Annotated in this window: 50 protein-coding genes (1 of these 50 only partly in view); 23 read left to right on the top strand and 27 right to left on the bottom strand. The window is 73.8% G+C overall.

The window, feature by feature from the left end; genetic code table 11:
- Both AR3_RS10865 and AR3_RS10860 read right to left on the bottom strand, forming a co-directional pair.
- Positions 1-628, bottom strand: the 5' portion of a protein-coding gene (locus AR3_RS10865) for a sugar ABC transporter substrate-binding protein (protein WP_067912470.1). It extends 350 nt beyond the left edge of the window; only the first 628 of its 978 coding nucleotides appear in the window; it begins with the start codon at positions 626-628; its stop codon lies beyond the left edge, outside the window.
- A 295-nt stretch (positions 629-923) separates the two neighbouring features.
- Positions 924-1,919 carry a Gfo/Idh/MocA family protein gene (locus AR3_RS10860; RefSeq protein WP_067912467.1) on the bottom strand — a complete coding sequence of 332 codons (996 nt, stop codon included), beginning with the start codon at positions 1,917-1,919 and terminating at the stop codon, positions 924-926.
- 140 nt (positions 1,920-2,059) lie between these two features.
- Here AR3_RS10860 and AR3_RS10855 point away from each other — a divergent pair, with 140 nt between their 5' ends.
- Together AR3_RS10855 and AR3_RS10850 are read left to right on the top strand one after the other, a co-directional pair.
- A complete protein-coding gene (locus AR3_RS10855; RefSeq protein ID WP_067912464.1) occupies positions 2,060-2,329 on the top strand; it encodes an NAD-dependent epimerase/dehydratase family protein in 270 nt (89 codons plus the stop codon).
- Positions 2,302-2,793 (top strand): nitroreductase family deazaflavin-dependent oxidoreductase, encoded by a 492-nt coding sequence (locus AR3_RS10850; RefSeq protein WP_067912460.1) that lies wholly within the window; start codon positions 2,302-2,304, stop codon positions 2,791-2,793. The genes AR3_RS10855 and AR3_RS10850 overlap by 28 nt, the downstream gene beginning before the upstream one ends.
- Positions 2,794-2,848: 55 nt before the next feature.
- Here AR3_RS10850 and lon read toward each other — a convergent pair whose 3' ends face one another.
- The 4 genes from lon to AR3_RS10830 form a co-directional block, all read right to left on the bottom strand.
- Positions 2,849-5,269, bottom strand: coding sequence for an endopeptidase La (gene lon, locus AR3_RS10845; RefSeq protein ID WP_067912456.1), 2,421 nt, complete (start codon positions 5,267-5,269; stop codon positions 2,849-2,851).
- Between the two features lie 896 nt (positions 5,270-6,165).
- Entirely contained in the window at positions 6,166-7,089 is a 924-nt protein-coding gene (locus AR3_RS10840) for a bifunctional helix-turn-helix transcriptional regulator/GNAT family N-acetyltransferase (RefSeq protein ID WP_067912453.1), read from the bottom strand.
- Positions 7,090-7,165: 76 nt separating this feature from the next.
- Positions 7,166-7,504, bottom strand: coding sequence for a DUF3817 domain-containing protein (locus tag AR3_RS10835; RefSeq protein ID WP_067912450.1), 339 nt, complete (start codon positions 7,502-7,504; stop codon positions 7,166-7,168).
- Between the two features lie 141 nt (positions 7,505-7,645).
- Complete coding sequence (locus tag AR3_RS10830; protein ID WP_067912447.1) at positions 7,646-8,011, bottom strand: hypothetical protein; 366 nt, start codon at positions 8,009-8,011, stop codon at positions 7,646-7,648.
- 158 nt (positions 8,012-8,169) lie between these two features.
- Here AR3_RS10830 and AR3_RS10825 point away from each other — a divergent pair, with 158 nt between their 5' ends.
- Positions 8,170-8,712: a methylated-DNA--[protein]-cysteine S-methyltransferase gene (locus tag AR3_RS10825; protein WP_067912444.1), complete on the top strand. Its 543-nt coding sequence runs from the start codon at positions 8,170-8,172 to the stop codon at positions 8,710-8,712.
- On the opposite strand, the gene AR3_RS10820 is transcribed toward AR3_RS10825, so the two are convergent.
- The 12 genes from AR3_RS10820 to AR3_RS10775 all read right to left on the bottom strand — a co-directional run bounded on the left by AR3_RS10820 (position 8,713) and on the right by AR3_RS10775 (position 21,778).
- The gene (locus tag AR3_RS10820; RefSeq protein WP_067912441.1) at positions 8,713-8,997 is read right to left on the bottom strand and encodes a DUF3303 domain-containing protein; all 285 of its coding nucleotides are present in this window, start codon (positions 8,995-8,997) and stop codon (positions 8,713-8,715) included.
- Between the two features lie 293 nt (positions 8,998-9,290).
- Positions 9,291-9,779, bottom strand: a complete 489-nt coding sequence (locus AR3_RS10815; protein WP_067912436.1) for a glutathione peroxidase — start codon at positions 9,777-9,779, stop codon at positions 9,291-9,293.
- An 86-nt stretch (positions 9,780-9,865) separates the two neighbouring features.
- Positions 9,866-10,030, bottom strand: a complete 165-nt coding sequence (locus tag AR3_RS31060; RefSeq protein WP_169803815.1) for a hypothetical protein — start codon at positions 10,028-10,030, stop codon at positions 9,866-9,868.
- Between the two features lie 176 nt (positions 10,031-10,206).
- On the bottom strand, positions 10,207-10,362 hold the full coding sequence (locus tag AR3_RS31055; RefSeq protein WP_169803814.1) for a hypothetical protein: 156 nt from the start codon (positions 10,360-10,362) through the stop codon (positions 10,207-10,209).
- Between the two features lie 85 nt (positions 10,363-10,447).
- A complete protein-coding gene (locus AR3_RS10810) occupies positions 10,448-10,753 on the bottom strand; it encodes a hypothetical protein (RefSeq protein WP_067912434.1) in 306 nt (101 codons plus the stop codon).
- Between the two features lie 76 nt (positions 10,754-10,829).
- Entirely contained in the window at positions 10,830-11,912 is a 1,083-nt protein-coding gene (locus AR3_RS10805) for an LCP family protein (protein WP_169803813.1), read from the bottom strand.
- A 188-nt stretch (positions 11,913-12,100) separates the two neighbouring features.
- Positions 12,101-15,733 carry an AAA family ATPase gene (locus AR3_RS10800; RefSeq protein ID WP_106258396.1) on the bottom strand — a complete coding sequence of 1,211 codons (3,633 nt, stop codon included), beginning with the start codon at positions 15,731-15,733 and terminating at the stop codon, positions 12,101-12,103.
- A gap of 260 nt (positions 15,734-15,993) precedes the next feature.
- Complete coding sequence (locus tag AR3_RS10795; protein WP_067912427.1) at positions 15,994-16,794, bottom strand: SGNH/GDSL hydrolase family protein; 801 nt, start codon at positions 16,792-16,794, stop codon at positions 15,994-15,996.
- A gap of 177 nt (positions 16,795-16,971) precedes the next feature.
- A complete protein-coding gene (locus tag AR3_RS10790; protein ID WP_067912515.1) occupies positions 16,972-17,592 on the bottom strand; it encodes a GTP-binding protein in 621 nt (206 codons plus the stop codon).
- A gap of 28 nt (positions 17,593-17,620) precedes the next feature.
- Positions 17,621-18,061, bottom strand: coding sequence for a DUF742 domain-containing protein (locus tag AR3_RS10785; protein ID WP_067912424.1), 441 nt, complete (start codon positions 18,059-18,061; stop codon positions 17,621-17,623).
- Positions 18,062-18,137: 76 nt separating this feature from the next.
- Positions 18,138-18,593: a roadblock/LC7 domain-containing protein gene (locus tag AR3_RS10780; protein ID WP_067912420.1), complete on the bottom strand. Its 456-nt coding sequence runs from the start codon at positions 18,591-18,593 to the stop codon at positions 18,138-18,140.
- Positions 18,590-21,778 (bottom strand): sensor histidine kinase, encoded by a 3,189-nt coding sequence (locus AR3_RS10775; protein ID WP_217998511.1) that lies wholly within the window; start codon positions 21,776-21,778, stop codon positions 18,590-18,592. Before AR3_RS10775 ends, AR3_RS10780 begins: the two co-directional genes overlap by 4 nt.
- Before the next feature lie 431 nt (positions 21,779-22,209).
- Between AR3_RS10775 and AR3_RS10770 the strand changes: the two genes are divergently transcribed.
- The 5 genes from AR3_RS10770 to AR3_RS10750 all read left to right on the top strand — a co-directional run bounded on the left by AR3_RS10770 (position 22,210) and on the right by AR3_RS10750 (position 27,019).
- Positions 22,210-23,199 (top strand): ABC transporter substrate-binding protein, encoded by a 990-nt coding sequence (locus AR3_RS10770; RefSeq protein WP_067912417.1) that lies wholly within the window; start codon positions 22,210-22,212, stop codon positions 23,197-23,199.
- Positions 23,196-23,975, top strand: a complete 780-nt coding sequence (locus tag AR3_RS10765) for an ABC transporter permease (protein ID WP_067912414.1) — start codon at positions 23,196-23,198, stop codon at positions 23,973-23,975. Before AR3_RS10770 ends, AR3_RS10765 begins: the two co-directional genes overlap by 4 nt.
- On the top strand, positions 23,972-24,769 hold the full coding sequence (locus tag AR3_RS10760) for an ABC transporter permease (protein WP_067912411.1): 798 nt from the start codon (positions 23,972-23,974) through the stop codon (positions 24,767-24,769). Before AR3_RS10765 ends, AR3_RS10760 begins: the two co-directional genes overlap by 4 nt.
- A 73-nt stretch (positions 24,770-24,842) precedes the next feature.
- The gene (locus tag AR3_RS10755) at positions 24,843-25,676 is read left to right on the top strand and encodes an ABC transporter ATP-binding protein (protein ID WP_083951274.1); all 834 of its coding nucleotides are present in this window, start codon (positions 24,843-24,845) and stop codon (positions 25,674-25,676) included.
- Between the two features lie 77 nt (positions 25,677-25,753).
- Positions 25,754-27,019, top strand: coding sequence for a flavin-dependent oxidoreductase (locus AR3_RS10750; protein ID WP_067912409.1), 1,266 nt, complete (start codon positions 25,754-25,756; stop codon positions 27,017-27,019).
- A gap of 46 nt (positions 27,020-27,065) precedes the next feature.
- Here the strand turns inward: AR3_RS10750 and AR3_RS10745 are convergent, their stop codons facing one another.
- The 4 genes from AR3_RS10745 to AR3_RS10730 all read right to left on the bottom strand — a co-directional run bounded on the left by AR3_RS10745 (position 27,066) and on the right by AR3_RS10730 (position 33,376).
- Complete coding sequence (locus AR3_RS10745; RefSeq protein WP_067912407.1) at positions 27,066-28,709, bottom strand: bifunctional 3'-5' exonuclease/DNA polymerase; 1,644 nt, start codon at positions 28,707-28,709, stop codon at positions 27,066-27,068.
- 63 nt (positions 28,710-28,772) lie between these two features.
- The gene (locus tag AR3_RS10740) at positions 28,773-30,323 is read right to left on the bottom strand and encodes a metallophosphoesterase family protein (protein ID WP_067912405.1); all 1,551 of its coding nucleotides are present in this window, start codon (positions 30,321-30,323) and stop codon (positions 28,773-28,775) included.
- Between the two features lie 543 nt (positions 30,324-30,866).
- Positions 30,867-31,772 carry a diacylglycerol/lipid kinase family protein gene (locus tag AR3_RS10735; protein WP_067912402.1) on the bottom strand — a complete coding sequence of 302 codons (906 nt, stop codon included), beginning with the start codon at positions 31,770-31,772 and terminating at the stop codon, positions 30,867-30,869.
- Complete coding sequence (locus tag AR3_RS10730; RefSeq protein ID WP_067912508.1) at positions 31,769-33,376, bottom strand: FAD-binding oxidoreductase; 1,608 nt, start codon at positions 33,374-33,376, stop codon at positions 31,769-31,771. The genes AR3_RS10735 and AR3_RS10730 overlap by 4 nt, the downstream gene beginning before the upstream one ends.
- Positions 33,377-33,435: 59 nt before the next feature.
- Between AR3_RS10730 and AR3_RS10725 the strand changes: the two genes are divergently transcribed.
- From AR3_RS10725 to AR3_RS10710, 4 genes are all read left to right on the top strand, one after another.
- On the top strand, positions 33,436-34,035 hold the full coding sequence (locus tag AR3_RS10725; RefSeq protein WP_067912399.1) for a TetR/AcrR family transcriptional regulator: 600 nt from the start codon (positions 33,436-33,438) through the stop codon (positions 34,033-34,035).
- Complete coding sequence (locus AR3_RS10720) at positions 34,032-35,567, top strand: glycerol-3-phosphate dehydrogenase/oxidase (RefSeq protein WP_067912396.1); 1,536 nt, start codon at positions 34,032-34,034, stop codon at positions 35,565-35,567. Before AR3_RS10725 ends, AR3_RS10720 begins: the two co-directional genes overlap by 4 nt.
- A gap of 233 nt (positions 35,568-35,800) precedes the next feature.
- The gene (locus AR3_RS10715) at positions 35,801-36,709 is read left to right on the top strand and encodes a sucrase ferredoxin (RefSeq protein WP_067912394.1); all 909 of its coding nucleotides are present in this window, start codon (positions 35,801-35,803) and stop codon (positions 36,707-36,709) included.
- 183 nt (positions 36,710-36,892) lie between these two features.
- Positions 36,893-37,189 carry a WhiB family transcriptional regulator gene (locus AR3_RS10710; RefSeq protein WP_021600082.1) on the top strand — a complete coding sequence of 99 codons (297 nt, stop codon included), beginning with the start codon at positions 36,893-36,895 and terminating at the stop codon, positions 37,187-37,189.
- 292 nt (positions 37,190-37,481) lie between these two features.
- On the opposite strand, the gene AR3_RS10705 is transcribed toward AR3_RS10710, so the two are convergent.
- The 3 genes from AR3_RS10705 to AR3_RS10695 all read right to left on the bottom strand — a co-directional run bounded on the left by AR3_RS10705 (position 37,482) and on the right by AR3_RS10695 (position 40,496).
- Complete coding sequence (locus tag AR3_RS10705; RefSeq protein ID WP_067912505.1) at positions 37,482-38,228, bottom strand: phosphoribosyltransferase; 747 nt, start codon at positions 38,226-38,228, stop codon at positions 37,482-37,484.
- Between the two features lie 147 nt (positions 38,229-38,375).
- Entirely contained in the window at positions 38,376-39,341 is a 966-nt protein-coding gene (locus AR3_RS10700) for a phosphotriesterase family protein (protein ID WP_067912392.1), read from the bottom strand.
- 48 nt (positions 39,342-39,389) lie between these two features.
- Positions 39,390-40,496, bottom strand: coding sequence for a YihY/virulence factor BrkB family protein (locus tag AR3_RS10695; RefSeq protein WP_106258401.1), 1,107 nt, complete (start codon positions 40,494-40,496; stop codon positions 39,390-39,392).
- Between the two features lie 169 nt (positions 40,497-40,665).
- Here AR3_RS10695 and AR3_RS29520 point away from each other — a divergent pair, with 169 nt between their 5' ends.
- From AR3_RS29520 to AR3_RS10675, 5 genes are all read left to right on the top strand, one after another.
- Positions 40,666-40,890 (top strand): hypothetical protein, encoded by a 225-nt coding sequence (locus AR3_RS29520; RefSeq protein ID WP_146150208.1) that lies wholly within the window; start codon positions 40,666-40,668, stop codon positions 40,888-40,890.
- A gap of 362 nt (positions 40,891-41,252) precedes the next feature.
- Positions 41,253-42,905, top strand: a complete 1,653-nt coding sequence (locus tag AR3_RS10690) for a nitrite/sulfite reductase (protein ID WP_067912389.1) — start codon at positions 41,253-41,255, stop codon at positions 42,903-42,905.
- Positions 42,906-43,008: 103 nt separating this feature from the next.
- On the top strand, positions 43,009-43,188 hold the full coding sequence (locus AR3_RS10685) for an Insertion element protein (RefSeq protein WP_067912386.1): 180 nt from the start codon (positions 43,009-43,011) through the stop codon (positions 43,186-43,188).
- Positions 43,185-43,895: a phosphoadenylyl-sulfate reductase gene (locus AR3_RS10680; RefSeq protein WP_067912384.1), complete on the top strand. Its 711-nt coding sequence runs from the start codon at positions 43,185-43,187 to the stop codon at positions 43,893-43,895. Before AR3_RS10685 ends, AR3_RS10680 begins: the two co-directional genes overlap by 4 nt.
- A complete protein-coding gene (locus tag AR3_RS10675) occupies positions 43,877-44,662 on the top strand; it encodes a sirohydrochlorin chelatase (RefSeq protein WP_169803812.1) in 786 nt (261 codons plus the stop codon). Before AR3_RS10680 ends, AR3_RS10675 begins: the two co-directional genes overlap by 19 nt.
- Positions 44,663-44,717: 55 nt before the next feature.
- Here AR3_RS10675 and AR3_RS10670 read toward each other — a convergent pair whose 3' ends face one another.
- Complete coding sequence (locus AR3_RS10670; RefSeq protein WP_083951270.1) at positions 44,718-45,398, bottom strand: DUF1707 SHOCT-like domain-containing protein; 681 nt, start codon at positions 45,396-45,398, stop codon at positions 44,718-44,720.
- A 156-nt stretch (positions 45,399-45,554) separates the two neighbouring features.
- Here AR3_RS10670 and AR3_RS10665 point away from each other — a divergent pair, with 156 nt between their 5' ends.
- The 5 genes from AR3_RS10665 to AR3_RS10645 all read left to right on the top strand — a co-directional run bounded on the left by AR3_RS10665 (position 45,555) and on the right by AR3_RS10645 (position 52,076).
- A complete protein-coding gene (locus tag AR3_RS10665; protein ID WP_067912379.1) occupies positions 45,555-47,180 on the top strand; it encodes an acyl-CoA dehydrogenase family protein in 1,626 nt (541 codons plus the stop codon).
- Positions 47,181-47,246: 66 nt separating this feature from the next.
- Complete coding sequence (locus tag AR3_RS10660) at positions 47,247-47,795, top strand: DUF4262 domain-containing protein (protein ID WP_067912376.1); 549 nt, start codon at positions 47,247-47,249, stop codon at positions 47,793-47,795.
- A 102-nt stretch (positions 47,796-47,897) separates the two neighbouring features.
- A complete protein-coding gene (glgX, locus tag AR3_RS10655) occupies positions 47,898-50,009 on the top strand; it encodes a glycogen debranching protein GlgX (RefSeq protein WP_083951268.1) in 2,112 nt (703 codons plus the stop codon).
- A 60-nt stretch (positions 50,010-50,069) separates the two neighbouring features.
- Positions 50,070-50,855, top strand: coding sequence for a pyrimidine reductase family protein (locus tag AR3_RS10650; RefSeq protein WP_067912368.1), 786 nt, complete (start codon positions 50,070-50,072; stop codon positions 50,853-50,855).
- 129 nt (positions 50,856-50,984) lie between these two features.
- On the top strand, positions 50,985-52,076 hold the full coding sequence (locus AR3_RS10645; RefSeq protein WP_067912365.1) for an ATP-dependent DNA ligase: 1,092 nt from the start codon (positions 50,985-50,987) through the stop codon (positions 52,074-52,076).
- 28 nt (positions 52,077-52,104) lie between these two features.
- Here the strand turns inward: AR3_RS10645 and AR3_RS10640 are convergent, their stop codons facing one another.
- A complete protein-coding gene (locus AR3_RS10640) occupies positions 52,105-53,793 on the bottom strand; it encodes an alkaline phosphatase D family protein (protein WP_067912362.1) in 1,689 nt (562 codons plus the stop codon).
- A gap of 492 nt (positions 53,794-54,285) precedes the next feature.
- On the opposite strand from AR3_RS10640, the gene AR3_RS10635 reads away from it, so the two are divergent.
- A complete protein-coding gene (locus AR3_RS10635; RefSeq protein ID WP_227023037.1) occupies positions 54,286-56,700 on the top strand; it encodes a HelD family protein in 2,415 nt (804 codons plus the stop codon).
- The last annotated feature ends 96 nt before the right edge of the window (positions 56,701-56,796 follow it).

The following is a 56,796-nucleotide window of genomic DNA, read 5'->3' as shown; positions in this document are numbered from 1 at the left end:
ACGACTTGACCTGCGGCATGTTGGTGCCCTGGACGAACAGGTTCTGCATCTCGCCGCCGAAGGTCTTCTTCGCCCCGGCGCAGCGGTCCTCCAGCCCGACGTTGCCCTGCTCGTGGATCACGCACAGGGCCTTCTTCGCCCCGATCTCGGCCAGCTCGCGCCCGGCGGCCTCGCCCGCGACGGTCTCGTCCTGGCCGAAGTGCGCGATCGCGCCGTACTGGGCGGAGACGTCGGCCCCGGAGTTGATGGACACCACCGGGATCTTGGCGGCGACGGCGCGCCCCACCACGTCCTTGAGCGCGTCCGGCTTGGCGAAGGTGACGATGATGCCGTCGACCTTCTTGTCGATCGCCGACTGGACGAGCTGCGCCTGCTTGCCGCCGTCCGGGTCGGCCGAGTAGAGGAACTTGGCGTTGTGCTTGGCCGCGGCGGCCTGCGCGCCCTTCTGGACGATGTCCCAGAAGGCGTCGCCCGGCCCGGAGTGGGTGATCATGGCGATGGTGAGGGGCGGTCCGCCCGCCGTGGCGGCCTCCTCGGCCTTCTTGCCGCCCGACTCACTGCACGCTCCCAGCGCCAGCGATGCCGCGGTGCCCAAGGCCACCAGCCCCATGATCCGAATGCGCTTCATCGACGGTCTCCGTTCTCCCCGAAGAGGGTGGGTGGGGAACTGAGGTTGTCACAAGTGATCACGATGGGCCTGTCGTTCCCCGGCGGGCGTCCTGCCGGGCGCCCTCCGGGCGCCACCGTTGTGCGCGTCAACGACAGCCTGCTCACTCTCACGGCACTACCTCGTCGAGGAACTTTAGGCCGCGCGGGACGTCGTTGCGCGCCGCGGTGCTCGAAGGGAAAGGGGCGGCGGCGAGCCCGGGGGATCGGCGCGGCGGCGGGTCTCGTCGCGCCGCCGTCCGCGCCGGCCCGGCCCGTCACCGCCGGACCTCCGCCACGTCCACGACCCGGTTCTCCCGCCGGGCCAGATCGCAGGCCTCGGCCAGGTACAGCGCCTCCAAGGCCTCCTCGGGCGGGCAGGGGTTGCCGCGGCGGCCCGCGACGAGGTCGAGGAAGGCGCGCAGTTCGGCGTCGTAGGCGTCGGAGAAGCGTTCCAGGAAGCCGCTGTAGGGCCGCCGAGGGGACGCGCCGCCGGGCAGCCCCGTGGCGGGCGTGCGCTCGTCGAGGCCGGCCACGACGCTGTCCTTGGAGCCGTAGAGCTCCAGCCGCACGTCGTAGCCCGCGGCGTTGTAGCGGGTGGCGGCCACCAGGCACAGGGTCCCGTCGTCGAGGGTGAGCAGGGCGGCGCCGGTGTCGACGTCGCCGTGGCGGCGGAAGACCTCGTCGCCCTTGTTGGCGCCGACGGCGGCGACCCGGACGACCTCCCGGCCGGTCACGAAGCGGATCGAGTCCAGGTCGTGGATGGCGCAGTCGCGGAACAGGCCGCCGGAGCCCGGCACGTACGACGGGGGCGGCGGGGCGGGGTCGAAGCTGCAGGAGCGGACGGTGTGCAGCCAGCCGAGCCGTCCGGTGGCGACGGCCTCGCGGGCGGCGACGTATCCGGGGTCGAAGCGGCGCTGGAAGCCGACCTGCACGGGGACGCCCGCGGCGGCCGCCGAGCGCACCATTTGGAACGTTCCATCAATATCGGTGGCGAGGGGCTTCTCGCAGAACACCGGCATTCCGGCCGCCACGCCCCGCGCGACGAGGGCGGCGTGCGCCTCGGTGGCGGCGGCGACCACCAGGCCGTCCAGGTCCGCCTCGAACAGCTCCTCCACCGAGCCGACGGCCCGCACCCCCGGCCCCGCGGCCAGGGCCCGCGCGCGCCGCGCGTCGGCGTCGGCCACCACCAGCGAGTCGACCTCGGGCATCTCCCGCAGCGCGGCGGCGTGGCGCGCCCCGATGCGCCCCGCGCCGGCCAGTCCGATCCTCATGCGTCCCTCCCGGGCGGCGGTTGGGTGAGCCCCGAGTGTGCTGGAGCGTTCCACTGTCGTCAATGCCTGGACCGGATCCCGCATGCGATTGAGGTGTCCGAAACGCGACACGGGGTGTTAGCAAGCGTTAGGTTTGCTCCATGCGGGTCCTCGTCACGGGCGCCTCGGGGTTCGTCGGCTCCCACACCGTGCGCGCGCTGCCGGCGGCGGGCGGGCGCCCGCGCGCGCTCGTGCCGACCGACGACCGCCCCGCCCTCGACACCCTCGGCCTCGTCCTGCGTCCGTCCCGCGAGACGGTCGCCGACGCGCTGCGCCGCCCGGCCGCCTCCGCCCATCTGCCCACCCGGCGCGCCGGGCGCCTCGCCCCCGAAAGGAGCAGCCGATGCCCGACGCCCCTCGCCAGAGCCTGACCCGCCGGACCGTCCAGCACGTCGCGGCGGCGCCCTGGTTCGCCAAGATCGCCCCCAGGATCGTCCCGCCGCTGGACAAGGCGCTGCACCGGCTGTCGGGCGGCCGGTTCCTGCTCGGCGAGGCCGTCGTGCCCGGCCTGGTGCTGACCACCACCGGCGCGGTGTCCGGCCTCCCCCGCAGCGTGCCGCTGGCCTGCCTGCCCGAGCCGCACGGTTCGTGGATCGTCGTCGGCTCCAACTTCGGCCGGGACAGGCACCCCGCCTGGAGCGGCAACCTCCTCGAGCACCCCGAGGCCGAGGTCCGCTTCCGCGGCCGCACCGTGCCCGTCACCGCCCGCCTGCTCGACGGCGCCGAGCGCGAGGAGGTCTGGTCCCGCCTGCTGAAGACCTGGCCCGTCTACGCCCGCTACGCCGACCGCGTCGAGCGCGAGCTGCGCGTCTTCCGCCTGATCCCCCGCTCCTGAGCACGGCGCCCGCGCCGGGCGGACCCGGGCGCGGGCGCCGCGGGGAAGGGGCGGGTCAGGCGGCGATGGCGGCGCCGTCGGCGGCGGGCTCCAGGGCCAGCTCCAGAACCTCGCGGACGTCGCTGACGGTGAAGACCGTCAGGTCCTCCAGCACCTCGGCCGGGACGTCCTCCAGGTCCGGCTCGTTGCGCTTGGGGACGATGGCCGTGGTGATGCCCTGCCGGTGGGCGGCCAGCAGCTTCTGCTTGAGGCCGCCGATGGGCAGCACCCGTCCGGTCAGCGACACCTCGCCGGTCATCGCCACGTCCGGCCGCACCGGCCGGCCCGACAGCAGCGACGCCAGGGCGGTGGTCATCGTGATGCCCGCGCTCGGCCCGTCCTTGGGCACGGCGCCGGCGGGCACGTGGATGTGCACGCCGCGGTCCTTCAGATCGGTGACCGGCAGCTCCAGCTCGGCGCCGTGCGAGCGCAGGTAGCTGAGGGCGATCCGCGCCGACTCCTTCATCACGTCGCCCAGCTGGCCGGTCAGCGTCACGCCGGTGTCGCCGGTCTCCGGGTCCGCCAGCGACGCCTCGATGTACAGGACGTCGCCGCCGGCGCCGGTGACGGCCAGGCCGGTGGCCACCCCGGGCACCGCGGTGCGGCGTTCGGAGCGGCTCAGTGCGGTCTCCGGGGTGTACCGCGGCCGGCCCAGGTACGTCTCCAGGTCGCCGGCGTCGACCGTGACCGGGAGCACCGCGTCCGCCCCGCCGGACTCCGCCTCGCCGAGCGCCGCGTTCGCGGCGATCTTGCGGAGCACCCGGGCGATCGAGCGGTCCAGCGACCGCACGCCCGCCTCCCGGGTGTACTCGGTGGCCAGCCGCCGCAGCGCCGCGTCGGTGAACGCGACCTCGGACGCCTCCAGCCCGGCCCGGTCCAGCTGCCGCGGCAGCAGGTGGTCGCGGGCGATGACGACCTTCTCGTGCTCGGTGTAGCCGTCCAGCCGCACCACTTCCATGCGGTCCAGCAGCGGGCCGGGGATCGCCTCCACGACGTTGGCGGTGGCCAGGAAGAGCACGTCGCTCAGGTCGAGCTCGACCTCCAGGTAGTGGTCGCGGAAGGTGTGGTTCTGCTCGGGGTCCAGCACCTCCAGCAGCGCCGCGGTCGGGTCGCCCCGGTAGTCGGCGCCGAGCTTGTCGACCTCGTCCAGCAGCACGACCGGGTTCATCGAGCCGGCCTCGCGGATGGCGCGGACGATGCGCCCGGGCAGCGCGCCGACGTAGGTGCGCCGGTGCCCGCGGATCTCCGCCTCGTCGCGCACGCCGCCCAGCGCGACCCGCACGAACTTCCGCCCCATGGCCCGCGCGATCGACTCGCCCAGCGAGGTCTTGCCGACCCCGGGCGGGCCGGTCAGCGCCAGCACCGCGCCGCCGCGCCGTCCGCCGACGACGCCGAGGCCGCGGTCGGCGCGCCGCTTGCGCACGGCCAGGTACTCGACGATGCGCTCCTTGACGTCGTCCAGTCCCGCGTGGTCGGCGTCCAGGACGGCCCGCGCCCGCGCGATGTCGTAGGCGTCCTCGGTCCGGATGTTCCACGGCATGTCCAGGACGGTGTCCAGCCAGGTGCGGATCCAGCCGCCCTCCGGCGAGGCGTCGGACGCCCGCTCCAGCTTGTCGACCTCCTTCAGCGCGGCCTCGCGCACCTTCTCCGGCAGGTCGGCGGCCTCGATGCGGGCGCGGTAGTCGTCCTCCTCGCCCGCGGGCTCGCCTCTCAGCTCGGCCAGCTCCTTGCGGATGGCCTCCAGCTGCTGGCGCAGCAGGAACTCGCGCTGCGTCTTCTCCATGCCCTCCTGGACGTCCTTGCGGATCGTCTCGGCGACGTCCAGTTCGGCCAGGTGGTCGCGCGCCCACCCGATGACCGCGGTGAGCCGCTCCACCACGTCGGCCGTCTCCAGCAGCTGGATCTTCTGCCGCTGCGACAGGTACGGCGCGTACCCGGCGTTGTCGGCCAGCGCGGACGGGTCGTCGATGCGCTGCACCACGTCCACGACCTGCCAGGCGCCCCGCTTCTGCAGGATCGCGCTGACCAGGCCCTTGTACTCCTTGGCCAGCTCCTGCGCGCGGCCGCTCGGCGGCGGCTCCTCGATCCGCACGCCCTCGACCCACAGCGCGGCGCCCGGACCGGTCGTGCCGGTGCCGATGCGGACCCGGGCGACGCCCCGCACGACCGCGCCCGGCCCGCCGTCCGGCAGGCGCCCCTCCTGCTCCACCACGCCCAGCGTCCCGACCGCCGCGTACCGCCCCTCCAGCCGCGGCACCAGCAGCACCCGCGGCTTGGGGGCCGACCGTATCCCCGGCCCCGTCGCCTGCGACGCGGCCCGCGCCGCCTCGACCGCCGCCCGCACCTCGTTCTCCGACAGGTCGAGGGGGACGACCATGCCGGGCAGGACGACCGCGTCGTCGAGGGGCAGCACCGGCAGCGTCAGGGTCTCGCTCATGCTCCGCTCCAAGTCCGTATCGGCATCCGGCCCCCGCCGTCGGGGAACCGCCTGCGGACCCAACCGCAAGTTGAGTCACTGTCACTCAAGAAAACGGAGCACGATTTTGTTTCCTCGGCGACGTTCGCTCTGCGCGATCGACTCCTCGGGGCCGCCGCAGATGATCTTCCTAGGACGGCGTTTACAGGGCCATGACCTGCGGGTACGTACCGCAACGAGATCGTGACAGCGAGTGAAGGTCAACCCTCCGGGCCGGTAAAGGCCCGACCCGGCGGATCGAGGAGGGGTCACATGGCGCACATGGCGAGGGTCGGTGCACCCCTGTCGGCCGCCCCGTCGCACGACCTCGTCCGGACGGCCGAGGACGGCCGCCGGGCGTCGCCCCGCACCCGGCACCGCCCCCTGAGCGTCCCGGTGCCCGCGGGGACGGCGCCCGGCGCCACGCCTCGGGCCCTCGGCCGCTCCGGACCGCAGGCGGGCCTGCCGCCGCAGGAGCGCGGTGCGGCGGCAGGCTCCGAACCACGGACGCCCGTCCTGACGGCCGGGCCACCGCCGGGCGCCGGTGCCGTACGCCCCCGCGGCACCGGCGCCCTCCGTTCCCGTCGATCCCCCAGGCGGGCGGGGCGGCGAGGGCGCGACCCGACGGCCTCGCCGGGTCCGCCCCGCGCCGGCCCGCCGCACGGGCCATCGCATCGGCGCGTCACCGCAGCCCCCGTGCGGGCGTCCCCGCACGCGGCCCGTCGTCGAAGGGAGGTGACCGGAGCAGACATGTGATCGGCAGGGCGGTCCGGCACCCCTGTTCCGACCCCGTACCGGGCCGTCCGCACAAATGAACCCGGAAGGAACCGCTGCGAACCAGGCCCGCGGAGACGCGCCGTCTCCGCGGGCCCCCCTTTTCACAGGGCGCGGCGCCAGATCTGGCCCTGGATCCGCGAGCCGAACCGCTCGACGGGCTCCTCCACCGTCTCCAGCCGGAAGCCGGCACGCTCGTAGACGCGGTGCGCGGCCTTCTGCAGGGCCGTGGTCCAGAGCATGATCTCCTGGTAGCCCGCGGCCGCGGCGAACCGCAGGCACTCCTCCACCAGGGCCGTGCCGATCCCCATTCCCCGCACGCTCGGCTCGACGTGCAGCAGCCGCAGCTGGGCCACGCGGTCGTCGCGGCGCACGCAGAACACGCTGCCGACGGGCTCCCCCTCGACCTCGGCGATCCAGGCGTTCTCGCGTCGCGGGTCGTGTCCGTCGACGTAGTCGGCCACCACCTTGGCGACCAGCGCCTCGTAGGTGCGGTCCCAGCCGCACTCCTCGTCGTAAAGGGCGCCGTTGCGCTGCACCACCCAGCCCAGATCGCCGGGCCGCAGCGCGCGGAGCGTGAACGCTCGGGTGCGCGGCCGGCCGTCGAGGACGCCGCGGATGGTCCGCATGGCCGCGATGAGCCGCCGCCGCTCGTCGTCGGACAGCCGCTCGAGCAGGCCGCGGATCTCGCCCGCCGACCGCTCGTCGAGCATGGCGAACACCTCGCGGCCGTGCGGGGTGAGCCGGACGATCTGGCGCCGCCCGTCCTCGGGCGACCGCTCGCGCACCACCAGCCCGTCGCTTTCGAATCGGGCCAGCATGCGGCTCAGGTACCCGGCGTCCAGGTCGAGGGCGCGGCGCAGGGCGAGCACCTCGGCGGCGTCCCGCTGGGCCAGCTCGAAGATCACCCTCGCCTCGGTGAGCGAGTAGGGGGTGCGCATGAGCCCGTCCCCGAGCACCCCGATGATCCGGGTGTAGAAGCGGTTGAACGCGCGGACCGTCGCCACATCCTCAGCCGAGACCGCCATGAGCGCACCTCCACGAATGTTTGACTCAGTCAAACATATGGGGACGGGCGGCGTCCAGGGCGGACCCGCGCGGGGATCAGGCCTCGGCGGCCGACTCGGCGGCCGACTCGGCGGCGCGCAGCGTCTCGCGCGCCTCCCGGACGATCCGCCGCTCGATGAAGAAGGCCAGGAACGGCACCAGCCCGGCCGACACCATGATCACCATCTGCTTGAGCGGCCAGTGGGCCCGGCGCCACAGGTCGTAGGCCATCGCCAGGTAGACGATGTACAGGGCGCCGTGGATCGGCGAGATGATCGACGACGGGGTGGGGTTGCCGCCGATGTACCGGATCGGCATGCCCACGAAGACGACCATCAGCAGCATCACGCCGACGATGATCGCCAGGATGCGGTACCGGTTGATGGCCGCTTCCACAGTTCACACCTTTCTCAGCGGGGCGCGGCCCGGCGGCGCCGGTCCGCGCGTCCTGCGTCGGAATGCGGCCGCGCGGGCGGCCCGGATCGGCACGGGCGCTCCGCGCGGGTCGTGACGGTGCTCAGGCTCCCGGGGCGCCGCTCAGTCGGAGGAGCGGCTCGCCTGGGCGTTGAGGCGCGCCAGGTAGCGGTTGTAGGCCGCCAGCTCCGGGTCCTCTTCCTCCTGCTGACGGATGATCTCCCGCTTCACCTCGGCCTCCGCGGGCTCCTCGATCACCTGGGGAGCGCGCGGCGCCGCGTCGCCCTTGAGCTCGTCGCGGATCATCTTGACCCACATGACGATCACGAAGCAGGCGAAGATCGGCCATTCGAAGGTGTAGGCCCAGCTGCGGTCGTTGCCCGCCTGGGCACGGTCGAACTGCCACCACCCGAAGCCGAGGAACGCCACGAACAGCACGATCGCCAGGGCGTGCAGCCCAAGCCAACCGGGGGTGAAGAACCTTCGCACGCCACCGAGCCTACCTCGGCCCCTCTCGAGGCCGAGACCACCCCCGCGGATCGCGCGCCCCGGCGTTCAAGGGACCTCTGCGGCCGCCGGGAGGATTCTGGTGTGATTGGTCTTGTGATTGGTCTGTGGCGATACGCCGGGACGGCATGGGAGGCCCGATGGAGCGGACACTGGCGTTCGGCGCGTTCGAGAGCGCGCTCGGCAGGCTGCTCATCGGCGTCACCGAGGACGGGGTCGCCTGCCTGAGCTTCCGCGACACCAAGGCGGAACGAGCGCGCGCCGCGGCCGCCGCAGGGCTGCCCGTCGTGGACGACCCCGAACGCGTCGCCCCCGCAGTGCAGCGACTCGACGCCTACTTCGCCGGGAAGCCGGAGCCCTTCGACCTGCCCATCGACTGGCGCCTGACCTCGCGGCTGCAACGCCAGGTGCTCGCCGCGCTGTACGAGTCGGTCCCCTACGGCTCGGTGGTGACGTACGGCGAGCTCGGCGAGCTCAGCGGAGTGGGGGTGCCGCCGCAGGCCATCGGGCAGGTGATGGGCGCCAATCCGATCCCCCTCATCGTGCCGTGCCACCGGGTCGTCGCGGCCAACGGCCTGGGCGGCTACAGCGGAGGATCCGGCGTCGAGGTCAAGCGCTGGCTGCTCACCCTGGAGGGCGCGCTCCCGGCCACGCTCGACTGGGACCCGACCCGGGGCCCCTGATCAGCGCCGCCGCCGCAGGTGCTCGATCATCTGGTCGTACGGCAGCTCGTACACCGCGTGGACGTCCCAGGCGACCACGTCCATGTACGGTTCCAGGATCTCCGTGAGCTCCTGCGGGTCGTCGGTCTCCACGAGCAGGAACCCCGCGCCTCCCCCGGCCAGGTTGTACCAGCCGCGGATCTTGTCGGGATGGGTCAGGCCCCTGTCGTGGTGCTCCAGGACGCGATGGCGGACGTCCTCGGCCCGCACGCCGGGCTGGTAGCGGAAGCGGCAGTACCAGAGCATGCCCCGCCCTCCCCTCACCGGCCCACTAGCCTGCGCGAAGCCCGCTAAACCCGCCCGCCCCACCACACCCCGGCAACGTCCGCTCCAAGAACTACGCGCTCACCGACCCCGCCACGGCGAATCGGTTCTACTCGGCCGTCGGTCACCGTGGCGTACGCGATCCGCGACTGCGCGTTGCCCGCGCGGGGCAGGGCATGCGACGGCCGGCCGCCGGCGCGCAGGGCGCACGCGGCCTGTCGCGGCGCGCCGTACGGGCCTTCGGCGGGCGACGGGTCGTTGCCGCCGGGGCAGCGTCAGGCGGGCAGGTGGGCTTCGATCGCGGCGATGACCTCGGGCGCCTCCGGTTCGGTCTGGGGGGCGAAGCGCGCGACCACGGCGCCGTCCGGGCCGATGAGGAACTTCTCGAAGTTCCAGCGGATGTCGCCGGTGTGGCCGTCCGCGTCGGCCGCGTCGACGAGCTCGCGGTAGAGGGGGTGCCGTCCCTCCCCGTTGACCTCGACCTTCTCGGTGAGCGGGAAGGTGACGCCGTAGGCGGCGGAGCAGAATTCGGCGATCTCCTCGGGCGTGCCCGGCTCCTGGTTCATGAACTGGTTGCAGGGCACGCCGAGCACGGTGAACCCGCGGTCGGCGTACCGCTCCTGAAGCCGCTCGAGCCCGGCGTACTGCGGGGTCAGGCCGCACTTGGAGGCGACGTTCACGATGAGGACGACCTTGCCCCGGTACTGCCGGAGGTCCACGGAGCCGCCCCGCAGACCGCCGATCTCCACCTCGTAGACAGACATGAGGAGATCTTAGAGAAGGCCCCTGCGCCCCGTCCGCGGTCTCTCGGGGGGCCGCGGACGGGACGACGCGTCCGGGGGCCGGGCCGTTACCCCTGGCCCAGGTTGATCGAGGTCACGAACGCCGCCAGCTGGGTGCCGGCGTTGCCCAACTGAGCGATGGCGTTGTTGACCACGCCGGCCGCGTCCTGAGGTGAGCTGAGCAAGTAGAAGATGACGAAGGCGATGGCCCCATAGCGGAGGTACTTCTTCATCAAGAGCGCCGTCCCTCTAGTAGCGCAGCGACACAATGACCCGATCTAATTGTGCCCATCTGCTTCTGCCCGCCAAGCGGGAGTTTACTGTGACGGCGCCGCGCACGGTCGATGCCCCGCGGCGGAACAATCACGTGTCTTCCCGCGGGACGGGGCCGCCCGGTTCTCCTACCGGGTCAGGGGATGGCGCTGACGAAGGTCGAGAACGACTCCGCGGCGTTGCCGAGCCCGCCCAGGCCCTGGTTGACCAGGGCGGCCGCGGCCTCCGGCCTGGTGATGATGTACCAGAGGATGAAGGCGATCGTCGCCAGTTTGAGCCACTTCTTGTTCACGTTCCCCACCTTCTGTAGCCGACGGTCCACGCACAGTGATTCCCAACGTCGGCGCCGAAGATGCCAAGAGAACGCAAAGACCAGGTCAAGCGCGGTGGGAGGCGGGCATGCCGTGGCGCGCCAGGTACTCGATGTAGAGGGGACGCAGCGCGTCGGCCATCTCCCCCTCGCCCGCGTGGGTGAACTCCTGCAGCAGCGACACGCCGTGCAGCAGGTCGAACGCGGCGCGGTCGTGCTCGCCGAGGGCGGCCGCGGCCGCCGGGATGGCCCGCAGCAGCTCCCACAGGAAGCCGACGTCCAGCCGTTCCCGAGCGCGCGCGAGCGCCCTGTCGTGCAGCTCCTTGGACGACAGCCGCTCCAGCTCGGAAGGCTCGGGCGTGGCACCGGCCATGACTCGACTGTAATGCGGCGGCGCGGCCCGCGGCGTCCCCGGGCCGCGCCGCCGCGTCACGCCGACGTGATCGATCTCACTTGGTGATGACGTCGGAGGGCACCGGCCGGTCCTGCTTGAGGGCGTCGAACAGCCGACCGGCCTTGGCGCGGTCCCAGGTGATGTACGCGCCGACGCCGGCTGCCGAGCCGCTGCCGCCGATCGGCACGGTGGTGGTGACGCCGTCGCCGCCGGTGACTCCGCGCATCGCCCACATCATGCGGAGCAGGTCGATCAGGTGGTCGCCGTCGTCCACCGTGAAGTTCTCGGTGGCGTTGAGGGCGAGCGGGATGCTGCGGAACGGGTTGAGCAGCACGCCGGGACTGGTGCTCTTCTTCATCAGGGCGCCGAAGAACTGCCGCTGGCGTTCGACGCGGTCCAGGTCGGCGCGGGCGGAGGCGCGGGTGCGGACGTAGCCGAGCGCCTTGCCGCCGTCGAGCGTCTGGCAGCCCGGCCGCAGGTTCAGTCCCGCCTTGCGGTCGCGCATCGGCTCCTTGATGCACATCTCGACGCCGCCGATCGCGTCCACCACGCCCACGAAGCCGCCGAAGCCGATCTCGGCGTAGTGGTCGATGTGCACGCCGGTGGCCTGCTCGACGGTGCGCACCAGCAGCTTGGGGCCGCCGAAGGCGAACGCGGCGTTGAGCTTGTTGCGGCCGTGTCCGGGGATCGGCACGTAGGAGTCGCGCGGCAGGCTGACGAGGGTGGTGCCGCCGTCGCCGAAGTGCAGCAGCATCATCGAGTCGGTGCGGCGGCCCTGCGCGTCGCCGGTGGCGAAGCGGCGCTTCTGCTCCCGCGACAGGCCCTCGCGGCTGTCGGAGCCGACGATGAGCCAGTTCGTCCCGGGGGTGTCGGCGACGCGTCCGGCGTAGTCCTGCAGCACCGCCTCGCGATTGAGCCGCGAGTCGAGGTAGAAGTAGCCGGCGACCGGGGCCGCGAGGAGGAGTATCAGCAGCACCGCCAGCACGCGCGGCCAGCGCCGCTTGCGGACACGGCGCCGCCCGTAAGGCTCGCCGCCGTACCCGTCCCTGCCGTAGGGGTCGCCGTAGGCGTCTCCGTACGGGTCCTGCTCGTAGGCATACGGGTGCTCCGCCTGGGAGGATGCGGGCCTGCGTGCCACGCGTTTCCCCTTCCTGATCTTCTTCAGCCCCCGTCGGCCGTCATCGTGCTCCCGTAGACCTTAGACAACCCGGCACGTCTCGCGCGTCAATCCACCGCATTATTGTGCGGTCTCCTCCCGTCGCCTCACCGTGCCACCCAGGGCGGACGGGTGCAGTGCCGGGGCGGGAGGCCCCAGGGCGCGGCGGGCTAGATGTAGGGGCCGTGGCCGTGCCGCTGCGGGTCCTCGGGGCCCGGGGGGAGGTCCTCGGGGCGCAGCATGCGCACCTCCGCGTCGTCGATCTTGACGCCGGGCCGGGCGTCGGCGGCGGCGGTGATGCGCTGCGCCTGCCGGGCGATCGCCGCGTCCAGCAGGTTGCGCACCATCCGGGCGTTGCCGAAGGAGGGGCCGCGCGGCTCGGCCGCCAGGCGGGCCCGCACCTGCCCGAGCACGCCGTCGGCGAGGGTGAACCCCGCCTGGTCGGCCATCTGCTCGAAGATCGCCAGCAGCTCGTCGACGCTGTAGTCGGGGAAGTGCAGCCGCTTGGGGAACCGCGAGGCCAGACCGGGGTTGGACGCCAGGAACCGCTCCATCTCCGCGCCGTACCCGGCGACGATGACCACCAGGTCCGAGCGGTGCTCCTCCATCAGCCGCAGCAGCTCGGCCACGGCCTCGTGCCCGAAGTCGCGCTGGTCGCCGCCGGTCCCGGCGAGCGTGTACGCCTCGTCGATGAACAGCACGCCGCCCAGGGCGCGCTCCACCACGGTGCGCACCCGGTGCGCGGTCTGCCCGATGTACTCGGCGACCAGGTCGGCGCGCGTCGCCTCCACCAGGTGCCCGGACGACAGCAGGCCCAGCTGCGCGTACACCGCGGCGATGAGCCGGGCCATCGTGGTCTTGGCGGTGCCGGGGTTGCCGGTGAACACCATGTGCCGGGTCGGGAACGCGGTCGGCACGCCGGCGTCGCGGCGGACCTGCTCGGCGCGCGCCTCGGCCACCAGCGCCGTCACCTCCTGCTTGACGGCCGCCAGCCCGACCAGCCGGTCGATCTGGGCGAGCGGGTCGTCCAGTCCCGTCTCGCGGCCGGGGACGAGGGTCTCGGGGACGTCGACGAGCAGGATCTCGTCCAGCGACTCGGTCTCGTCGACGACGCCGTCCTCCAGCACGCGCCGGCCCTGCATGGCCACGGCCCGGTCGAGCAGGTGGCTCATCAGGCGGGCGTTGACCAGGCCGCGGTCGCGGGGCGCCGCCTGCACCAGCGCCCGCACCTTGGCCAGCACGCCGTCGGCGAGCGCGAAGCCCGCCTCGGCGGCCTTGCGGGCGAACACCTCCACCAGCTCGTCGTCGGTCAGGTCGGGGAAGCGGACGGTCTTGGGGAAGTAGGCGGCCAGGTCCTCGTGCGAGCGCAGCAGCCCGTTCAGCTCGGCCTCGGGGCCGGTGAGCACGACGACCAGGTCGTCGGAGTGGGTCTGGACGGCGGTGAGCAGCGCGCCGATCAGCTCCCGGCCGCGCAGCGGCTCGATCTGGCCGAGCGCGTGCGCGCCGCGGACCAGCAGCACCCCGCCCAGCGCCCGCTCGACGGCGCGCCGCATCTTCAGGGCGCTCTCGCTGGTGTACTCGCCGAGCAGGTCGGCCCGGTCCACCTCGACCAGATGCCCGGTGGACAGCACCCCCACCTCGGCGTAGATGCGGCCGAGGATCCCGGCGACCTTGCCCTTGCCTGTGCCGGGGCTGCCCGCGAACACCAGGTGGCGGGGCCGGGAGGCGACCGCCATGCCCGCCTCGCGCCGCAGCCGCGCCGCCTTGGCCTCGGCGACCAGCGCGGCGACCTCGCGCTTGACCGAGTCGATGCCCGCGAGGGCGGCCAGCTCTGCGTACGGGTCGCGTTCGGCGACCCGGCCGGGGATGAGCCGCTCCGGCAGGTCGGCCGCCGTGACCTCCGGGACGGTCCCGGTGTCCGGCGCGACGGAAGCGCCGTCCCCCGAGGCGGCGCCCTGTTCTGTGCCGGACCCGGGGGCCAGGCGGGCGCGCGCGTTGGCGACGCTCTGGGCGGCCAGGTGTTCGACCAGGCGGGCGCCGCGCAGGTTGAGCAGCGGCGGGGTGCGGGCGAGCAGGGCCCCGGCCTGGGCGGCGACGTCGCGGCCGACCGCGGCGCCGCGGCGGACGACGGCGCGGCGGAACAGCTCGGTGTAGTCGTCCTGCCGGAAGTCGCGGGTGCGGGCCACGTCGAAGGCGCGCACGAGCGCGGGGTTGGCGTCGAACAGGCGCCGGTCGCCGCCGGGGCGGCACAGCGCGACGACGTCCAGGGCGGGCCAGCGCGCCATCAGCCGCCGCAGCTCCTCGACGGCGGCCGCGCCGCACCGGTCGTAGCCGGCCAGCCGCTCCAGGTCGTCCACGACCAGCAGCAGCCGCGCCTCCACGCACTCGCGCACGCGGGCCTGCAGCCACAGCACCGCGTCGCTCACGGTGAGCGCGGCGAACACCTGGTCGGAGATCCACTGCGCCTCGCGGACGGCGCCGCGCCGGACGAGGGCGCGTTCCAGCAGCTCGGCGGCGGTGCCCTTGCCGGTCCCCGCGGGCCCGGCGATCAGCAGGCGGACCGGCCGCTCCCCCGCCGTCCGCGCGGCGAGGGCCTCGCGCAGCGCGCGGGTCAGCTCGGGCTGCCCCACCAGCGCGTCCCGCAGCTCGTCGTCGCCGGGCTCGGCGGCGGTCTCGGCGGTCTGCTCGCCGCCGGCGTCCGACGGGGCCAGGCCGCGCACCAGGTGGTTGGCGACCCGGCGGGACGCGAACAGCCGCCGCAGGTCCACCTGGAACGCCCGCACCGGGACGCGGCAGCGCGGCATGGCGGCGGTCTCGGGCAGCCCCTGCACCGCGCCGGTGAGGCGCACCGCCATGTCCAGCCACGCGCGGCAGGCGTCGGCCTCGCCCGCGACCAGCCCGCGCGCCAGCCAGGCCCGCAGGTCCAGCTGCCACGCCTCCACGTCGAAGTCGCCGCGGGCCGCGCGCAGCCGCTCCTCCACCCGCTCGTAGCGCGCCGTGCCCAGCGCCACCGCCATTTCGGCGGGCACGGCGCTCATCTCCGCCGCCAGCAACAGCCGCGCGATCGCGACGTCGACCGGCGCGGTGTCGCCGACCTGCGCGGCCAGGCGCGCGTGCGCGGCGTCCAACCCCGCGCACACCCACCCCAGATACCCGACCGGCCCCGACAGCTCCGGCAGCACGGTCAACGTCTCGTCGGACAGGCCCTCCGTCCACACCGCCTCCAGACGGTCCTGCGGGACGGTCAGGTCCTGCTCGCGCAGCCGCGGGTCGGACGCGCGCGCGTCGAACAGCTCCACCAGCGCCCGGCGCCGCTCCTCCACCGGCTCCAGCCCGGCGAACACCTCCAGCCCGTCGCGGGCCAGCTCGTACATGACGGCGCGGCGCTCGCGGTCGTCCCCCGCCGGCTCGGGCAGCCACAGACCCGGCGGACGCCACCGCCCGCCCTGGGTGAACCAGGCCAGCGGATCGCGCACCGGCGGCTCGGGAGCGGCCAGGAAGTCCGACAGCAGCTCGTACTCGACGTCGCCGCGCGACCCGCCCCGCACCGCCGACGCCCCCAGCAGGAACGTCAGCAGCGACCACTGCTCCGCCCCCGCCGCCGTCGTCCCCGGACCGTAGAAGTCGCTGAGCTGACGCGCCAGCAGCGCCGCCCGCTCGTCGGCGTTGAACGCCGCGGCGCGCTCGCGCAGCTCCTTGTACAGGCCGTCCGGCACCCGCCAGGGACCGTACGCGTACACGTCCAGGACGGGCTCGTCGGTCAGCAGCAGTTCGAGGTGGTCGGGCAACCGGGGCGCGCTCACCTGGGACGCTCCTCCTCAGATCCCTCGGGGGTCACGGGGAGTCGATCCCCGCGAGCACAGCGGTCCGCACGTCTCGCAAGAACCCTACGCCCCGGACGGATGACCGCGCGGGCGCCGTCCGCACGGTCATCCGTCGGCGCCGGACGCGGAAACGGCACATGGGACGAAAACTTCGCCGCTCCGCCGCGGCTTTGTTCTCCGCCATGTCCGGCCTTCGTCACCGTCTCGCCGTCGCCCGCCCCGGGATCCGCCGAGAGCCGTCAGAGCGGCAGAGGAGTGGGGCGCTTGGGAGCGCGGCCGTCGCCGCTGGAGCGGCCCGTGGCGCGGCGGCCGATCCACGGGAGCAGGTACGTGCGGGCCCAGCGCAGGTCCTCGCGGTACATCTCCAGGCGGCCGAGGGACCGGACCTCGTCGGGCCAGGGCGCGCGCCAGTCCTCCTTCACCGGGACGCCGAGCACCTCGGCGACGCGCAGCGCCATGCGCCGGTGGCCCTCCGACGACAGGTGCAGGCGGTCCTCGGACCAGGCGCGGGGGTCGCCGAACACGGGCATGAGGGACCACAGGTCGACCACGGTGCAGCCGCGCCGGTCGGCGATGGCGCGCAGGTGCATGTTGTAGGTGGCGGCCTTGCCGCGCAGCCGCTTCGGCCCGATGCGGTGGTCGCGCGGGTCGAAGCCGGTGAAGATCACCACGTGGGCGCCGGTGCCGCGCAGCCGCCGGACGGCCTCGTCGAACTGCACGGCGAGCGCGTCGGGGTCGGTGCCGGGCCGGATGATGTCGTTGCCGCCCGCGCAGAACGTCACCAGGTCCGGGCGCATCTCCACGGCGGCCGGGACCTGGTCGGCGACGATCTGCCGCAGCAGCTTGCCGCGCACGGCCAAGTTGGCGTACCTCAGTCCCGGGTTGTGCTCGGCCAGATGCTCGGCGAGCCGGTCCGCCCAGCCGCGGAAGCGGTCGGGGTCGTCCGGGTACGGGTCGTTCAGCCCCTCGGTGAAGCTGTCACCGACCGCGACGTACGTCCCGATCCCCCGGGCGGACACTCCATCCTTGGACTGATCCATCGCTATCCCCCTGATACGGCGCAATCCAACCGATCACGGGGACACATCATGCAGCGTGCACATATCCCTACGCGACCGTAGGGTTCTCCCTACGCGACCGCAGGGTTCCGGCGGGGCGCCGGACCGGCCGCGCGGCGCGCGGACGGCGGCCGGGCCCCGCCGGGCGGACGCCGCGGATCAGGTCCAGCTCGGCGAGGTGCCCACCGCGCCGGCGCCGGGCGGCACCGGCGGGGCGGACGGGGGCATCGGCCCGGCCGTCGCAGAGTGCACCGCCATGGCGTGCTGCACCAGCGTGATCAGGACCTGCTTGGTGGACTGCCGGCTGCGCGCGTCGCACTTGATGATCGGCACGCTCTGGCTGATCGACAGCGCCTCCCGGATGTCCTCCACCGCGTACGGAAATTCACCGTGGAAGCCGTTGACGCCCACCACGAACGGCAGGCCCAGCTCCTCGAAGTAGTCGACCGCGGCGAAGCAGTCCTCCAGGCGGCGGGTGTCGACCAGCACCACGGCGCCGATCGCGCCGCGCACCAGGTCGTCCCACATGAACCAGAACCGCTGCTGGCCGGGCGTGCCGAACAGGTACAGGATCAGCTCGCTGTCCAGGGACACCCGGCCGAAGTCCATGGCCACCGTGGTGGTGGTCTTGTCGGGCACGGCCGACAGGTCGTCCACCTCGGCGCTGGCCGCCGTCATCACCGCCTCGGTGGTGAGCGGCATGATCTCCGAGACGGACCCGACGAAAGTGGTCTTGCCGACGCCGAAGCCGCCGCCGACGACGATCTTGACTGAGGTCAGCTCGCCGTCCGCGCCGGGCGGCGCGGTATCAGAGCTTTCGAAGGCCACTGAGCACCCTTTCGAGTAGGCGGAGGTCCGGCGCGGCGTTGGCGGGGCGCGACTGGTGCAGCCGCAGCAGTCCCTCCAGGGCCATGTCGGCGACGAGCACACGGGCGACGCCGAGCGGGATGCGCAGCATCGCCGACACCTCGGCGACCGAGCGCGCCGACCGGCACAGGTCCATGATCGCCCGGTATTCGGGCGTCAGGCTGGAGATGTCGCGGGGCGGGTAGGGGGCCGCCGTCACCAGCGCTTCGATCGCCAGGTCGTACCGCGGCTTGGTGCGGCCCCCCGTCACGGCGTACGGGCGCACCAGGGAACTGGACTCGCCCTCCGCCCGGGGCTCCGGCACGGGGCGTCCCTGGGCCGAATCGCCCGACCACCGGGGCGGGCCGCCCGGGCCGGGCCCGTAGGGCCTGCCTCGATCCATCTCGCCGACCTCCGTCCGAGTCAGTCGCTACCACTACGGGGGGACGCCGCCCCCGCACCCCCGGGGTCATTGCCGGTCAGTAACGGGCCGGTCCCGCGCCCATCTCCGACACCGACGGGCCGCCGTACGAGGGCTGCTGCCCGTCGCCCCCCGACCGCAGCGCCGGCGTCAGCACTCGGCCCACGCGTTCCACCAGCAACGTCATCTCATACGCCACCAAACCGAGGTCGCAGTCGGGCGCGGCCAGCACCGCGAACACCGCGCCGTTGGCGATGGACATCACGAACAGCAGTCCGCGGTCCATCTCCACGACCGTCTGGTTCACCCCGCCGGCGTCAAAGATCTTCGCCGCCCCCTGGGTGAGGCTCATCAAACCCGACGCGATGGCCGACAGCTGGTCGGCCCGCTCCGGCGGGAACCCCGACGAGTACGCCATCGGCAGTCCGTCGGAGGAGACCACGACGGCGTGGGCGACCTTCGGGACGCGATCCGCGAAGTTCGTCACCAACCAGTTGAGATCCTGCCCGCTCACGGGGTGCCTCCTGTCTCTCCGTCATCCTGCGACGGACCCTCGCCATGCGCGCCGGCGGATCCGGCCGCGCCGCGAGCCTCGTCGCGCCCGCGGCGCACGCCGCGTTGCAGGCTCGCGAAACGATTCCGTACGACCTCGGCGGACTGGCTCTGCGCCTGCCGGCGCCGAGCCGCGGCCTCCTGCGGCGTCACCGCGCCGGGCACCCGGTTGCGGCCGGGCACCCGCTTGGGAAGGCCGGCGGCGGTGCGAGCGCCCGCCACGGGCCTGCGGACCGCCGCCTCCGCAGCCCGGAAGCCCTCGTCGGCCGGGGAATCCCAGCCCTTGGCCGGATCCCCGGACGACCCGGTCCGTCGCTGGAACCACTCCGATTGCATCGCATCGAAGATAGGCGAGCGCTCAGGGGGACGCGTCGAGTCCTCCTGGCCGGACGAACCGGGCGCCGAAGACCGGGTCTGCGGCCGCGGTCCGCCCTGCGCCGACGGCTGATCCGGCGCGTGCGCCGGGGACGCCGGCACGGCGGGCATCTGCCCCGTGGACGACGCCGACTGCGCGAACGGCTCGTCCGGGTACGGCGCGTCCGCGAACGAGGTCTCGTCCGCGGCCGCCGGTTCCGGGGACGGCGCGTCGTCCCAGCCACGGCCCCCGCCCGCGGGCTGCGCCGCGTCGGCCGGCCGCCGGCGCATCGGACGGCCCAGCCTGCCCGGCCGGACCGGGGGCATCGGGCCGGTCTCCCACGAGACCTGCCGCTGCGGGCTCGGCTCGGGCACGGCGGGCTGCGCCTCCGGCACCACCGACTCGGGGCCGTGCAGGTGCGCGCCGGGCTTGCGGACGGGCAGATCGCCGCCGAAGCCGGACCGCTCGTCCCTGCGGTACCCGTCGTCGCCGTACGGGTCCTGCGCGTCCCCGCCGAAGCCGTCCGTGCCGAAGCCGTCCGCGCCGAAGCCGTCCGTGCCGAACGCGTCCCGCGGCTCGCGGTCGCCGGACATCGGGCCGGCGTCGCCGAAGGCGGCCTGCGGTCCCGTGGCGCCCGGCACGGGGTGCGCGCCGCTGCCGTCGACCGCGCCGTGCGGGCCGGTTCCGGCCACGGGCTGCGGCCCGGTCGCCTGCGGACCGTTCGCGCCGCGCAGCATCGGCTGCCCGCCGGTGCCGAACCGGTCGTCGCGCTCGGCCCGCTGGAACAGCCCGCCGCCCGAGGCGTGGCCGGATCCGGCCGCCGCGGAGGGCGCCGACACCCCGGCCAGCTGGCGTCCCGCCATGTCGCCGTCGCGGGCGCCGAAGCCGCGGCTGCCGACGCCGCCGCCCTCGCCGGGGGTGATCACGCTGTCCGGCAGCATCACGAACGCGGTGAGCCCGCCGCCCTGCGCGGCGCGCAGCTCCACCCGGATGCCGTGCCGCACCGCCAGGCGGCCGACCACGAACAGGCCCATGCGGCGGGCCGCGGAGAAGTCGATGACCGGCGGGTTGGCCAGGCGCCAGTTGGCCTGCTCCAGCTCCTCCGGCGACATGCCCACGCCGTTGTCGTTGATCTGCAGCATGGCGCCGCCGCCGCTGAGCATCTGGCCGGAAACGGTCACCTTGGTGTGCTCGGCGGAGAACGTGGTGGCGTTCTCCACCAGCTCGGCCAGCAGGTGCACCAGGTCGTTGACGACCGGGCCGGCCACGGTCATGTCGCCCTGCACGCGCACCGCGACCCGCTCGTACTGCTCGACCTCCGACAGCGAGGCGCGCACCACGTCGATCAGCGGGACCGGGCGGTTCCACCGGCGCACCTGGTCCTGGCCGCCGAGGACCAGCAGGTTCTCGCAGTTGCGGCGCATGCGGGTGGCCAGGTGGTCCAGGCGGAACAGGTTGGCCAGCTGCTCTTCGTCCTGCTCGCTCTGCTCCAGCTCCTCGATCAGCCGCAGCTGGCGTTCGATGAGGGTCTGGCTGCGCCGCGACAGGTTGACGAACATCGCGTTGATGTTGCCGCGCAGCACCGCCTCGTCGGCGGCCAGCCGGACCGCCTCCCGGTGGACCTCGTCGAACGCCCGCGCCACCTGGCCGATCTCGTCCCTGGAGTCGATGTCGATGGGCTCGACCTCGATCCCCTCGGCGGCGGCCTGCGGGTCGCGCAGCCGGTCCACCAGGCTGGGCAGCCGGGTGCCGGCGATCTCCAGCGCGCTCTCCTGCAGGCGGCGCAGCGGCCGCACCATCGACCGGGCCACCACGACCACCGCGATCAGGACGGCGGCCAGCAGCAGGGCCAGCAGCACCGCGTCACGGGCGGCGGTGAACTCGGCGTCGTCGCGCAGCCGGTCCACGCGGCGGCTCACGTCGCCGCGCAGCCGGGTCTCCACCTGCTGCATCCGGTCGATGCGGGCGGTGGAGTCGCGGACCCACTCCGCCGCCTGGCGCGGACCGAGCGGCCGGATGATCAGGCTGGTCGACCGGCCGGCGAGGGTCAGCGCCTGGGCGCGGGTGAACTCCGCGCGGTCCAGCTCGGGACCGGTGACGGTGTCGTCGTAGAGCCGCTGCTCCCGCAGGTCGGCCGAGGCGCGGAAGTCGGCCAGGCCCCGGCTCATGTCCGAACGGGCGTCCTGGACGCCCTGCAGGGTCTCGGGCTCGAACCGGCTGTCCCACAGGGCCGCGGCGATCAGCGCGCGCTCCCGGGACGCGGCGTCCTTGGCCCGCGACAGCGACACCAGCGTCAGCAGGCTGCGCGCGACGTCGGGGTCCTTGGCGTCGTAGGCCGCCACCACCAGGTGGGACAGGATGTCGTCGTTGAACTCGCTGTACTTGTCGACGACCAGCGCCGGGCTCAGCTTCGCGGCCACGGACCGCAGGGCCGGCATGGACCGCATCCGGTTGTCGATGTTGGCCAGTCCCAGCCGCAGCTGCCTGCCGGAGACGTCGGCGTCGGCGACGGCCTCGCGGTATTCGCGGGCCGCGGCGTCCACCGCCGCCTGGCGCTGCCGCAGGGTGTCGTCGTCCACCGCCCGGGCGCCGCCCGCGGCCCGCTGGGCCATGGCGTCGCGCTCGTTCTGCAGCGCCTGGGACAGCACGCTCAGGCGGCTACCGATCGCGGCCAGATCGCTGCTGCGCCCGTACTCCCGAGCGTTCTCGACGGAGCTCACGACCCGACCGCCGGCCAGCACGGCGGCCACGGCCGTCGGGATCGCGATGACGGCGATCAGACGTGTGGTCACGCGCCAGTTGCGCAGCCGCAGCCACCCGCCGGAACCCCCTTTGCGCTCGGGTTCTTTGCCGGTAGTGGGCGCTGCCCGGGGGGACTGCGGGGCGCCCTCGGCCCCTTCCGCTGTGCGCACTGCCCTCCGCTACCTCTCAATGGACGACCGCTCGCGGCCCACGCTGCCCCGAACGCGATTCTCCAATTGCGTCCCAAGGGCCACTGCGGGCGAGCGCGGAACATTGCAACACAGAGCTACCACCACAGCCAACCCGAATGATCACAGAGGTCATAACTTGTGATGGATGGCTGCGAGATGTCACAGATTGCTTTCACTCGTTCACATTTATGCATGTAAAGTGGCATCTTGCGACACACGCCGCGCCCGTGCGCTACGCTCCCCGACCGTTGAAAGATCACTTTCATCTCCCCGCATCACGGAGCGTTGCAATGCATGCACTCCATCGCCGTACCGTTCTCGCCGGAGCCCTCGCCCTGACCGTGGCCGCCTCGGCCGCCGCCTGCGGGGACTCCGACAAGGGCGAGTCCGCCACCGGCCTGGAGAAGTCCGAGATCACCGTGGGCACCATGCCGGTCGGCGACACCGCGCCGCTGCAGCTGGCCATCACCCGCGGCCTGTTCAAGGCCGAAGGGCTGACGGTCAAGACCCAGACCATCAACGGCGGCGCCGACGCGATCCCCCGGCTGAAGGGCGGTCAGCTCGACATCTCCTTCGGCAACTACGTGTCCTTCTTCTCGGCCGCCGCCCAGGGCGCGTTCAAGCCCAAGATCGTCGCGGAGGCGTTCTCCAGCGGGCCGAAGACCCACACCCTGCTGGTGGCCAAGGACTCCCCGATCCGCAGCATCGCGGACCTGAAGGACAAGAAGATCGGGGTCAACACCAAGCGCAACGTCAGCACGCTGATGGTGCGCTCGGCCGCCAAGCCGGCCGGCGTCGAGCTGGACGAGGACAAGAACTTCGTCGAGGTCCCGCCGCCCAACATGGAGGCGGCCCTGAAGTCCGGCAGCGTCGACGCCGTCCAGGCCATCGAGCCGTTCGGCACCCAGATCCAGCAGAAGCTGGGCGCCCGCCTGCTGGCCGACCTGTCCAGCGGCGCCACCGCGGACTTCCCCATCGCCGGCTACGCCACCACCGAGGAGTTCGCGGCCAAGAACCCCAAGACCGTCGCCGCCTTCCAGCGGGCCCTCATCAAGGCGCAGGGCATGGCCGCCGACCGCAAGGTCGTCCAGGACATCCTGCCCAAGTACGCGCGCGGCATCACCGCCGAGGTGGCCGCCACGATGAGCTACGGCACCTACCCGACCTCGCTGAACGCCACCCGGCTGCAGCGCGTGGCGGACGTGATGCAGCAGTTCGGGATCATCAAGCAGCCGCTTGACGTCAAGCCGCTGCTCGTCACCGGGGAATCGTCCGGATGATCAAGGCCCGGCGTTTCGCGCTCGGCGCCGCGGGTGCGGTCGGGGCGATCCTCGTCGTCGAGGCGGTCAACCGCCTCGGGCTGGTCGACGAGGACGCCCTGCCCGCCGCGACGACGATCCTCGGGGAGGCGGGGCGGCTGGCCGTCGACGGCGACTTCCTGGTCGACGTCGGCGACACCCTGCGGGCCTGGGCCGGGGGTCTGCTGCTCGCGGTGGCGGTCGCGGTCCCCCTCGGCGTGCTGCTGGGCTCGGTCCCCTTCCTGGGGACCGCCTCCCGGTTCCTGGTGGAGATGTGCCGCCCCATCCCGTCGGTGGCGCTGATCCCCCTGGTGCTCATCGTCTTCTCCTCGGTCACCCAGCAGAAGATGGCGTTGATCTTCTACGCCGCGCTGTGGCCGATCCTCATCAACACCCTGTACGCGCTGCGGGACGTCGACCCGGTCGCCAAGGAGAGCCTGCGCGCGTTCGGGTTCGGCGAGGGGTCGGTGCTGTGGCGGGTGTCGCTGCCCAGCGCCGCGCCGTTCATCGCCACCGGCGTGCGCATCGCCGCCTCGGTCGGCCTCATCGTCGTCATCAGCGCCGAGCTGCTGGCGGGCGGCGGCGAGGGCGTCGGCATCTTCCTCATGGAGAGCCAGGCCGGCGGCGGCGACACCGCGGTCATGCTCGCCGGCGCCTGCTGGGCGGGGGCGCTGGGGCTGGCGGTCAACGCGGGCCTGGTCGGGCTCGAACGGATCGCCTTCCGCTGGAACACCGCCCGCGTGGAGGGAGTCTCATGACACGGCTGCTGCGCGGGACCGCCGAGCGGCTGTGGCTGGTCGCGCTCGCGGTGATCGCCTGGGAGGCCGGCACCCGGGCGGCCGACGAGGAGTACTTCCCGCCCCCGTCGACGATCGTCTCCGCGCTGCACGAGATGTGGTTCTCCGGCCCGGCCTCGCAGGCGTTCCTCACCGACAAGGCGGTGGACGACTTCTCCACCAGCCTGGGCCATCTGTTCGGCGGCTGGCTGATCTCCTGCGTGATCGGCGTCGCGCTCGGCGTGGCGATCGGCCGGTTCCGGGCGCTGAACGACATGCTCGACCCGGTGCTGCAGTTCCTGCGCGCCGTCCCCCCGCCCACGCTGCTGCCCTTCTTCATCATCGTGTTCCAGCTGGGCGCCACCATGCAGATCGTCACGATCGCGTTCGGCGTGGTGTGGCCGGTGCTGCTCAACAGCGCCGACGGGGTGCGCACCGTGGACTCCCTGCAGCTGGAGACCGCGCGGGTGTTCGGCCTGTCGCGGTACCGGCGCCTGGTGACGGTGATCCTGCCCGCCGCCGCGCCGAAGATCTTCGCGGGGCTGCGGGTCAGCCTCGCCTTCGCGCTCATCCTCATGGTGCTGTCGGAGCTGGTCGGCAGCACCGCGGGCATCGGCGCCCAGCTGATCGGCGCGCAGCGCGACTTCGACCTGCCCGCCATGTGGGCCGGCATCGTGATGCTGGGCGTGCTGGGCGTGCTGTTCAACAGCGCGTTCCTGCTGTTGGAACGGCGGCTGCTCGCCTGGCACAGTGGCGCCCGCAGGCTCGCCAACTGAATCGCCCCGGGGGCGCGGGGGCCGCCCCCCTCGCGAGGACGCTCCTCGCCACCACCAAGAGAGGGAGTACGTCGTGCTCGAGATAGCCGCCCTCAGCCACACCTACCCGGACGGACACGTCGCGATCCGCGGCATCGACCTCACCGTCCCGGACGGCCAGCTGGTCAGCATCGTCGGGCCGTCCGGCTGCGGCAAGTCCACGCTGCTGCGCTGCATCGCGGGGCTGATCCGCCCCACCGGCGGGAAGGTCGTCCTCAACGGACAGCCGGTCACCGGCGTGCCCGAAGGGCTGGCCGTGGTCTTCCAGGACTACAGCCGCTCGCTGTTCCCGTGGCTGACGGTGCGCGACAACGTGGCGCTGCCGCTGCGCCGCCGCGGCAAGTCCAAGGCGGAGCGGCGGGAGGCGGCGATGGCCGCCCTGGAGTCGGTGGGGCTGGCCGGCGCCGCCCGCAAGTACCCCTGGCAGCTGTCGGGCGGCATGCAGCAGCGGGTGTCGATCGCCCGCGCGCTGGCCTACCAGCCCTCGCTGCTGCTCATGGACGAGCCGTTCGGCTCGGTGGACGCCCAGACCCGCGAGGACCTGGAGGACCTGGTCCTGCAGGTGCACCGGGCGGAGAAGATGACCATCCTGCTGGTCACGCACGACATCGACGAGAGCGTCTACGTCGGCGACCGGGTGGTGGTCCTCGGCCCGTCCCCCACCGGGGTGGTCGCCGACGTGCCGGTGCCCCTGCCGTCCGAGCGCGACCAGATCGAGACGCGGGCGCTGCCGGAGTTCATCGGCACCCGCGCGAAGGTCGGCCGGCTCGTCCGCGGCGGCCACGGCGGGGCCGATGTCACGAACGCCGGTCCGGCGACGCCCGACCCGCGCGCGGCCGACGTCAGGGCCGCGTGCTCGGACGGCTGAGACGGCCGGGGCGACCGGCCCGTCCGAACGCCGGGCCCGGCAGAGGAAATAAAAGGACGGAAAGGCGATAACACCATATGGACGTACTCGTCGTCGGAGCGGGCATCGGCGGTCTCACCACGGCGCTGAGCCTGCACGAGGCGGGGATGCGCACGCGGATCGTCGAGGCCGCCACCCGGCTGCGGCCGCTCAGCGTCGGCATCAACCTGCTGCCGCACGCCGTGCGCGAGCTGACCGAGCTGGGGCTGGGCGACCGGCTCGCCGACACCGGCGTCGAGCCCGCCCAGATGGTCCACTTCGACCGGCACGGCGGACGGATCTGGGCGGAGCCGCGCGGCACCGCGCAGGGCTACCGCTGGCCCCAGTACTCGATCCACCGCGGCGAGCTGCAGATGATCCTGCTCGACGCCGTCCGCGAGCGGCTCGGCGCGGACGCCGTGCGCACCGGGACCGTGTTCGAGACCTTCGAGCAGGACGACTCGGGCGTGCGGGTGCGGCTGCGCGACCGTGCGAGCGGCGCGGTCGAGACCGAGCGCTGCGACGTGCTGGTCGGGGCGGACGGGTTCCGCTCGACGGTGCGGGCGGTGCTCTACCCCGACGAGCCCGGGCCGCTGTGGAACGGCGTGCGGCTGTGGCGCGGCATGACCGAGGGCGAGCCGTTCCTGGACGGCCGCACCATGGCCGTGGCGGGCAGCAACGCCGCCGTCAAGCTGGTCGTCTACCCGATCTCGCGGAAGGCCGAGCGGGAGGGGCGGGCGCTGCTCAACTGGGTCGCCGAGGTCAAGGTCGTCGACGAGGGGATCACCGAGGCGCCCGACACGGAGACCCGGGAGGGCCGGCTGGAGGACTTCCTGCCGTACTTCGCCGACTGGCGGTTCGACTGGCTGGACGTGCCCGCGCTGCTGTCGTCGACCGAGCGGATCCTCGAGCACAAGATGATCGACCGGGACCCGCTGCCGGCCTGGACCCACGGGCGGGTCACCCTGCTCGGCGACGCGGCCCACCCGATGTACCCGATCGGCTCCAACGGCGGCTCGCAGGCCGTGCTGGACGCCCGCGTCCTGGCGCACGAGCTCGCCCAGGCCGACGACCCCGCCGAGGGGCTGGCCGCCTACGACAAGGCGCGCCGCGAGCCGGTCAACGCGATCGTGCTGGCGTGCCGCGACATGCCCGCCGACCGCATCCTGCACACGGTGAGCGAACGCGCCCCGGACGGCTTCGAGCGGATCGAGGACGTGCTCAGCGCCGAGGAGCTCGAGGCCATCAGCAACGCCTACCGGCAGACGTCGTTCTCGGACGTGGAGGCGCTGAACAACCGCCCGTCCCTGAGCGTCCGCCGCTAGCCGCCCCTCTCACCCGGCGCCCTCCGCGGCCGCGCCTCCCGCGGCCTCATTTGGCGTCGGCGTAGCAGTCGACGGCGGCGATCTCCATCGGGAACACGACGGGGGTGCGGCCGAACAGCAGGCGTCCGGCCTCCTCGGCGGACGCCCGCACGGCCGCGCCCACCCGCTCCGCCAGCTCCCGCGGGGTGTGGACGATCACCTCGTCGTGCTGGAAGAACACCAGGCGGGGCGGGCCCAGCTCGGCGAGCCGGCGGCGCAGCGTGGCCAGCAGCACCAGCGCCCAGTCGGCGGCGGTCGCCTGGACGACGAAGTTGCGGGTGAAGCGTCCCCGGCTGCGCACCGCCGCGGCCGCGCGCTCGCCGCCCTCGGCGGTCAGGGCGCGCCACTCGGGGGACGGCGGCGGACAGGTGCGCCCGAGCAGCGACCGCACCAGGTGCCCGCGCTCGCCCGCGCGGGCGGCCGATTCCACGAACCCGAACGCCTCGGGGAACCGGTTCTTGAGCACGGCGAGCAGCTGCACGGCCTCGCCGGTGCCGCCGCCGTACATGGCGGACAGCAGGGCGATCTTGGCCTTGCCGCGGTCGCCGCCGAAGGCGTCGGCGAGGGCGCTGTACAGGTCGCCCTGCGCGGCGGCGCGGGCGAAGGCGCGGTCGCCCGCCAGCGCCGCCAGCACCCGCGGCTCGAGCTGGGCGGCGTCGGCGACCACCAGCGCCCAGCCGGGGTCGGCGACGACCGCCCGGCGCAGCACGCGGGGGATCTGCAGGGCCCCGCCGCCGTTGGTGGCCCAGCGGCCCGACACCACGCCGCCGACCACGTACTCGGGCCGGAACCGCCCGCCCGACACCCAGGTGTCCAGCCAGGTCCAGCCGTGCGCGGTGTACAGCCGGGACAGCTCCTTGTACTCCAGCAGCAGCGGGACCGCCGGATGGTCGAGTCCCTTGAGCACGTGCGCCCGGGTGGAGGGGACGGTCAGCCCGGCCGCCGCGAACGCCTTGACGATCTGCGCCGGGGAGTCGGGGTTGACGCGCCGGCCGAACGCCTCGCCGATGCGGTCGGCCAGCTCCTGCAGGCGGCGGGGGCGCAGCCCGCCGGACGGGCGGGGCCCGAGCAGCTCGGTGAGCAGGGCGTCGTGCCGCTCGGCCGACCAGGGCAGCCCGTCGTGGCCCATCTCGGCGGCGGCCAGCGCGCCGGCCGACTCGGCGGCCGCCAGCAGCGCGAACCCGTCCAGCCCGGCCGACCGGCGGCGCTGCGCGGCGTGCACCTCCACGATCTGGTCGATGTCGTCGGCGTCGGCGCCCCCGGCGCCGCCGGTCTCGGCGTCGTCGAACAGCGACGGCTGGGGCAGCGCGTCGGGCGGCGCGGGGTCGGGCGGGACGGGCGCGCCGCGCAGCCTGGCCCAGGCGGCCCGGACCGAGCGCGGCTCCCCGTAGCGGCCGTCGTGGTTGAGCAGCAGGGTCTCGACGAGCTCCAGATCGTGGCACCGGGCCACCCGCACGCCCGCCCGCAGCAGCCGCGGGTACAGGCGGGCGGTGGACGGCCACACCCAGCGCGGGGCGAGGGCGCGCTCGCGCTCGGCGATCGCGGCGACGAGGTCGGCGACGCGCTCGGCCGGTCCGGCGGGCGCGCCGGCGTCGTCCACCGGGCGCAGCGTGCCTCCGCCGTCCTTGCCGCAGGCCACCGCGATCCTCACGGCTCCAGTGTCGCCGACGGCACCGACAAGGCCGCGGCGCCGGGACGTCGCCCCGGCGGGCCGTCAGGCAGGGGCGATCGGGCGCAGGGGGATGGTCACCTCGTCCTCCACGGGCGGGCGGTCTTCGTGCTCGCCGCATCCCGTCACCCCGTAGCAGCGGATGCGCAGCCGCTCCTCGTCGACGTCGAGGCGCAGGAAGCTCTTGAAGAACGGGGGGCGGTCCCAGTCGGCCATCTCCGAACGGAAACGCTGCGGGATCTTGGCCACCGGCAGCCGGGTGCGCACCCTGCGCCGCCGTCCCTTGGGGACGCCCAGCACCGCGGCGACGAAGCGGGCGCGCCGCGACGGGACGGCTCCGGAGTCGGCGCCGACGCTGTGGTACGCGCGGGCCGGCTCGATCCCGAGGCGGTGCCGGACGACCGCGGTGGCCTCCTCCGGAGTCAGCTCGAACAGGCTCGGCAGGCGCAGCCACCGGCCGTACAGCTTGCTGTAGCGCGACAGGGAGTCGCCGCGCAGCGGATAGCAGCGGAAGTCGTCCTCGTCCACCAGGCGGGTGCGGGGGATGGTGTGGGTCGCGTGCATGAACGCCCCGCCGCCTCCCGCCACGAGGTACTGGATCGTGCGGTCGCCGACGCGCACCGGGTAGCGCTGGTAGTTGTGGATGTCGCCGCCGATGGCGGCGACGTAGTTGTTGGCGGGGGCGCGGACGATGTCGTCCACCGTGCCTCCGCCTTCGATCGGGCCGGGCTCGCGGCGGTCGTTTACATATAGGGGCTTGCCCGTGATGAGCAGCTTGGGTTTGGGGCCTGCCGAGATCTGGCGCAGCCATGCCCCTTGGTCGCGGTCGATGACGCCGGTGATGCCGGTGTCGATGGCCACGATCCGCAGCGACGGGGTGTCGATGGCCCAGTAGGGGCCGGGCTGCCGGGCGCGCTGCCGGGGGGCGCCCCGGTAGCGGTTCCTGGCCTCGGTCAGGGCTTTGTCGTCCACGGCGCCGGGACGGCGCCACAGCAGGCGCGGCACCAGCGCCAGGGGGCCGTGCCAGGGGTCGGGCGTGCAGTCCATCGTCAGATCGCAGAACACCCGCAGGAATCCCTGCAGCCCGTCGTACCAGTCGTGGTTGCCGGGGACGGCGTAGATGGGCCCCGGGTAGTGCTGGTAGGGCCGGTAGAACTTGTCCGGGTAGTCCGCCGCCTCGCCCGTCGGGTAAATGACGTCGCTGGCGATGACCATGAAGTCGGTGTCCTCCCCCACGCGCAGCGCGGGGGGCACCACGGCGTACTGGGAGCGGTCCCCTTCACCCGTGTCCCCGAGGAGAAGGAACGAGAACTCCGGGGTCGAGCGGTGCATGGTGAACGCCGCGGGGGTGCCGCGCGCGGTCAGCGCGGCCACGCAGCGCCGCCGGATCCCGGGGGAAGGGTCGCCGAACAGCCTGGCGATGACGTCGTTGCGCGAACGCCACAGGACCGAGGGACGGCGCCAGGAGAACGCCTGCACCCGCTCGGGCAGCAGGTCGTAGAAGCTGCCCGGCTTTCCGCAAGCCCATCCCGCGCCCGCCTCCGACGTCCGCGAGTTCTCTGGGGCTCGCTCCGCGGCCGCGTCCTCGGCGCGCACACGTCACCTCCGGGGGATGTGGGGAACCAGCGCCACCCTTCCCCGGAGATGATCTCCCCGTCAAGCGATTCGGCCAGGCGCGCGCGGCGGTTCGGCCTGGGGCGCGCGACGGCGCGACGGCACGGACGGAGCAAGCAAGACGCAGGCGCCGAGAGACAGGCGCCGAGAGACAGGCGCCGAGAGATGGACCGCTCAGAGATAAACGTCACGCGCCGGGGCCGGTCCCGGCGCTCAGCGCGGTAGGCGCCGACGCCACCCCCGTGGACGTCGGCGCCTCCACGCCCAGGACGACCGCGGCCATCTGGATCATGAGTCCCCCCAGAACGGCGAGCTGTCGCCATCTCATGATCGGGCTCGCGATCGCCCACAGGTCCCAATCGGGACGTAATGAACGCTATACGGACGTCCGTAATGCGGGGGCAAACCGACCGAAACATGCCTTCCAAATCTGGCGGCGGTGCGGAAACCGGGTGTCGCGGCACCTCGGCGGCCTCTGCGCGGAGGCCGCGGGGGGCGCGTCCCTCCTGCTCAGGGGCCCTCCGCTCAGGGCGCCAGGACGCGCAGGGCCGCGGGCATGACGGCGGCGGTCACGGGGAGCGTCCCCGGGAGTTCGCCGTCCGCCCCGTACGGGAGCGTCCGGCCGGGGTCGGCCAGCTCGATCCGGACCTTGCGGCCGCGCAGCACCTCGACCTGGGGGCGGCGCACGTGGGCGCCGCGCTCCAGCTCCCGCATCACGGTGAAGAAGAGGAGCTTCGGCGCCCGTTTGATGATCACCACGTCCAGCAGCCCGTCGTCCACGCGGGCGTCCGGGGCGATGTGGCGGCCGAAGCCGTACCACCCGGAGTTGGCGGCGACCACGGTGTAGCCGGTGCGCCGGTGCTCCCGGCCGTCGACGGTGATCACGTAGTCGGCGTGGCGCCAGGCGAGCACGGCCCGCAGCGCGCCGATGTAGTAGGCGGCCGATCCGCGGAGCAGACGGGTCTTGTTGGCGTTGTCGTTGGCGACGGCGTCCACTCCGGCGTAGACGCTGCCCAGGACGGGGGTCCCGTTGGCGTCGATGGCGTCCACCGGGCGCGGCTCCCCCTCAAGCAGCAGGCGGGCCAATGCGTCGGGCTGGGACGGGATGCCGAGTTGGCGGGCGAAGTCGTTCCCGCGTCCGGCCGGGACGATGCCCAGCACGGCACGCGTCCCGGCGAGGGCGCCGCCGACGCAGCCCACCATGCCGTCCCCGCCCACGCCCAGCACGACGCGGCCGGCGTCGGCGGCGGCGCGGGCGAGCGCGGCCGCGTGCTCCAGGTCGCGGCTGTATTCGACGACCACCTGCGCGCCCGCCTCGCGCAGCAGCCGCGCCACGGGGACCAGCGCGGCGGCGGAGGCCGACCCGCCCGCGGCGGGGTTGACGATCGCGGTGAACGCGCGGCGGTCCGGCGAGGGCGCCCCGGCCGTCATCGCGGCCGCTCCTCGGGGACGGGCGGCAGGAGCACCCCGGGATTGAGGATGCCCGCCGGATCGAGCCTGCGTTTGACGGCGTGCAAGACGTCGACGCCGAGCGGCCCGATCTCCCGGGCGTACCAGTCGCGGTGGTCGGCGCCGACGCCGTGGTGGTGGGTGATCGTGCCGCCGGCGTCCAGGATGGCGTCGTTCGCGGCGTGCTTGGCCTTCTCCCAGTGCCGCACCGCGTCGGAGCCCTGCGCGCACACGACCGTGAAGTACAGCGACGCCCCGGCCGGATAGACGTGCGAGATGTGGCACATGACCAGAGGCGGTGTGCCCTGCGCGGTCAGCGTCGAGGTCAGCGCGTCCTTGACGGCGGCGTACAGATCCGGCAGGCCGGACCAGAACGTGGCCGTTTCCAGGGTCTCGGCGAAGGCTCCCACGTCCAGGAGCGCGTCGCGCAGGTAGGGGGCGGTGTAGCGGCCGTGCTCCCACGCCTGGCCGGGCTCGGGGCCCAGGGGCTCGCCGCCTTCGTCCTCCAGGACGGCGCGCACTCTGTCGCGGCGGTCGGCGATCTCCTGCGGGGCGCCTTCGAAACCGACCACGGCCAGGCAGCCGGACGCCTCTCCCAGGCCCGCTCCGATGGCGTCCGGGTCGGCGAGCCCCACCATCGTCTCGGCCTCGTCGGACAGCCGCAGGACGGTCGGCAGCGGACCGTCCTGGGCGAGCCGCCGCAGCGCCGCGCCGCCCTGGGAGAAGGAGGGGAACCGCCAGCCCTCGTAGGCGGACGTCTCGGGGGCGGGACGGATCCGCACCGTCACCGAGGTGATCACACCGAACGCCCCTTCGGAGCCGAGGACGAGCTGGCGCAGGTCCGGGCCCGCCGCGGACCGGGGCGCCCGCCCCAGGCTGAGCGTGCCCTCCGGCGTGGCCGCGGTCAGCGCGACGACCATCTCGTCGAACCGCCCGTACCCGGCGGACGCCTGCCCGCTGGACCGCGCGGCCGCGAAGCCTCCGATCGACGCCCACTCAAAGGACTGCGGGAAGTGCCCGAGGGTGAATCCGCGCTCGCGCAGCAGCGCCTCGGCCCGCGGAGCCCGCAGCCCCGGTTGCAGGACGGCGGTGCGCGAGACCGGGTCGAGGTCGACGAGGGCGTTCATGCGGCGCAGGTCCAGGGCGACGAACGCGTCGAACGCGCCGCGCGGGGCGAGACCGCCCACGACCGACGTGCCGCCGCCGAACGGCACCACCGCGACGCGCCGCCGCGCGCAGGCCCGCAGCACGGCCAAGACGTCCTCGTGCGAGCCCGGGAAGACGACCGCGTCGGGCGCGTCGGACGCCTCCCCCGCCCGGATGCGCAGCAGGTCGGGCGTGGACTTGCCCCGCGTGTGCCGGATGCGCGTCTCGGGATCGGTCCGCACGTGCGCCTCGCCCCCGACCGCTTCGGCGAGGGCGCCGAGCGCGTCCCCGTCGAGCCGCGAGGCGGGGACGGCGACGTCCTCCAGGCGCGGCGGCGCGCCGTCGGCGGGGCGCACGCCCAGCAGGTCCCGGAGCAGGCGCACGGCGCCCTCCGGCAGCCGCGTCGCCCTGGCCGGGTCTCCCCATCCGCTCCACCGCATGTCCGGGGTGTCCACCGCGCCTCCCTGGGGTCTCGACACCAGCCCTTACACTGTGACATATGCCGTCCAATCGTCACAACAGAACCACGACCGACGACGCGGTTCTGGACGCGGCCCGCGACTGCGTGCTGGCGGTGGGGGTGCGCCGCACCACGCTCACCGACATCGCCCGCCGCGCCGGGGTGTCGCGCATGACGCTCTACCGGCGCTGGCCGGACGTCCGCACGATCGTCGGGGACCTGATGACGCGCGAGTGGATCGCCGTCGCGGCGGCCGCGCAGCCGCCCGACGACGGCCGCCCGGTCCGCGAGCGGCTCGTCGAGTCGCTGGTGGAGGGGGTGCGGGCGTTCCGGTCGCATCCGCTGCTCCGCAAGATCGTGGACGTCGACCCCGAGCTGCTGCTCCCGTACGTGCTGGACCGGCGCGGCGCGAGCCAGGAGGCGTTCCTTTCGTTCTTCGAGGAGTCCCTGCGCGCCGGGCACGCGGACGGGACGATCCGGCGCGACCATCCGGCCCGGCAGGCCCGCGCGCTGCTGCTGATCGTCCAGTCGTTCGCGCTGTCGCTGCGCACCATGACCGACGACGCCGACCCCGACCTGTCCGAGGACGCCTTCGACGCCGAACTGCGCCGCATCTTGGAAAGGACCCTGGCGCCATGAACACCTCTCTCTCCGCGGAGCGCAGGGCCGCAGAACTCGACGCCCTGCCCGGCGAGGTCGTGGACGTCCTGGTCGTGGGGCTGGGCGTCACCGGCGCGGGCGTGGCCCTGGACGCGGCGTCGCGCGGCCTGTCCGTGGCGGCGATCGACGCGCACGATCTGGCGTTCGGCACGTCCCGCTGGAGCTCCAAGCTGGTCCACGGCGGGCTCCGCTATCTGGCGTCCGGGCAGGTCGACGTCGCCTACGAGAGCGCCGTCGAACGCGGCGTCCTGATGACGCGCACCGCCCCGCACCTGGTGCAGGCCGTTCCGTTCGTGCTGCCGCTCACACCGATGGTCGATCGCTCCCAGGCGAGCCTGATGCGCGCCGGGCTGTTCGCGGGGGACGTCCTGCGCATGGCCGCGCGCACCCCCCGCGGGGTCCTGCCCCGCCCGCGCCGCCTGTCGGCCGTCGAGACGCTGCGCCTCGCCCCGCCGCTGAGCCCGAACGGTCTGCGCGGAGGACTGCTGTCCTGGGACGGGCGTCTCGCCGACGACGCGCGCCTCGTCATCGCGATCGCCCGCACCGCCGCCGGCCTGGGGGCGCGCATCCTCACCCGCTGCCGCGCCCTGGCGTTGAGCGGGGACGGGGCGCAGGTGCGCGACGAGCTCACCGGCCGCGAGTTCGCCGTGCGCGCCCGGGCCGTGGTCAACGCGACCGGCGTCTGGGCGGGCGGCCTCGTCGACGGGGTCGCGCTGCGCCCGTCCCGCGGCACGCATCTGGTGCTGCGGGGCGAGACGCTGCCCGACCTGTCGGCGGGGCTGCATCTGCCCGTGCCCGGCGCGTCCAACCGGTTCGTCCTCGTCATCCCCCAGGAGGACGGGCGCGTCTACGTCGGCCTGACCGACGAGCCCGTCGACGGCCCGATCCCCGACGTCCCCGAGCCCACCGAGGCCGACATCGGCTTCCTGCTCGACATCCTGGGCGCGGCGCTCGACGTCCCCCTGCGCCGCGACCAGGTCGCGGGCGCGTTCGCCGGGCTGCGCCCGCTGCTGGACGGCGGTCCGCGCGACCAGGCCGACGGCACCGCGGACCTGTCCCGGCGGCACGCCGTGCTGACCTCCCGCGACGGCGTCGTCACCGTCGTCGGCGGCAAGCTGACCACCTACCGGCGGATGGCCGAGGACGCCGTGGACGCGGCCGTGGCGTCCGCCCCACACCTGGACGCCGGTCCGAGTCGCACCGCGCGCCTGCCGCTCGTCGGCGCCGCGCCGCCCGCCCGCCTGGCGGCGCTGGACGCGCCGCGCCGCCTGGTGCGGCGGTACGGCACGGAGGCTCCGCTGGTGGCGGCCCTGGCGCGCGAGGACCCCGCGCTGCTGGAGCCGGCGGCGCCCGGCCTGCCCGTGCTGCGCGTCGAGCTGGCCTGGGCGCTGCGCCACGAGGGCGCCCTGGACGCCGCCGATCTGCTCGACCGCCGCACCCGGATCGGCCTGGTGCCCGCCGACCGGGCCGCGGCCCTGCCGATCGCCGAGTCGCTCCTCCGAACGGTGTGACCCGTGCGACCAGCGGGATGCGGTGACGTCACCGATACGGTACGGGCGGCGCGGCGATCCGCGCAGGCAGATCTTCGAATCAACGGTCAGATGAGGGCAGCGGCCGCTCAAACGGAGCGCGATGCGGCCATTGGAGATCAAATCTGGGGTATGGGGTGATTCACACCCCCTGGCACCCGGAGGATGATTAGGTTAACCTAACCTAATCAATCTCGATCAACGGGGGTTCCCACGTGACGCGCCGGAACAGCTGCGGCCACTGCCCGGGCAGCCACTCGGGCGATCGACCGTGCCTGGCGAGCGCGACCGCCAAGGCGCGCGGCTGGCTGCTCATCGAGCACCCGGGGCCGTGGCCGGAGCGCGTCGAGCAGGGCCCGCCCGGTCCCGCCGCGATCACCGAGGCCGTGCGCGCCGCGCGGGCCGCGGGCGTACGGCCGCAGCTCATCCGCAGGCCCGGGCGGCGGCGCGGCATCCCGCCCGTGCAGGTGTACGTGGGCTATTCCCACGGCGAGCGCGTCTGGCTGGAGGGACGCGAGCTCGCCGACCCCGCCGAACTGGCCGACCTGGACCTGGCGGCGGTCGCCGCCGGGACGCCCCCGAAGTTCGGCGAACCGGTCGCCGACCCGCTGCTGCTGGTGTGCACGCACGGCAAGCACAACGCCTGCTGCGCCCAGCACGGCGCGCCCCTCGCCCGCTTCCTGTCGGAGCGATTCGCCCCTTTTGTCTGGGAAACGACCCACGTCGGCGGTGACCGCTTCGCGGCGAACCTGGTCTGCCTCCCCCACGGCGTCTACTACGGCGCCCTCGACCGGGACGAGGCCGTGCGGGCCGTGGAGGCCTACCTGCGGGGCGAGGTCCTGCTCGACCGCCTGCGCGGCCGGGCCGGCTACCCCGAGCCGGCGCAGGCCGCCGAGCACTTCGTGCGCGAGCACACCGGGGTCCGCGGCGTGACGGCGGTCACCGTGGAATCGGTGTCGGGAACATCTCCGTACCACGCGGTGGTTGTAGTAGGCGACAGGTGTTACCGGATCGTCGTGGAGCGGGTCGCGCAGACCGATCCATGCGGCCGAGGATGCCAAGAGAACCTCGAAACCTACGTTGTTAGGGACCTCACCCTTCTCAACGAGGCGGCCCTCGTGTAATCTCTCCGGGGCCCCATTCGAGGGTCTCCCTTGCCGCGCGGCCCTGCGCCTCGGAGAACCGGGCGGGGAACAGAGCGGCAACTCCAGACGTTGGACCTCTCGGTGCTGCTGACGCACGTCTTCGAGCACGCCGAGCGTCCATGTCCTGAAATTGCTCAGCAAACCAACCAAGGTGGGTGTTCCATGGCTCAGGTACGTCGTCAGGCAAACCTCCCTCGTCCCAGCTGGGGCTGGCAGGACGCCGCGGCGTGCCGGGGGGAAGACCTGGTGCTCTTCTTCGGACCTGACGGCGAGCGTCAGCCCGAACGCGAGATCCGTGAGCGCAAGGCCAAGCAGATCTGCATGGGCTGCCCCGTGCGCACCGAGTGTCTCGACTACGCGGTGTCCCGGCCCGAGAAGTACGGCACGTGGGGCGGTCTGAACGAAGACGAGCGCGCCTCGGAGCGCCGTCGCCGGATGCGTCGCGCGAACGCCGCCTGAGGCGATCCAGGCAGCGGCCGGATCGCCGTATCGCGCACCCCGGCACGCCACCGGAAAAACGTACGGCCCCGCCCCGCGGGGCCGTTTGCGTTGCCCTCTCACTGAAAACCCGCGAGCTCTTTCATCACATGTCCGTCACATGTGTGTCACGGTGCCGCCGAAAACGCCGCGCGACGCGCTAATGCGGAGTATGGAGGGACCCAATACAGGACGCGTCCCGGCGCTGTGATCTATTTCCGTGAAAGCGCGCTCTGCGCCATTTCCCGCCCGGCTCCCGCACCGCCGGGCGGTCTCACTCGCCGAGGCGGGCGCGGTCCAGCCAGGAGATGACGTCGGCGTCGGTCAGCTGCTCGAAGTCCCGGTACCACTGGCCCACGGCGCGGAACGACCACGGCGCCGCCAGCACCACCACCTGCTCGTCGGCGCCGCTCGGGCTCGCCTGCGCCTCGAGCGCCAGCGCGCGGACGGTCTCGGCGGCCCCCACCGGCACCGCCAGCACCAGCCGCGCCGGTCGGCGCGCCCGCACGGCGCGCAGGGCGGCGCGCGCGGTGCCGCCGGTCGCCAGCCCGTCGTCCACCACGATGACCGCCCGTCCCGTCAGGTCGGGCAGCGCGCGGTCGCCCCGGTAGACGCGCACCCGGCGGTCCAGTTCGGCGCGCTCGGCCTCGACCGTGGCGGCCAGGTCGTCCTCGTCCAGCGACAGGCGCTCCAGCAGGTCCCGGTCGAACACCGGCTCGCCGCCCTCGGCGATCGCGCCCACGCCCAGCTCGGGCTGGAACGGGTAGCCGATCTTCCGGGTGACCAGCACCTCCAGCCGGGCGGGCCGGTCCGGCGTCGACAGCCGCCGCGCGATCTCGTAGCCGACCGGGACGCCGCCGCGGGGCAGCGCCAGGACGACCGCCCCTTCCAGGCCCATCGGCGCCAGCCGCTCGGCCAGCAGGCGGCCCGCTTCGGCGCGATCGGTGAACGGCAGCCGGACGCTCTGGGGGCCGGCGCCCGCGTGGCGCCGGGCGCTCCCGCCGGTCGCTTTCCGAGGCATCGGCGGCACCCCCCTTCGGGGTCGCGGAGCTTCGCCCGTCCCTCTGCCCCTGTGACCTACCCAGCCACGCCGGGATATCGAGTGGGCCGCGGCTCGGGCGGCGCCGCCGCCCGAGGACGTCTCCGGCCCGTCCGCCCCGGTCGGCGCTCAGGCGGTGTCGGCGCAGGTCAGCCAGCGCAGGGGGTTGTCGCGGACGAGCCGCGTGAGGGTGTCCTCGTCGGCCCCGGCGGCGCGCAGCGCGGGCAGGAAGACCTCGAACAGGTAGCCGTAGCCGGGGCCGCCGTAGCGGCGGACGTGCGCCATCCGGGACACGCCCGTGCTGAGCAGCACCCGGTCGCCGAGCCCGGCCTCCAGCAGCTCCATGACGGCGCGCACGCGGGCGCCCAGCGCCACGGGGTCCTCGCCCGCCAGGCCGAGCGAGCCGAACGACACGTACGCGCCCGCCTCGGCGATCTTGCGGGGCAGGGCGGGGTCGTCGGCGAGGTCCTGCCGCCCGACGGCGACGCGGTGCGGCTCCAGTCCCGCGCCGGTGAGGATGTCCAGCTGCACGGCCCCGGCCCGTCCGCAGGTCGCCACCGGCAGGCCGGCGTAGCGGGCGGCGCGGGCGGCGGCGCGCAGGCAGCGCTCCTCGCGCGGGGTGGGCGCCTCGCCCCAGGTGCCGATCTCGCCGATGACGCCGGGCAGCGCGTTGGTGCCGTCGAGACCGAACCCGATCTCGGCGAGGAAGTGCTCGGCCAACCGCTCCTCGTCGGCGTCGCCGACGAACGCGGGGTGGAACGGCTCGGCGAACACGCCCGTGCCGGCCACCACCGCGACCCGGGACCCGGCGCTGATGCGGGCCAGCGACGGGGCGCTGCGTCCCATCCCGTCGCAGGTCAGGTCCACGACGACGGCCAGCCCGCGCTCGGCGCGCAGCGCGGCCAGCTCGGTCATGACGGCCTTCTCCTCGTCCAGCCACCGCCGCGGGTCGGACTCCAGCAGCGCGGGCCGGGTCGGCCAGCGCAGGTCCAGCCGCAGGTGCTCGTGCGGGAGCACCGGCCCGGTGACGGCGGAGACGGGGACGGGGCCGGTCACCGTGCGGATCCGGCCGCCGCTCTCCTCATGGAGCGTCATGTCTGGCGAGGTTACGCCATGTTTAGCCTTGTCAGACCGTTATCAGGCTTATTTTTTACCGTCGGAGCCGTTTGCCGGATTCTCCGCCGCGGTACGGGCGCGCGCCCGCGCCGTGTCGCCGCTCGGCCAGCGCCGGTCGATCTCGGCGTTGAGCGCCGCGCCCACCAGCACCGCCAGGGCCACCACGTACAGCCAGGCGAGCACGGCGATCGCCGCCGACAGCGGCCCGTACACCGACACCCCGCTCAGCGACCCGCTCAGGTACAGCCGCAGCGCGGACCCGCCGCCGATCCACACCGCCAGCGCCACCACGGCGCCCGGAACCTGCCGCCACCAGGACGTCCGCACCGGGACGCTCATGTGGTACAGCAGCGCCAGGAACAGGACCGACAGCGTCACCACCACGGGCCAGTACAGCACCGGCACGTACCCCGCGCCCACCGGCAGCGTCCGCCGCAGCAGGGCGGGCCCGGCCACCAGCAGCGGGATGACGATCAGCATGACCACGAGGCCGACCAGGTAGAGGACGAACGCGCGCAGCCGGGTGCGCACCACCCCGCGCACGCCCGACAGGCCGTAGGCGATGGTGATCGTGTCGACGTAGACGTTGGTGGCGCGCGACCCCGCCCAGAGCGTGAACAGGAAGCTCAGCGAGACGACGTTGGGGCTGCCGCCGCGGATCACCTCGTCGATCAGCGGGACCACCACCGAGTCCACCGCGGGCCCGGTCAGCACGGTCTCGGCCCGCGCGATGACCCAGGCGCGGACCTCCTCGACGCCGCCCGGGCCGAGCAGCCCGCGCAGGTGCCCCATCAGCCCGACCAGCGCGATGACCAAGGCCGGCAGCGACAGCAGCGCGAAGAACGCGGCTTCGGCGGCCAGACCGGTCACCCGGTAGCGGAAGGCCGCGACGGCCGTGTCCCGCACCAGCCCCCAGACCACCCCGCCGCCTCCCGGACGCTCCCCTGCCCGGCTCGCCGCCGCCTCGCCCTCGGGATCGCCGGCGGGCTCGCCCGCGGGTCCGCCGGCGGAGACGGGCGCCTCGAGACGCGCCTCCGGGCGCACGGCGAGCGCCGCGGCGCGGAGGCGCGGGCCGCCCCGCCGGAACACGCCGGTCACGCCCACCCGCCAGAGGGGGTGTTCCGTCCACACCATGCCGCACCGTCCCACTCGGCCGTCCGCGTCGCGGTTCCCGTGATCAGTTCGACGCACGCCGGGCCCCGGCCGATCAAGATCGTTTCGATCCCGCGCGTCCGGGGCGCCGCGCGCCGAAGGAACCGCGCCCCGGTTCCGCGCACCGCGCCGGATCGGCGACAATGAAGGGGTGATCTGTGCGGCGTGCCGGGACCACCGCCATGGCGAGTGCCGTGGCGGCTCGTGGTGCGACTGCCAGCACTCGCCCTCCCCCGCGACCCCCGAGGAGCGCCGCCGCCGCGACGAAGCCCCCGCCGAAGCCCCCGCCGAAGCCGCCGACGAAGCCGCCGACAGGGCGGACGAGCGGCCGCCCCGCGCCGCCGAGCCCGGGGTGAACTGGAGGCGCCAGGGATGAGCGCCCCGGCCGCGGCGGCCGTTCGCCGCATGCGTCCGCATGTCGGACGCAACTGGACATGCCGCGAGTGCGCGTGTCAAAGTGCTGCTATGAGTGCTGCGGACCCGTTGCTGGTGATGCGCCGGCACGTCGACTTCCTCCGCGTCCGCAGCGCGATCTGTCGGTGACGCCCTGACCACGACTCACGTTGTCCGCGAGTGCGTGGTGCCCGGCGTCACGTTCCTTCCGCCCTGCGCTCAGCGTCGAGCCCCCGGCCTTTGAGAACGCCGGTGCGCCACGCGTCCCTCCACCCACCGATCGTTCTGACCGACACCGATCGCTCTGATCGACACCGATCGTTCTGACCGACAAGGACGCGCGCCGTGCCACCAGCGACGAGACGCAAGCGAGGAGAGGGCCAGTGGGCCCTCGGCTACCGCGAGCCGCTGAACAAGAACGAAGAGAACAAGAAGAACGACGACGGGCTGAACGTCCGCCGCCGGATCATCGACATCTACGCCAAGCGGGGGTTCGACTCCATCGACCCGGCCGACCTGCGCGGCCGGTTCCGCTGGTACGGGCTCTACACGCAGCGCCGGCCCGGCATCGACGGCGGCAAGACCGCCGTGCTCGCCGACGAGGAGCTCGACGACCGCTACTTCATGCTGCGCGTGCGCATCGACGGGGGGCAGCTCACGTCCGAGCAGCTGCGCACCATCGCCGACATCTCCGTCCGGTACGCCCGCGGCACCGCCGACATCACCGACCGGCAGAACATCCAGCTGCACTGGGTCGAGATCGAGAACGTCCCGACGATCTGGGAGAGGCTGGAGGCGGTCGGGCTGCGGACCACCGAGGCGTGCGGCGACACCCCCCGAGTGATCATCGGCTGCCCGCTCGCCGGGATCGCCGCGGACGAGGTGATCGACGCCACCCCGCAGCTGCGCGCGGTCGCCGACCGCTACATCGGCTCGCCGGAGTTCTCCAACCTGCCGCGCAAGTTCAAGACGGCGATCTCCGGGTGCGCGGCGCACTGCACCGTGCACGAGATCAACGACGTCGCGTTCGTCGGCGTGGTCAACGACGCGGGCGAGGTCGGCTACGACCTGTTCGTCGGCGGGGGCCTGTCCACCAACCCGATGTTCGCCAAGCGGCTGGGCGCGTTCGTGGCGCCCGAGCGGGTGCCCGAGGTGTGGGCGGGCGTCACCTCGATCTTCCGCGACTACGGCTACCGGCGGCTGCGGTCCCGGGCCCGGCTGAAGTTCCTGATGCAGGACTGGGGCGCGGAGAAGTTCCGCGAGGTCCTGGAGAAGGAGTACCTGGGCTACGCGCTGCCCGACGGGCCGCCGCCCGCCGACCCGCTGCCGCACCGCGACCACGTGGGCATCCGCCCGCAGAAGGACGGCGACTACTACGTCGGGTTCGCGCCGAAGGCGGGCCGGGTCAACGGGGAGCTCCTGCGCGTCGTCGCCGACCTGGCCGAGCGGTACGGGTCGGGCCGGGTGCGCACCACCACCGAGCAGAAGATGGTGATCCTGGACGTCCCGGAGAGCAGGACCGAGGCGCTCGCCGACGAGCTGGCCCGGCACGACCTGCAGGTCCGCCCGTCCACGTTCCGCCGCCAGACGATGGCCTGCACCGGCATCGAGTACTGCAAGCTGGCGATCGTCGAGACCAAGCAGCGGGCCATGGACCTGATCGACGAGCTGGAGAAGCGGCTGCCCGACTTCGACCAGCCGCTGTCCATCAACCTCAACGGGTGCCCGAACGCCTGCGCCCGCATCCAGGTCGCCGACATCGGCCTGAAGGGCCAGCTGGTGCTGGACGAGAACGGCGACCAGGTCGAGGGCTACCAGATCCACCTGGGCGGCCAGGTCGGCGCCTCCTTCGGCAGGAAGGTGCGCGGCCTGAAGACCACCTCGGCGGAACTGACCGACTACATCGAGCGGATCGTGCGCAGGTTCGACGAGCAGCGCCGCGAGGGCGAGACCTTCGCCGAGTGGGTGCGGCGCGCCGACGAGGCCGACCTCACGTAGCCGACCTCACGTAGCCGACCTCACGTAGCCGACCTCACGTAGCCGACGGCCGGCCGCGTCCGCGCGGCCGGCTCCGCAGCCGATCTCACAAGGCCCTGGAGCGATGAGCGAACGAGCGGCGCCGTTCTACTGCCCGTACTGCGGCGAGGAGGACCTGCGACCGCACGAGGAGGACGGGACCTGGGCGTGCGGGGACTGCCTGCGCGTCTTCAGGCTGGCCTTCCTCGGCGTCGGCGGGGCGCGGGCGGCCGAGCGCCGGACGCACAAGGAGACTTCGCGGTGACACTGCTGGAGACCGACAGACCGGCCCTGGATCTGGAGGACATCGTCGCGTCGGCGGCGCAGGCCCTGGAGGGCGCGTCCGCCCTGGAGATCATCCGGTGGGCGGTGGCCACGTTCGGCGACCGCATCTGCCTGACCTCGTCGATGTCGGACGCGGCGCTGATCCACCTGGTGTCCAAGGTCAAGCCCGGTATCGACGTGCTGTTCGTCGACACCGGCTACCACTTCGCCGAGACCATCGGCACCCGGGACGCGGTGCAGGCCGTCTACCCGGTCAACGTGATCAACGTGACGCCGTCGCGGACCGTGGCCGAGCAGGAGGCCGCGCTCGGTCCGCGGCTGTACGGGCGCAACCCGGACCTGTGCTGCCACCTGCGCAAGGTGGAGCCGCTGAGCAAGGCCCTGGAGGGCTACATGGCCTGGTTCAGCGGGATCCGCCGCGAGGAGACGCCCAGCCGCCGCGACCGCAAGGTCGTCGAGTGGGACGGCCGGCGCGGCATGGTCAAGGTCAACCCCATCCTGGACTGGACCCAGGAGGACATGGACAACTACATCGCCGACAACGGGGTGCTGGTCAACCCGCTGCACTACGACGGCTACCCGTCGATCGGCTGCGCTCCGTGCACCCGTCCGGTCGCGCCCGGCGAGGACCCGCGCAGCGGCCGGTGGGCCGGGACCGGCAAGACCGAATGCGGCATCCACCTGTGACGGCTCCCTTGCTGACGGCGCCGGCCGGCGCGCCGATGGTCGCGGTGGCGCACGGCAGCCGCGATCCGCGCGCCGCCGCCACCGTCGAGGAGCTGCTGGCCGCCGTGCGGGCGCGGCGGCCGGGCCTGGAGGTGCTGACCTCCTTCCTCGACCACGCGCCCCCCGCGCCCGCCCGCGTGCTGGACGGCCTGGCGCGGCGGGGTGTCGGCGAGGCGGTGGTGCTGCCGCTGCTGCTGACGGCGGCGTATCACAGCAAGACCGACGTGCCGGGCGTGCTGGCCCGCGTCCGGGCGCTGCACCCGCGTCTCGGGCTGCGCACGGCGGCGACGCTGGGGCCGCATCCGCTGCTGACGGCGGCGCTGGAGCGGCGGCTGGCCGAGGCCGGCGTGGCGGCCGGCGATCCGGACACCGCCGTGGTGCTGGTGGCGGCGGGCTCCAGCGACCCGTCGGCGAACGCGACGATCTGCGGGCTGGCGCGGCGGTGGCGGGCGCGGGGCTGGCGCGGCGTGGTGCCCGCCTTCGCCTCGGCGGCCCGTCCGACGCCCGGCGAGGCCGTCGCGGCGCTGCGGGACGCGGGCGCGCCGCGCGTGGCGGTCGCGTCGTACTTCCTGGCGCCGGGGTACTTCGCCGACAAGGTGCGCGAGGAGTCCCTGGCCGCCGGGGCGGACGCGGTGTCGCCCGTCCTGGGCGCCGCCCCGGAGCTGGCCGGGCTGGTGCTGCACCGCTACGACGAGGCCGTGGCCGACGCCCGCGCCGTCGCCGTCTGACGCGGCCCGGATCGGGGAGATCCCGCGCGCCGCGTCGCCGGCCGCTGGTCGTCCACTAGTCGCCGTCGCCGTGCCGCCGGGCGCGGCGCTCCTGCCACCAGGAGGCCACGGCCCGGCGCACCGGGGCGTAATGCTCGTCGTCCACGACGTTGATGTCGCCGAGCACGGCCTGCGCCCGCACCCGCACGACGGGCACCTGGAGGTCCGGCGCCACCTGCCGCACCGCGACCCTGCGGTCGCCCAGGATCGCGTAGCCGGTCAGGTCCACCCGCACGCCGTCCGGCACGATGATCCGCACGTCCCCCAGCACGGCCGTGGCGCACACGCGCACCTCGCTCGTGGGGACCTGCGCGCCGCGCAGGTCGAGCGAGACGTCGCCCAACACCGCGTGGGCCTCCAGCTCGGAGCTGATGCGGCCGGAGATCCGCTCGTCGCAGTCGCCGAGGAACGCCCCGAAGCGGCGCGGCGCGGGCGGCGCCGGCTCGGCCCCGGGCGCGCCCATCGCGGGCAGGTCCGCGACGATCTCCTCCAGGTCGGCGCGGGTGGCGGCCAGATACGCCTTCTCGGTGCGCTCGGCGAGCTCCGCGAAGGTCAGCCGGCCCTCCACGGAGGCGACGCGCAGCCGCTCGACGGCGGCCTCGCGCTCGGCGTCCGACACGCGCGCCGGCGGTGCTCCCTTCTGCTGCGGGCGCGGCGTCGCCGGACGCGAGCCCTGCTGCGGGGTGGAGTCGGCCATGAGTCAGACGTTACGTGACGTGGACCGCCGCCCCCTCCACCGCCCGGACGAGATTTGCCCCGCCCTGAGGATGACCCCGGTCGACACCTCCTCCGCACTTCCTCCGAACTCGATTCGGTAACGTACTGGGGACGGCACGGCGAAAGGCGGTGTGCGATGCCCCCGACCCACGAGGTGTTCAACCAGGTCCCCCCGCTCGTCGACTACGACGTGGCCGACGACCCGGCCCTCCTGGAGGGGCTGGAGCGCGAGGGCGCCGGATGGGCGGCCGAGCGGCTCCACGAGCTGGGCCGGCTGGCGGGCACCGAGCGGGCGCAGGAGTGGGGCCGGCTGGCCAACGAGTACCCGCCCGTCCTGCGCACCCACGACCGGTACGGCCACCGCGTCGACGAGGTGGAGTTCCACCCGGCCTGGCACGAGCTGATGCGCACGGCGGTGACCTACGGGCTGCACGCCGCGCCCTGGGCCGACGACCGGCCCGGCGCGCACGTGGCGCGGGCCGCCGGGTTCTACGTGTGGCGGGTGGACGCCGGGCACGGCTGCCCGATCAGCATGACCTACGCGGCGGTGCCCGCGCTGCGCCACAGCCCCGAGCTGGCGGCCGCGTACGAGCCGCTGCTGGCCGCCCGCGAGTACGACTTCGGCCTGCGTCCCCCGCTCACCAAGAGCGGCCTGCTGGCGGGCATGTCCATGACGGAGAAGCAGGGCGGCTCGGACGTGCGCGCCAACACCACCCGCGCCGAGCCCGGACCGGACGGCGCGTTCCGGCTGACCGGGCACAAGTGGTTCACCAGCGCCCCCATGTGCGACGTGTTCCTCACCCTCGCGCAGGGGCCGGACGGCCTGACCTGCTACCTGGTGCCGCGCGTCCTGCCGGACGGGACGCTCAACCCGATGCGGCTGATGCGGCTGAAGGACAAGCTCGGCAACCGCTCCAACGCCTCCGCGGAGATCGAGTACGACGGCGCGCTGGGCTGGCAGGTCGGCGAGGGCGGCCGCGGGGTGCGCACGATCATCGAGATGGTCAACATGACCCGGCTGGACTGCCTGATCGGGGCCGCCGCGGGCATGCGGCACGGCACGGTCACGGCCGTCCACCACGCGGCCCACCGCGCGGCGTTCGGCCGCGCCCTGATCGACCAGCCGCTGATGCGCAACGTGCTGGCCGACCTGGCCGTGGAGTCCGAGGCCGCCACGGTGCTCATGCTGCGCCTGGCCGGGGCCGCCGACCGCTCCGTCCGCGGCGACGCCGCCGAGACGGCGTTCAAGCGCCTGGCCCTGGCCGTCGGCAAGTACTGGGTGTGCAAGCGCTGGCCCGCGCACGCCGCCGAGGCCCTGGAATGCCTGGGCGGCAACGGCTACGTCGAGGAGTCGGGCATGCCGCGCCTGTTCCGCGAGTCCCCCCTCAACTCCATCTGGGAGGGCTCGGGCAACGTCGCGGCCCTGGACGTGCTGCGCGCCATGGCCAAGGAGCCGCAGTCGGTGGAGGCGTTCTTCGCCGAGGTCGACCGGGCCGCCGGCGCCGACGCCCGGCTGGACACGGCCGTCAAGCAGGTCAAGGACGCCCTGGCCGACGCCGCCACGATCGAACTGCGCGCCCGCCGCGTCGTCGAGCGCCTCGCCCTCGTCCTGCAGGCGTCCCTGCTGGTCCGGCACGGGCACCCCGCCGTCGCCGACGCCTTCTGCGCCACCCGCCTGGACGGCGACTGGGGCGCGGCCTTCGGCACCCTTCCCCCCGGCCTCGACCTCGGCGCGATCATCGAGCGCGCCCGGCCGATGTAGGCCGGACCGGCGGCGCCCGCCCGGCGCCGGGAGCCCCCGGCGCCGGGCGCCCGTAAGCTGATCTTCATGTCCGCCGGGCCGCCCCCCTGCCGCTGCATCCTCTGCCACGACTACGGTGATCGCGACCGCCTGGACACCTTCGCGCTGCGCACGATCGTGCACATCACCGAGTACGGCTGGAGCGTGGTGCTCGTCGAGGCCGACGAACGGGGACCGGGCTGGGCGTACACGATCGGGCTGTGGCACAGCCACCGCTCCCCCGAGCTCGGCATGTTCGGCGGCGACGTGTTCGAGATGGAGGAGTGCCTCAACACGCTCGGCCGCCAGATCGCCGCGGGCCGCCCGCCGGCCGACGGCGAGCGGCGCCCGGACGTGATGCGCGGCCTGCCCGTCGCGTTCCGGACCGTGGACCCCGGCTGGTACACGCCGATGTTCGGCGGCGCGGTGGCCTTCTACCGGCGCTCCCCGCTGCCCATCCTGCAGGTCGCGTGGCCGAATCCGGACGGCCTGTTCCCCTGGCAGCCCGGCACCGACCTGCCGTTCCGCCGCTCCCAGCCGTGGCTGTGGCTCAGCCCGCGCCAGCACCCGCCCGGCGTCTGGACCCGCCGCCTCTGAGCGTTCTGCGGCGAACCGCCTTGCACTCCGCGCTTTCGGGCATGAAACCACCCGGTCATGACGACCGGGACGGCGTACCCGACGGGGAAGGAGCGGAGAGCCATGCAGGAGGTCTGGCCGGGGACTCCGTACCCCCTGGGAGCCACGTGGGACGGCACGGGCACCAACTTCGCGCTCTTCTCCGAGGTCGCGCACCGGGTCGAGCTGTGCCTGTTCGACGCCGAAGGGCGGGAGACCCGGTGCGCGCTGCCGGAGGTGGACGGCCTCGTCTGGCACGGCTACCTGCCGGGCGTGGGCCCCGGACAGCGCTACGGCTACCGGGTGCACGGGCCGTACGAGCCCGAGCACGGCCACCGGTGCAACCCCGGCAAGCTGCTGCTCGACCCGTACGGCAAGGCCGTGGAGGGCGAGGTGCGCTGGCACGAGTCGCTGTTCTCCTACCGGTTCACCGACCCGGACGCGGTCAACGACGACGACAGCGCCCCGTACATGCCGAAGAACGTGGTGATCAACCCGTTCTTCGACTGGGCCGACGACCGCCCGCCGCGCATCCCCTACCACGAGACGCTGATCTACGAGGCCCACGTCAAGGGTCTGACGCGGCTGCACCCGCAGATCCCGCCGGAGCAGCGCGGCACGTACGCGGGCCTGGCGCATCCGGTGATGATCGACCATCTCAAGGGCCTCGGCGTCACCGCCGTGGAGCTCATGCCGGTGCACCAGTTCGTCCCCGAGCACGCCCTGGTCGCGCGCGGCCTGACCAACTACTGGGGCTACAACACCATCGGGTTCCTGGCGCCGCACAACGCCTACAGCTCCTCCGGCCAGGCCGGCGAGCAGGTGCCGGAGTTCAAGGCGATGGTGCGGACGCTGCACGAGGCGGGCGTCGAGGTGATCCTCGACGTGGTCTACAACCACACCGCCGAGGGCGACCACCTGGGGCCGACGCTGTCGTTCCGCGGCATCGACAACGCCGCCTACTACCGGCTGCGCGACGACGACAAGCGCTACCACCTCGACTACACCGGCTGCGGCAACTCGCTGAACGTGCGCAGCCCGCACGCCCTGCAGCTGGTCATGGACTCGCTGCGGTACTGGGTGACGGAGATGCACGTCGACGGGTTCCGCTTCGACCTGGCGTCGGCGCTGGCCCGCGAGCTGCACGACGTGGACCGGCTGGCGGCGTTCTTCGACCTGGTCCAGCAGGACCCGGTGGTCTCCCAGGTCAAGCTGATCGCCGAGCCGTGGGACGTGGGCGAGGGCGGCTACCAGGTCGGCAACTTCCCGCCGCTGTGGACCGAGTGGAACGGCAAGTACCGCGACACCGTCCGCGACTTCTGGCGGGGCCGGCCCGCCACGCTGCCGGAGTTCGCCTCCCGGCTGACCGGCTCCAGCGACCTGTACGAGCACAGCGCCCGCCGCCCGTTCGCCTCGATCAACTTCGTGACCTGCCACGACGGCTTCACCCTGACCGACCTGGTGTCCTACGAGGCCAAGCGCAACGACGCCAACGGCGAGGACAACCGCGACGGCACCGACGACAACCGGTCGTGGAACTGCGGCCGCGAGGGTCCCACCGACGACCCCGGCGTGCTGGACCTGCGGGCCCGGCAGCGGCGCAACTTCCTGGCCACGCTGTTCCTGTCGCAGGGCGTGCCGATGCTGTCGCACGGCGACGAGCTGGGCCGCACCCAGCTCGGGAACAACAACGCCTACTGCCAGGACAACGAGCTCACCTGGCTGCCCTGGGACACGGCCGACGGCGCGGACGACCTGCTGGAGTTCGTGCGCGCGCTGTCGCGGCTGCGCCGCGACCATCCGGTGTTCCGGCGGCGCCGGTTCTTCCAGGGCGCGGTCCCCGGGGCCGAACCGCCCGCCGACATCGTCTGGCTGACGCCGTCGGGCGGCGCCATGACCGAGGACGACTGGGCCGTCGGGTTCGCCAAGTCGCTGGGGGTCTTCCTCAACGGCGACGCCATCACCGAGCCGGACCCGCGGGGCCGCCGCGTCCGCGACGACTCGTTCCTCCTGCTGATCAACGCGCATTCCGAGCCGGTGGAGTTCGCGCTGCCCGGCCCGGTGTACGGGGAGCGGTGGGAGTTCACGCTCGACACCGCCGACTGGCGCGCGGTCGCCGATCGTCCGACGGTCAAGGCGCACGACCGGCTGGACGTGTCGAGCCGCGCGCTGATCGTCCTGCGCCGCCTCGGGTGAGCGCGGAAACCGCCCGGGGACGGAGCGGCCGCCGCGGGGCCTGCGCGTAGCCTCGCCCTTATGCACGAGACCGCTCGAAACGACGCGGAGCGGGCGACCGACGCCGGCCTGGCGCTGCGGCCGCTCGCCGCCGCCGACGCCCCCGTCCGCCTGGCCGACGCCTACGCCTACCCGCCCGACGGCCCCTGGCTGCGGGCCAACATGATCGCCAGCGTGGACGGGGCGGCGGCCCGCGACGGCCGCGCCGGGGGCCTGGGCAACGAGACCGACCGCAGGCTGCTGTCCCTGCTGCGCGGGCTGTGCGACGTGCTGATCGTCGGCGCGGGCACGGTGCGCGTCGAGGGGTACGGGCCGGTCCGCCCCCGGCCGGGCGAATGGGAGGAGCTGCGCGGCGACCGTCCCCCCGTGCCGCCGTTGGCGATCGTGTCGCGCAGTCTCGACCTCGACCTGGACGCCCCCGTCTTCACCGACGCCCACCCGCGGGCGCGCACCATCGTGCTGACCACGCGGACCGCGCCGCCCGACCGGGTGCGCGCCGCCGCCGAACGCGCCGACGTGATCGTCGCGGGCGAGGACGGCGTCGACTTCGCCGCCGCGGTCGCCGAGCTGACGGCGCGCGGGCACCGGCGGCTGCTGTGCGAGGGCGGCCCGCAGGTGCTGGCGCAGGTGGTGGCGGCCGGGCTGCTCGACGAGCTGTGCCTGACGGTCAGCCCCATGCTGGTGTCGGGCGGCGCCGTCCGCCTGCTCGACGGCCCGGCGCTGCCGGTCCCGCCGCGGCTGCGCCTGGCTGCGGCCTACCAGGACGACGAGGACTTCCTGTTCCTGCGTTACGTGCGCAAGCGGTAGCGCAGGAACAGCACGGGGGCGACCACGGCGGCGGGCTCGGGCGGCAGACGGCGCCTGACCGGTCAGGTCGGCGCGAAGCTTTCCGATTCGTTTCCCTGTTTTGTCACAGGTCAGGGTCACGATGGGGAGATGGACCTGCCCATCAGCCCGCCGCTGTCCCCGATGCTCGCCAAGGCCGTGAAGACCATGCCCAAAGGCGATCTGCTGTACGAGCCGAAGTGGGACGGCTTCCGCTGCGTGCTGTTCCGCGACGGCGACGAGGTGGAGCTGTCCAGCCGCGGCGAGCGGCCGCTGACCCGCTACTTCCCCGAGCTGGTCGAGGCGGCGCGGCGGGAGCTGCCCGAGCGCTGCGTGGTGGACGGCGAGATCGTCATGCGCCGCGGCCCCCGGCTGGACTTCGACGCCCTGCAGCAGCGCATCCACCCGGCCGCCTCGCGCATCGCCCTGCTGGCCGAGCGGATGCCCGCCTCCTACGTCGCCTTCGACCTGCTGGCCCTGGGCGACGAGTCGCTGCTGGAGACGCCGCTGGGCGAGCGGCGGCGGCGCCTGGTGGAGGCCCTGGCCGGCGTCGGGCCCCGCGTCCACGTGACGCCCGCGTCCGACTCCTACGAGGTGGCGCTGCGCTGGTTCGACGAGTTCGAGGGCGCCGGGCTGGACGGCGTGGTGGCCAAGCCGGTCGGCCTGCCCTACCGGCCCGACAAGCGCGTCATGTTCAAGATCAAGCATGAGCGCACCGCCGACTGCGTGGTGGCGGGGTTCCGCTGGCACAAGTCCGGGCCGATCGTCGGGTCGCTGCTGCTCGGCCTGTACAACGAGCGCGGCGCGCTCCAGCACGTCGGCGTGTCGGCCGCCTTCTCGATGAAGCGGCGCGCCGAGCTCGTCCACGAGCTGGAGCCGTACCGGATGGCCGACTTCGCCGGGCATCCGTGGGAGGGCTGGGCCCGGCAGACCGAGGCCACGGTCGACCGCATGCCCGGCGCGGTCTCCCGCTGGACGGGCAAGAAGGACCTGTCGTGGGTGGCGCTGCGTCCCGAGCTGGTGGTCGAGGTCGCCTACGACGGGATGGAGGGCGACCGTTTCCGCCACACCGCCCGCTTCCGCCGCTGGCGCGCCGACCGCGCCCCCGAGTCCTGCACCTACGAGCAGCTGGAGGTCCCCGTCGCCTACGACCTCGACAACATCCTGAGCGGCCCGGCCGACGCCCCGCGCGGCGGCGGGTGAGCGCCGCGCGCCCGCGGGGCGCCGCGGGCTAGGGCCGCTGGGTCTCGCTGCGCACCGTCTCCTCTCCCGGGTCGCGCATGCCGCGCGACTCCAGCCCGTCGACGTACGGGCGCAGGTAGGTCTGGTTGAGCCCGGGCACGCGGTCCTCGATCACGAAGGTCGCCTTGGTGGACGCCTCCGCGTCCCGGCTCCCGACGGTCGGCAGCGTCTTGAAGTCCGCGCGCATCTCCTTCTTGCCGATGCGCGTCAGCACGTAGCCGCGCTGGTTGTTGTAGAACTTCAGGTGCGGGTTGATCTGCAGGAACGGGTGCGAGGCCGGGTCGGAGTCGGCGCCGTCCCCGCCGCTGGTGATCGAGGTGCAGACCAGTTCGGTCCCGACCGTCGGGGACGTGGGGTCGTCGTAGTTGAGCTTGAGCTCGCCGGCCCAGTGGGCGTGCACGTCGCCGGTGAGCACGACCGGGTTGCGCACCCCGGCGTCGACCCAGCCCTTGGTGATGCGGTCGCGGGAGGCCGTGTACCCGTCCCAGGCGTCCATGCTGGTGACCTTGGCCGGGCCGGCGTCCCGGTCGCGCTGGGCGAAGAACACCTGCTGGCCGATGATGTCCCACCGGGCGGTGGAGCGGCGGAACCCGTCGAGCAGCCACCTCTCCTGCCGCTCCCCGGTGATCGACCGGGTCGGGTCGGACGCGGCGGAGCACTCCCTGTAGCCGTCGCCGCACGCCTGGTCGTCGCGGAACTGCCGGGTGTCGAGCATGTGGAAGGTGGCCAGCCGGCCCCACCGGACGCGCCGGTAGATCTGGACGTTCGGGCCGCGCGGCACCGAGCCGCGGCGCAGCGGCATGTTCTCGTAGTAGGCCCGGAACGCCGCGGCGCGGCGCTCGGCGAACTCGGCCGGGTCGGGGGTGTCGGTCTTCGCCTCGGGGACGTCGCCCGCCCAGTTGTTCTCGACCTCGTGGTCGTCGAACACGACCAGCCAGGGCGCGGCGGCGTGCGCGGCCTGCAGGTCGGGGTCGGACTTGTACTGGGCGTGCCGCTGCCGGTAGTTCGCCAGCGTGACGGTCTCGGGTCCCTCGTGGTCGCGGACGTTGCCGTCGGGGATCGTGTAGACGCCCGGCTTGTACTCGTACTGGTAGTCGCCGAGGTGCAGGACCAGGTCGGGGTGCTCCTCGGCCAGGCGCCTGTAGGCCGTGAAGTAGCCGTGTTCGTACTGCGAGCACGACACGAACGCCATGGCGAGCGCGGGGCCGAACGTGTCGGGGTGCGGCGCGGTGCGGGTCCGGCCGACCGGCGAGACGTACCCGGCGACGCGGAAGCGGTACCAGTAGTCGCGGTCGGGCTTGAGGCCGCGCAGCTCGACGTGCACGCTGTGCGCCCACTCGGGGCGCGCTTCGGCGACGCCCCGCCGCACGATCTTGCGGAACCGCGGGTCGGCGGCGACCTGCCATTCCACGGGGAAGCTGACCGAGGGCATGCCGCCCAGACCGTCTTCGGCCAGCGGCTCGGTGGCCAGCCGCGTCCACAGCACGAACCCTTCGTGGTCGGGGTCGCCCGAGGCCACGCCCAGGGTGAACGGATCGACGGCCGGGGTCCGGCCGCGGCGCCGCGTGGCGGCGTCCGCCGTACCGGCGCCCGCAGGCAGCACGGCGGCGGTGCCGACGGCCAGACCTGTGGTGACGAGGAAGGATCTCCGGTAGAGCAGATGCGCGGCAGCGGCCATGTGGCGCCCTTTCGGGAGATGTCCGACATCGATCGGCGGACAGCTTCACCGAGGCTCATGGCCGGGGGGTTGTGCGGGAGTGACGGCCCGCCCAACGGGAACGATCTTTTCACGTCCGCCGTGGACGGCCCGGCAGCGCCACGCCGCGTTCGCGGCCCTCTTGCCGCCTTCCCCTGAGAACGCCCTTCGGTTCGCGTCGGAACGCACGTCAAGCAGCGTGAGCCTGGCCGGTGGCCGCTCCCAGGCAATATGCCCGCTTTAACGCCATGTATTTCCTTGTTGACACAAGGTGACGGCAACGAGCCGTCCAGTCGGCGGGCAAGAACGGGCGCGAGACGCCGAGCGCCGAACGACAGAAAAAAAAAGGGGGGCGCGGACGCGCGCGCGAAAAGATGGTAGGGTGCGCCCTACGTCAGCTCACAAAACACCCAACCTACCAATTAGGAGTGTACCAGCCACATGGGCACCCGTCAAGAGGGCATCCGTCAAGCCGTGTCAACCCCTCCTCGGCCCGGCGCTGCGCCGGACGGGGCGGGCGACGACGCGCGGCGCGCCGCCGTCCGGGCCGAGCAGGAGTTCGTGTCGCGGGCGTACGCCCGGCTCGACGAGGAGCGCGCCGCGGCCGAGGTGGCGCTGCGGTCCGGGCCCGGAGAGGGCGGCGGCAGCGCCTTCTCCGCGCGGGTGGAGCGCACCGTCGTGGCCGAGGAGCGGGCGCGCCGGCTGGCCAGGCTCAACGCGGTCGAACGCGGCCTGTGCTTCGGCCGCGTCGACCACCGCCCGGACGCCGACGGCGGGTCCGGCGGCACGGTCTACATCGGCCGGATCGGCCTGCGCGACGAGAACCGCGAACCGCTCCTGATCGACTGGCGCGCGCCCGCGGCGCGCCCGTTCTACACCGCGACGCCGGGCTCGCCCGGCACCGTGGCCCGCCGCCGCCACCTGCACCTGCGCGGCCGCACGGTGGTGGACGTCGACGACGAGGTGTTCGACCTCGACGGTCTCGACCAGGACGACCGGAGCGCCCTGGTCGGCGAGGCGGCGCTGCTGGCCGCGCTGCGCCGCGGCCGCACGGGGCGCATGGCCGACGTGGTGGCCACCATCCAGGAGGAGCAGGACCAGGTCATCCGGTCGGGTCTGCAGGGCGTCCTGGTGGTCCAGGGCGGCCCCGGCACCGGCAAGACCGTCGCCGCGCTGCACCGCGCCGCGTACCTGCTCTACACGTACCGGGACGTGCTGGAGCGGCGGGGCGTGCTGGTGGTGGGGCCGAACGCCACGTTCCTGCGGTACATCGAGCAGGTGCTGCCCGGGCTCGGCGAGACGGACGTGGTGCTCGCGACGGTCGGCGGGCTGTTCCCCGGCGTGCGCGCCACGGCCGTCGACAAGCCCGAGGTCGCCGTGGTCAAAGGCGGCCTGAGGATGGTCGCCTTCGTGGAGGCCGCGGTGCGGGACCGCCAGCGCGTCCCCGACGGGGACCTGGAGGTCGAGTCGGACGGGATGGTGCTGCGCGTCGGCCACGACGCGTGCCGGCGCGCCCGCGACCGCGCCCGCTCCCTGCGCGCCCCGCACAACGTGCAGCGCCGCCTGTTCGTGCACGACATGCTGGAGGCGCTGGCGCGCGACCGCGCCGAGCAGTTCGCCCGCATGACCGACGAGCCCCTGGAGCAGATGGCGCGGGAGGGCGACCTGCCCGACTGGATCCAGGAGCTCATGGAAGAGAACCCCGATGAGCCGCTGCTGGACGAGACCGAGCTGCGGCTGGCCAAAGAGGCGCTGTGGCACGAGCCCGCGGTGCGCGCGGCGATCGACGAGCTGTGGCCGGAGCTGACGCCGCAGCGCCTGCTGGAGGACCTGTACGCCGACCGCGAGGCGCTGCGCCGCGTCGGCGCGGAGGCGGGCCTGGACGAGGCCGAGTGCGATCTGCTGGAGCGCCCGCCGGGCGCCCCGTGGACGGTCTCCGACGTGCCGCTGCTGGACGAGGCGGCCGAACGGCTCGGCGTGGACGACCGGGCGGGCCGGGCCCGCGCCCGGGCGGCGGAGGCCGAACGCGCCGAGGAGGAGCGGTACGCCCGCGAGGTGCTCCAGGTCGCCGGGCTGACGGAGGTCGAGGGGCTGGACGCGGGCCTGCTGGCCGAACGCCACCGCGACGACGGGCCGCCGCTCACCACCGCCGAGCGCGCGGCGGGCGACCGGACGTGGACGTACGGGCACGTGATCGTGGACGAGGCGCAGGAGCTGTCGGAGATGGCCTGGCGGACCGTCATGCGCAAGGTCCCGACGCGGTCGCTGACGGTGGTGGGCGACATCGCGCAGACCGGCAGCCCGGCGGGCGCCCGGTCGTGGGGGCAGATGCTCGACCGGTACGTCTCGAGCGGCTGGCGCGAGCAGCGCCTGCTGGTGAACTACCGCACCCCGGCGGCGATCATGCGGGTGGCCGAGGACGTGCTGGCGGCGGTGGCGCCCGAGCAGACCGCGCCGCGGGCGGTGCGCGACGACGGTCCGCCGCCGGTCGCCGTCCACGTGCCCGCCGCGCGGCTGCCGGACCGGCTCGGAGCGCTGGTGCGGGCCGAGCTCGACGAGGTCGTCGACGGCGCCGCCGGGCGGCTCGCCGTGATCACCTCGGCGGCGCGGCGCGCCGCGGTCCGGGCGGCGCTCCCCGACGCCCCGGCCGGGGCGACGCCGGAGGCGCTGGACTCCCCCGCGGTCGTGCTGACCTGCGAGGAGGCCAAGGGCCTGGAGTTCGACGCGGTGATCGTGGTGGACCCGGCCGGCATCCTCGCCGAGTCCCCGCGCGGCGGCCAGGACCTGTACGTGGCGATCACCCGGGCGACCCGGCGGCTGACCGTCGTCCACCACGGCGACCTGCCGCCGATGCTGTCGCGCCTGGCGCCCGCCGACGGCGCCCGCTGACAGCGCTCGCTGACGGCGCCCGCTGACGGCGCCCGCTGACGTTCGGCACGCCCGTCGGCCGGGCTCCGCGTGCGCGGCGCGCCTCCGCGCCGGGCA

It is taken from the genome of Actinomadura rubrobrunea NBRC 15275 (genome assembly GCF_001552235.1).
GTDB classification, from domain to species: Bacteria; Actinomycetota; Actinomycetes; order Streptosporangiales; family Streptosporangiaceae; genus Spirillospora; species Spirillospora viridilutea.
This window is presented reverse-complemented; position numbering and strand designations above follow the sequence as displayed.

What these genes read in the sequence shown, in the direction of transcription:
- AR3_RS10860 (WP_067912467.1), bottom strand. Translation starts at nt 1,919, where the DNA reads ATGAGGATCGGACTGGCCGGCGCGGGGCGCATCGGGGCGCGCCACGCC.
- AR3_RS10855 (WP_067912464.1), top strand. Translation starts at nt 2,060, where the DNA reads ATGCGGGTCCTCGTCACGGGCGCCTCGGGGTTCGTCGGCTCCCACACC.
- AR3_RS10850 (WP_067912460.1), top strand. Translation starts at nt 2,302, where the DNA reads ATGCCCGACGCCCCTCGCCAGAGCCTGACCCGCCGGACCGTCCAGCAC.
- lon (WP_067912456.1), bottom strand. Translation starts at nt 5,269, where the DNA reads ATGAGCGAGACCCTGACGCTGCCGGTGCTGCCCCTCGACGACGCGGTC.
- AR3_RS10840 (WP_067912453.1), bottom strand. Translation starts at nt 7,089, where the DNA reads ATGGCGGTCTCGGCTGAGGATGTGGCGACGGTCCGCGCGTTCAACCGC.
- AR3_RS10825 (WP_067912444.1), top strand. Translation starts at nt 8,170, where the DNA reads ATGGAGCGGACACTGGCGTTCGGCGCGTTCGAGAGCGCGCTCGGCAGG.
- AR3_RS10820 (WP_067912441.1), bottom strand. Translation starts at nt 8,997, where the DNA reads ATGCTCTGGTACTGCCGCTTCCGCTACCAGCCCGGCGTGCGGGCCGAG.
- AR3_RS10815 (WP_067912436.1), bottom strand. Translation starts at nt 9,779, where the DNA reads ATGTCTGTCTACGAGGTGGAGATCGGCGGTCTGCGGGGCGGCTCCGTG.
- AR3_RS31060 (WP_169803815.1), bottom strand. Translation starts at nt 10,030, where the DNA reads ATGAAGAAGTACCTCCGCTATGGGGCCATCGCCTTCGTCATCTTCTAC.
- AR3_RS10810 (WP_067912434.1), bottom strand. Translation starts at nt 10,753, where the DNA reads ATGGCCGGTGCCACGCCCGAGCCTTCCGAGCTGGAGCGGCTGTCGTCC.
- AR3_RS10795 (WP_067912427.1), bottom strand. Translation starts at nt 16,794, where the DNA reads ATGGATCAGTCCAAGGATGGAGTGTCCGCCCGGGGGATCGGGACGTAC.
- AR3_RS10785 (WP_067912424.1), bottom strand. Translation starts at nt 18,061, where the DNA reads ATGGATCGAGGCAGGCCCTACGGGCCCGGCCCGGGCGGCCCGCCCCGG.
- AR3_RS10770 (WP_067912417.1), top strand. Translation starts at nt 22,210, where the DNA reads ATGCATGCACTCCATCGCCGTACCGTTCTCGCCGGAGCCCTCGCCCTG.
- AR3_RS10765 (WP_067912414.1), top strand. Translation starts at nt 23,196, where the DNA reads ATGATCAAGGCCCGGCGTTTCGCGCTCGGCGCCGCGGGTGCGGTCGGG.
- AR3_RS10760 (WP_067912411.1), top strand. Translation starts at nt 23,972, where the DNA reads ATGACACGGCTGCTGCGCGGGACCGCCGAGCGGCTGTGGCTGGTCGCG.
- AR3_RS10750 (WP_067912409.1), top strand. Translation starts at nt 25,754, where the DNA reads ATGGACGTACTCGTCGTCGGAGCGGGCATCGGCGGTCTCACCACGGCG.
- AR3_RS10735 (WP_067912402.1), bottom strand. Translation starts at nt 31,772, where the DNA reads ATGACGGCCGGGGCGCCCTCGCCGGACCGCCGCGCGTTCACCGCGATC.
- AR3_RS10730 (WP_067912508.1), bottom strand. Translation starts at nt 33,376, where the DNA reads ATGCGGTGGAGCGGATGGGGAGACCCGGCCAGGGCGACGCGGCTGCCG.
- AR3_RS10725 (WP_067912399.1), top strand. Translation starts at nt 33,436, where the DNA reads ATGCCGTCCAATCGTCACAACAGAACCACGACCGACGACGCGGTTCTG.
- AR3_RS10720 (WP_067912396.1), top strand. Translation starts at nt 34,032, where the DNA reads ATGAACACCTCTCTCTCCGCGGAGCGCAGGGCCGCAGAACTCGACGCC.
- AR3_RS10710 (WP_021600082.1), top strand. Translation starts at nt 36,893, where the DNA reads ATGGCTCAGGTACGTCGTCAGGCAAACCTCCCTCGTCCCAGCTGGGGC.
- AR3_RS10705 (WP_067912505.1), bottom strand. Translation starts at nt 38,228, where the DNA reads ATGCCTCGGAAAGCGACCGGCGGGAGCGCCCGGCGCCACGCGGGCGCC.
- AR3_RS10700 (WP_067912392.1), bottom strand. Translation starts at nt 39,341, where the DNA reads ATGACGCTCCATGAGGAGAGCGGCGGCCGGATCCGCACGGTGACCGGC.
- AR3_RS10695 (WP_106258401.1), bottom strand. Translation starts at nt 40,496, where the DNA reads ATGGTGTGGACGGAACACCCCCTCTGGCGGGTGGGCGTGACCGGCGTG.
- AR3_RS10685 (WP_067912386.1), top strand. Translation starts at nt 43,009, where the DNA reads ATGAGCGAACGAGCGGCGCCGTTCTACTGCCCGTACTGCGGCGAGGAG.
- AR3_RS10675 (WP_169803812.1), top strand. Translation starts at nt 43,877, where the DNA reads ATGCGGCATCCACCTGTGACGGCTCCCTTGCTGACGGCGCCGGCCGGC.
- AR3_RS10670 (WP_083951270.1), bottom strand. Translation starts at nt 45,398, where the DNA reads ATGGCCGACTCCACCCCGCAGCAGGGCTCGCGTCCGGCGACGCCGCGC.
- AR3_RS10665 (WP_067912379.1), top strand. Translation starts at nt 45,555, where the DNA reads ATGCCCCCGACCCACGAGGTGTTCAACCAGGTCCCCCCGCTCGTCGAC.
- AR3_RS10660 (WP_067912376.1), top strand. Translation starts at nt 47,247, where the DNA reads ATGTCCGCCGGGCCGCCCCCCTGCCGCTGCATCCTCTGCCACGACTAC.
- glgX (WP_083951268.1), top strand. Translation starts at nt 47,898, where the DNA reads ATGCAGGAGGTCTGGCCGGGGACTCCGTACCCCCTGGGAGCCACGTGG.
- AR3_RS10650 (WP_067912368.1), top strand. Translation starts at nt 50,070, where the DNA reads ATGCACGAGACCGCTCGAAACGACGCGGAGCGGGCGACCGACGCCGGC.
- AR3_RS10645 (WP_067912365.1), top strand. Translation starts at nt 50,985, where the DNA reads ATGGACCTGCCCATCAGCCCGCCGCTGTCCCCGATGCTCGCCAAGGCC.
- AR3_RS10640 (WP_067912362.1), bottom strand. Translation starts at nt 53,793, where the DNA reads ATGGCCGCTGCCGCGCATCTGCTCTACCGGAGATCCTTCCTCGTCACC.